Source organism: Acinetobacter sp. AOR34_HL, assembly GCF_027854795.1.
Taxonomy (GTDB): domain Bacteria; phylum Pseudomonadota; class Gammaproteobacteria; order Pseudomonadales; family Moraxellaceae; genus Acinetobacter; species Acinetobacter junii.
In genome coordinates this window covers 1-41,853 of record NZ_JAKTID010000029.1, presented here as the reverse complement: position 1 = coordinate 41,853, position 41,853 = coordinate 1, and the positions used below count along the sequence as shown (strand labels likewise).

Sequence of the window (41,853 nt, the reverse complement as noted above, 5' to 3'; positions counted from 1 at the left end):
GGTGGTGTTTCAAAAAGTATGCTGGCGTTAAACAAATCCGTTATTAAGGTAAAAGAAAGTCAAATCAAAGGCTTTAAAATGATTTTCGAGCTTTTTAGAAAAGTTGCAACTTCTCCTAAATCCACGCCTGATTCGATGACGAATTCTACAGTTGTTACCTTCAATACCGACGGTAAAAAACTTACCGATCACTTGCTTGCAACATTGAAATGCTGTGATAAAACTATCCCAGGGATCACTCGCAATTCGAGCATATTGAACCCCAAGCTTTTTAAGTCTAGCTTTAAGACGTTGAACCGTTGCTAAATCCCGCTTACCCCAAACATAAGCAACAATTTCTCCAGATTCTCGATGGTAGGCATAAATAAGCCATTGTTTATTTTTCTTATTCCCTACAAAAGTCCAGAGTTCATCGACTTCAAGACATTCGTAGTTGCTTTGTTTAGGCTGAATCTGATAGATCGATTCACTTAAGGTTCGTAATACCTTGCCAATGCTGATACGCTCGACTTCAGCAATATCTCTTACACCGTTTCCTCTGACCATTAAATGTAATATCTTGCCGGTAATACCTGAGTTACACCCTTGATAGCTTAATGCATGATCACCAATAAACTGACGTTTGCAATCTTTGCATTGATGGTTTTGTTTCCCATCTACTTTGATGCCATTTCTCTTTATATTGTTACTTAGACAGGTAGGACATTTGATTTGTAGCGTTATTTTCATACCTCTATTTTATCAAAAGCCATATTGTTTTTTTCAGCATACTTTTTGAAACACCACCCATAATTGAACTTGGATAATCTCTTTCAATAAATCAGGACGACGCCTTAAGTGATTGACCAGCACTTCATCGCAATATGCTGTATTAAATGGGAGTTGCTTTTGCTGTGGAAAATACCGCTCTGGATGCTGTAGAAACTGTTCCCATTTTTTATTTTCATTCTGTAATTCCCTGATCTGGTTTAGATAGGTTCTATCCTGAATTTTAAATGACACACCAAAATCATCATCTTCACAGGTGTCTTTATTTTCGTTATTTTTTCTGGCTTCTGTTAAATCTAAAATTTTCCGTTTATTTGTCTCTAATCTGCTTTGAACCCATTGCAAATCAAACTCTCTAAACTTGATTTGCAGCGTGGGTAAAATCAGTTGTACTGCCTGCGAAGCATTTTTAAATCTGCCATTTTTTTGAGCATAACCAGTTAATTCTGAATAGAATATTTCAAGCTTTTTATGCAACAGCGGCGCATATCGTTTTCTTATATTCAAAATTCCATTGATTCTACGCTTCAAACTCGGGTTGTAGGTGTAGACTCTACCGCCTTCATCAACAACCAACTCAATATATTTATTTAATATTTCAGAATATTTCTCATTAATCTGCTGCTGTCTATAATCACGAATCCCCTCTATTACCGTATTAATTTGACCAAGCAAATTCAGCAAGTCCTGTACCGAATACGTTTCACCAAAGAACTGCATTAGGCTATGCTCTACCATCAGTTCAACCAAAAATTCGCGTTCTGACGCTTCAAACTCAGTCTTTGGGTCAGGATCGCTTATTATTTTATGTTCTCTTAAAAAACGTCCAGCATGATCCAAAAAGCAATTCAGAATTTCATCCTGCAATTGCTCAAAATCAAGAAGTGTGCAATTTCTCATTTATGAATCTAAATAATAGTTTTCAATATGTTATACCACAACTCTAGTAAAATATTATTTCTAATTATTAGTATTACATAAAGACCTACATCAAAAAAATAAGATTAAGACATAGGGATGGTCAGCCTTACTTCAAAGGTGACCCATTCAAATTAAAAAAGTTTTATGTATGGAATACCCACTTCATGAATTGCTTTCAAATTAATACTACCGAACTACTTTTTATAAAGTATCGTTCTATGACCGTTGAACTAATGACAGTAGTTTCTGACTATTATCCCCACCTCAGCAAAGCCGAAGCACTGAGAAAAGCGAATAATCAACAATTCCCCTTCTCAGTATTCAAAATAGATAAAAGTAAACGTGCTCCATTTTTGGTACACATTAAGGATCTTGCTGCTGTCTTGGATAAGCAATATTCAGAGGCATCCAAAGATTTTGCTACGTTTCATCGATGAGACGTAGCACCTCCTCCAACTGTAATATATTTCTTCTCGCTTTCACTGATACATAACGCTGTAAACTCCCCCAAGAATCGTGCAAACTTACTTTCTGAATTTCAGGAATAGTAAAACTCTGTTCAGCTAATCGAGTACAGCCTTCATGTCTCAAGTCATGAAATCGTAAATCTTCAATCCCCAAAATTTTACAAGCTTCTCTAAACTCTTTACCCAAACTTTTGGGATTCAAAGGCAATAACAAATTTTCATTATGTCCAAGCTTTAGCATCCGTTCTCGAACTTCTGAATGTTTCAGTCTTTTGATCAGCTCCTTACAAGGATTAAGTACATCAAATGACTTATAATTACCTTTAGAACCATTAGGATTCTTTAAATCATGCACTTTCCACGTTGAATGATGTGGGTCATAATCTCGAAGATACAATCGTGTTAATTCAGCTTCACGTCTGCATGAGAAAATTGCAAACCACATAATCAAATGCATTGGGTATTTAGAGCCATAACGATTTAGCTTCCATCGTTCTGCAAAATACTTCGTCAATGCAATCAATTCATCTCTCGAAGGCAGTCGGTCTCTTTTTTGACTGGAGGATATTTGACGTGTTTTTCTTAACTGAGCAGTAGCCTTATCAAAGCTATTTAAATCAATATCCATTTCCCACATAACAGCAGCATGAGAAAGAACACCTCTGATATGTAAAAGCTCATGTTGCAGTGTACTAGTCGCAATAGGTTCAAGATCGAGGTACGGAATTCCACCCTTCCTTAAAGCCACATGCTCGGCCAAATGTACTGATTTTATTTTTGTGATAATATTGCGCGCAATTGGTAGCTTCTTAATTAAGAGCAGAGAATAGCGTTTCGTCCTTCCGTACTCGCTCCCGACTTCATCCAAATATTTATCTATGGCATCTGATAAGGTCAGATCAATCAACTTTTCTTTGCCAAGCAAAATATCAGGATTTTCTTGAATTTCGACTTCTCGTTTCTTAATCCAGTTTTCAGCTAATTTCTTTGAGTGAAATGTTTTACTTTCAGAAAAAGCAGGAAAGCCCTTTCGAGTGATTCGAATCGCAGCACGATAGTTAACTTTACCATCTGCACCTTTCCTTGCTGTAATTGAACCCATAATTTACACCAAAAGCTATTTTTTCTATTATGGTGTAAAATTTGGTGTAAATGCAAACGGATTCACCCACCTAAACACAGGTTCAAACAAATTCTCGCAGGTTGCAGAATATAGATTAAAGGTATGATTTTTAATGACTATTAACAAAAACATTGAAAACACTCAATCTCCGAGAATCAGCGTAGCCCCGATGATGGATTGGACAACAAAAGATTATCGTTTCTTTGCTCGTTTATTTAATCCAAATGTAGTGCTTTACACTGAGATGGTGACTACAGGTGCAATTATTTATGGCGGTGCAAATCGTCATTTGGATTTTAATCATCAAGAACACCCAATCGTATTACAGCTGGGTGGTTCAAATCCACAGGAGCTAGCAACTTGCACTAAAATGGCTGAAGATTGGGGATATAACGAAGTCAATCTAAATGTCGGCTGTCCGAGTGATCGTGTTCAAAATAATAAAATTGGTGCCTGTCTAATGGCAGAACCAAATCTAGTTGCAGAATGCATTCACAGTATGCAAAAAGCCGTCTCAATTCCTGTCACGGTAAAACATCGTATTGGAATTGATGATATGCAGTCTTATGAAGAAATGCTGCACTTCGTCGATACTGTAGCAGCTACAGGATGTACGCATTTTATCGTGCATGCACGCATTGCGATCTTGCAAGGTTTGTCACCCAAAGAAAATCGTGAAGTTCCGCCTCTGCGTTACGAGGACGTGTATCGTCTCAAGCTAGAACGCCCGCACCTCACTATTGAAATCAATGGTGGCATCAAAACTTTTGAAGAAACCAAACAACACTTACAACATGTCGATGGTGTAATGATTGGTCGCGAGGCATATCACAACCCTTATTTACTAGCTGAGTTGGGACAACTTTGGAATTTGGATGCACCCGATCGTTTTGACATCATGCAACAAATGATGCCTTATATTCATCAACGTGTTGCTGAAGGTGCTCCCCTTTCTATTATCACTCGCCATATTCTAGGATTATTTCAAAATCTTCCTGGTGCACGTAAGTGGCGCCAATCTCTCAGTGGTGGTAATGCAAAGACCATAACTGATATCGAAAATGCGATTCAAAATATCCAAGCAGCAATGCAAAGAACTGAAGATTATCTTCGAGAGCATCAAGTTTGATTGATGCTCAAAAACGCCAACTTCATCACATTAAGAAACATCATTTTACAAATATTAAAATTTAAATTTTCGCGTTTATAAACTACTTAAAATTAAGAAAATCTTCATTAAGTTTTTTTCGTAAGTTCATTATCAACAGCTTAAATTGTTATATTATTACATTACATTTTAGTCTTTTTGAGATTTATCGCTTACTATGTGCCGCGTACAGATTCTGGCACACGTTCAGTTGTTTTGAAAATGCGGTAGAGATTTACAATGATTTATGATGTTCCCTCAGTTGACCACAGCATGATGCACCCACCTGCACAACAGTTGGTCATCCCTTATCGAGAAATGCCAAAACCAGCATCAATACACACAATTGATGTCGACAAATTTTCTCAAAAGCTCACCAAACGAGCATCTTATCGAAGTTCATCTCAATGTGCTAAATTCGTTAGAATTGCATTGCAATCCGCAGGAGCTAAAATTGTTCAGCATCCTGTAGCAGCATCGGATTGGGGACGTACTCTTCAACAAATTGGCTATCAAAAAATCAAACCAGAGTTTAACAACCCGCAACCTGGCGATATCTATATTATCCATCGCACTAAAAAACATCGTTATGGACATATTGCAGGCTTTACAGGTTCACAATGGGTCTCAGACTTCAAGCAAACCAGTTATGATGTTTATAAAGACCCTAACGTGACTTATAGCTATTACCGTTTAGCACCGCAATACCCGCAAGTTTAAATTTTAGGGCTTTCCTAAGCCCTCATCTTATCGAGTTTTTTCAGTACTTCAGCCACAGCAACCATTGCAAAACTCGATGTTACTACAACCGCCGAACCATAACCGCCACAGCGCAATCCTGAGCCTGGATTAAACAAAGCACCGCTTTGTCCAGGCGCAAGATGAGGGCTCTGCCCGAGTGACGTAGGACAGACATCAGCACTTGAAAACGGATTGTCGATAGAATAGACGCAAGTTATTCCAAATTTTTCTTTCGGCTTTTTGCAAATACCTTTTGAACGAAGTTGAGCACGTAACTTAGCAAGCATTGGATCTTGTTCTGTTTTTGATAAGTCTGCAACGCGTATTTTAAGTGGATCAAGCTTACCACCAGCTCCACCAGACACGATTAACGGAATCTTGTTAAAACGACAATGTAGCATTAACGCCAGCTTGGCTTTGACATCATCAATACAATCTAAAATGATATCAGGAACGGGATCTAGAACTTCTTTGACATTCTCAGGTGTCAAATAGTCATCAATTACATTCACTTTAATACGTGGATTGATCTGTCTGCAACGCTCTGCCATGACTTCAATTTTTTCTTGTCCTAAAGTAGAAGTCATCGCAGGCAATTGACGATTGATATTTGATGCAGCAACGACATCCATATCCACTAAAGTTAGCTCACCAATTCCTGAACGAGCGAGAGCTTCCACTGCCCAACTGCCTACACCACCTATACCAATCACCATGATATGACTAGTTTCATAATAACTAAATGAACTTTCTCCATAAATTTTAGCCACACCAGCGAAACGGCGGTCATATTCATCATTTTGGAGATCAGTCATCGTAAAAAATTCTACAGCTAAGAGTTAAGCAGCTATTTTAGCGTGTTTATCCAAATTTAGGCTACATTGATGATACTTGTGCATGCTGTCGACGACTCAAACCAATCAAGACTAAAAGCACAACAAAGGTGAGTGAAAGCGCCAATAAATTTGCATTATTCCATCCCAGACTAGTGAGGATTGGTGCAGGTAAAAAAGCACCTAAAGTGGCGAATAATGCAATCACCGTTTCATTGATTCCTTGAACACGATGCTTTTGTTGTTCTTCCAATCCAGCCAATAATGTCGAAGCACCAGAATAAGCAAAGTTCCATCCCACACCTAAAACAATCAAAGCGATATTAATAAAGATACCTGCTTGTCCCATCATCGGTATAAATGCAGACAACATTAATAAAATAAAACCCGTATAAATAATCGTATGGGTTCCCCAACGTTGAATTAGCTTTGACACAAAGAATGATGGGACAAACATTGCCAAAACATGCAACTGGATTGAAATTGATGCGTAATGAAAAGAGTGATGCTCTTTTAAATGCAAAGACGACATAATCATCATCACATTCATAATATAGTATGCAAATGCTCCACTAATAATCGCAGCAACAACCAGATGCTTTGACATTTTTACTCGATTCAGCGATTCAACCTTTGGCTGTGGAGTTTGTTGTAATTTGTGTTTTGAATGCCATATATACAAAATCGGCGATAACAACAAAGCCAATCCGCAGAAGATCAAATAAATTGCTGTGAAATCTGGCAATCCCTTCACTTTCTGAAATTGAATGGCTAATACAGGTGCTATTACAGCTGCCACTACACCACCTGAAATCACCAATGCAGTCGCTTTGGGGATTAATTCAGATGACAAACGATCAGATGCTGCGAAACGATAAAAACTCGCTGTAGATAGAAAAAGCCCAAGCGAAAAATGTGTAAGACACAGCAGCCAAAAATCTTATTTTAATAAAGCTTGATATCCCCAAAAACCAGCCGCAAATAAGCAGAGTACACCAAATTGAAATACCACATGGCGCCCCCATCGTTTCATCAGAAATGAAAAAACAAAGGTTGTTAATAGCATCGCCAAAAATTGCAAACCATATGGAACTGTCGCTAAAGCCTGCGTAGGTGCAAGCTTTAAACCGACGATAGCAGAAACCGTAACCGACAATACTGCGGCAATTAGATTGAATGCTTGTGCAATGAGTAGGTAATACACATATTTAGGTAACTGATTCAACGCTATCGTTCCATGAGATTTAACTCAGATACCATACTGCTAAAACATTTAAACTTAAATAAAAAGATGAAAACCTAATTTTCATCTTTTTATTGATTCATAATCCATTTGAAATTAAGCAGCAATTAAATTTCGAAGCACGTAATGCAAAATACCACCTGCTTTGAAATACTCCACTTCATTTAAGGTATCAATACGACATAACACTTTAAATTGGTCTTGGCTACCATCTTCGCGCATCACACTCACATCTAAAGTTTGATGGGGTTGAATATCATCAGATAAACCATGAATAGAAATTACTTCACGTCCCGTCAGATATAGAGTTTGACGAGTCTGCCCATCAACAAACTGTAACGGCAACACCCCCATACCAACTAAATTCGAACGATGGATACGCTCAAAACTTTCGGCTATCACCGCTTTAATCCCAAGAAGATTAGTTCCTTTTGCAGCCCAATCACGAGATGAACCTGTACCGTACTCTTTACCTGCAATAATCACTAATGGCGTTTTATCCTGCTGATAACGCATCGATGCATCATAAATTGCCAATTTCTCATTGCTTGGGATATAAATCGTATTTCCCCCTTCCTCACCACCGAGCATTTCATTTTTGATACGGATATTGGCAAATGTACCTCGCATCATCACTTCATGATTACCGCGTCGTGAACCATAAGAGTTAAAGTCTTTTGCATCTACGCCCTGCTCTTGCAAATAGCGTCCAGCTGGACTGTCTTTTTTAATATTCCCCGCTGGTGATATGTGATCAGTCGTCACCGAATCGCCAAGTACAGCCAAAATCCGTGCTTGCTCAATATTGGTAATTTTTGGTGGAGCTTGGCTAATCGTTTCAAAGAATGGTGGATGGCGAATATAAGTCGAGTCACTTTGCCATGCATAGGTTTGACTTTGTGGAATTTGAATCGCCTGCCATGTTTCATCTCCATCAAATACCGCCGCATATTCTTTATGGAACATCTCAGTGTTTACTTTTTGCAGCACCTGATCAATTTCTGCCTGACTCGGCCAGATGTCTTTTAAGTAAATATCTTCGCCATTGTTACCTTGCCCAATCGGTTGAGTGGTGAGATCGGTGCGGATATTTCCTGCTAAACCATAAGCAACAACCAAAGGTGGTGATGCAAGCCAATTGGTTTTCACTAAAGGATGTACCCGCCCTTCAAAATTTCGATTGCCAGAAAGTACAGAAGCGACATTTAAATCCTGACATTGAATGGCCTCCTCAACAGCTTCAGGCAATGGTCCAGAGTTTCCAATACATGTGGTGCAGCCATAACCCACTAAGTTATAGCCAAGCTGATCCAAATACGGCGTCAAACCAGCCGCAGCTAAATAATCTGTGACAACTTTAGAGCCGGGTGCAAGTGAGCTTTTTACCCATGGTTTACGCTGTAAGCCTTTTTCTACAGCTTTCTTTGCTAATAAACCTGCGGCAAGCATCACGCTTGGATTGGATGTATTGGTACAAGAAGTAATTGCAGAAATCACCACATCACCATGATTTAACTGAAAGCTTTGACCATCCAATGTGCAAGTTGGACTGTCATGAGGTAGATTGGCTTGTTTAGCGGCAACCGCTGTTCCACCACCGCCTTCATTTTCTAAGTTTTCTTTTGCTTCTTTGGCAGGCTTTAACGTGAGTTCCATCAGCGCATTAAAAGTTTTTGGAACATCTGAAAGTAAAACTCGATCTTGAGGTCGTTTCGGACCCGCCAAACTCGCTTGCACAGTACTCATATCGAGACTTAAGGTATCTGTAAAAATCGGTTCATCACCAGCATTTCTCCATAAGCCTTGTTCTTTACTATAAACCTCAACCAAGTCAATACGATCTTGTTGGCGACCTGTCAGTGCCAAATATCCGAGTGTGACCTCGTCAATTGGAAAGAAACCACAAGTTGCACCATATTCAGGTGCCATATTGGCAATCGTCGCTCGGTCAGCTAAAGGTAAATCAGCGAGACCATCTCCATAAAATTCGACAAACTTTCCAACGACGCCCTTTTGACGCAACATTTGAGTAATGGTCAGTACTAAATCTGTGGCAGTGATTCCTTCATTTAGCTTGCCAGTCAATTTAAATCCAATCACTTCTGGAATTAACATCGACACAGGCTGCCCTAACATTGCAGCTTCAGCTTCAATACCACCTACACCCCATCCCAAAACACCTAAGCCATTAATCATCGTGGTATGAGAGTCTGTTCCAACCAAGGTATCAGGAAAGGCAAATGTCTCACCATCATCGTCACCTAACCAAATCGCTTGAGCCAAATACTCCAAATTGACTTGGTGACAGATACCTGTACCCGGTGGGACGACGCTGAAATTGTTAAATGCAGATTGCCCCCAACGGAGGAATTGATAACGCTCACCGTTACGCTGCATCTCGATTTCAACATTTTCCGCAAAGGCATTTTCATCTGCAAAATGATCGACCATCACGGAGTGGTCAATTACCAAATCCACAGGAGATAAAGGATTAATTCGATTTGGATCACCGCCTGCTTGTGCCATTGCAGCTCGCATCGCGGCTAAGTCAACTACAGCAGGTACGCCTGTAAAATCTTGCATCAGTACACGCGCTGGACGATATTGAATTTCTTGCTCTGAAGTTTTCGTTTTTTGCCAATCTACTAGAGCTTGTATATGCTCCACTTTTACACTTTTTTGATCTTCAAATCGCAATAAATTTTCCAATAAAACCTTGAGGGATTTCGGTAATCTATCGATATTACCAAGCGTTTGAGCGGCATTAGACAAACTAAAAATTTGATAAGATTTGGAAGCGACAGTTAAGGTTTTTAATGCATTAAAACTATTGATTTTGCTATATCTGGCCATTAGGTTACCCTCCCAGCATTGGCGAGTTTGATTATTATCAAGTTGTCTATTTAATGTACCCTTGTTTTAAAATGCTTATGTTCCCTTTTAGTTATCTTATTATTGGGAATGCTTTCTTATTCTTCTAAAAATCCAGATGTAGAGCGACCAAAGAGTTTTTCCACAATTGTTGTGCCAGTGTTTCTGTCGATAGTCCAAGCGTTTGTGCCAAACTCTCTAACACATAAGGCAAATTCACAGGTGTGTTTCGAGTACGCTGTTCTGTAGAGGTTTGACAGCATAGTGGTGTCATATCTGGACAATCGGTTTCAATCACCAAATGTTCAGCGCCTATCGCCTGCACAACTTGATGTAATTTTTTTGCATTCGGATTAGTAATTTGCCCAGTTATACCAATTTTAAAACCGAGTTTGATCAGCACTTTAGCTTCCTCAACGCCACCACTAAAAGCATGGGCTATACCACCAAATTTGAATTTTTGTGCTTTTAAAATAGCTAGGCTTTCCGCGTGGGCTTTGCGGATATGCAATAACACTGGTTTTTGATACCGAGTTGCCAACTCAAGTTGAGCATTAAAATAGTCTTGTTGCTTGGCAAACAATTCAGGTTGTTTATGTTCTTTTAAAAAAGTATCTAAACCAATTTCCCCGACCGCAACACAGTCATATTGTTGTAAGACCTGTTCGAGTCGATGTAGATGGGATGACTGATGCTGTTCAATATAAAATGGATGTAAGCCTGGAGCTAAATAGGATTGCGGGACATTTTCCCACGCTTTTAATTGTTGGTGAGTTTGAATAAGTTCATCAAACCGAGATTCAATAAAACCAATTAGTACTAAAGCTTCGACCCCAACCTGCTTTGCCTGAATAGCCAGTTGTTGCCGATCATGATCAAAATCGGCAACATCAAAATGGGTATGAGTATCGAAAAGTTGCATTAAGACGTACTTTTGTCCGTTGCTGCTACAGTAGAAGTCGCTGGTGTCTCAACTTTTGGTAAATACTGAGGTTTCAATACATCCTGTAATTGATCAAAAGGAATCACCAAACGTGGCAGCCCGACCACATAAGGACCAATTTCATATTCTCCATATTGCAAGATCAAACCTTGCTCACCCAAAAAGTAATTATCTGTTACTTGGAATGGCCATGCCTGTTCATATTCATCAGCTGTATTGGCAAGTTTTGAATCAATCACCCATGTTTTAAACGCATCATGTGCAAGCTTATCAAGTTTTGCTTTTTGCTTAGGTAGAAGCAAATCATTGAGCTGAACTTGTTTTTGGTTTTTCAAATCAAAATTATAGTAACGTTGAGCAGTAGAACCATGTGCACCACCCAAGTAACTACTACTGTTCAAAACTACAGTTGCCAATGTGCCTTTGGACTGCAAAATCTTAGGTTTAATCATCAAACTAATTTGATGGCTACTACTTAATGCTTTCAATTCTTCATCGATTTTAATAAAAGCATTTGCATATTGCTGAGCTTGAACATCTAAATGATTGGTTTGCTCACTGCCTTGCGCTGTAGATGAAGCCTGATCTGCATCAACGATTTCTAACATTTTGCTGAGTTGATCTAAAATTTCTTGATCAAGTAATTGGTCTATAAATGGAAAATTACTTTGCAGGCGTTCAACCGTAAAATCTGGACATGTGTTGCCGTTACATTCAGGCAAAGTCACCGCTAGTTTTACCGTTTCACCACGTAGAACAGGCTCTGAGGTCTGATTCACAACTGTATCTTGTGGCTTATCTTCTGGCTCTTTAGGTTCTGATTTTGGTTGACATGCTGCAAGTAAAACAGCACATGCAAGAATGCTATATTGAAAAACTTTTTTCATCTAAAACCTACAAGCATTGTTATGACACAAGAGAATTTAAATGCTATCGAACTTATGCCAAATTCGCCATAAGTACATGCAATTTCTATACGAAAATCAGTGCTGAGTATTTAACAACTGCTAAAACATTTGCTGATATATTTCAGGCTGTAACATCTGTTTACTTTGTTCTGTCGTTAAATAAATATCAAGCTGTGGCGCATCTTTACTGATTTGATTCGCTCGGTAATGCAAACCAATCCCCTCGCTATCAAAGAACCAATCTGATTGACCCCAGTATAATTTTTTAGGGATTTGTTTTTTAACTTCATCAGACTGCTTTTCAATCCATTTTTGATAATGAGTTTGAACGATCTCATTCATCGCATTCTGCTGATTTTTTTGAATCACATCGAGGACGGTTAAATTCTTCTGCAACTTACGATCAGCGACAAAAAAGTAATAACGATCTTTGACCGCAATATCTTCTTGTTTAGTATCTACACCAATCTGTAACAGTACATACTGATTACGTTGTGAAGCAATACGCGTATTCATGCGCAATTCATAGGCTTTATTTTTAGAATATTTTTCCTGCCACTCATCTGACTTTTTAACATAGGCATTAATCGCCTGCTGCAATGTCAAATTCTGATTTTGTTCAATTTGTTGCTGGATGACGTTGGCTTGATTTTTTGCAATCCATGTATTTAGCCATTCATCTTGCGTTTTTATCGTTTGAATATCGAGATCAATACAATTCTTCTTTTCACAAAAAGGCAATGCATACTCAGCCTTTGCTTCCTTCATATTCAAATAAGGTAAAACTTCTGCTTTTTCTAAATTTGTAGTTTGTTGTTCAGTCTTGTCTGCTGATCCAGCTTCATTCTTTTTGGGTTGATCACATGCCGTTAAAGCCATCACACTAACAATCAAACTAGCGCCAAGAAATGGTTTTAAAATATTCATATCGTTCATCCCTTTATTTTTTTAATTCCTCCCTTTTTAAAGAGAGAAGTATCACAAACTCAAATCTATAAGACTTGTGACAAAGTCCCTCTTATCTAAAGAGGGACTTAAAAAGGCTTTTAGTGTTCACGTGTGTTACGGAACTGGATATCAGGCCAACGCTCTTGCATTAACTGTAAATTAACACGGCTTGGTGCAAGATAAGTTAAATGACCACCACCATCTACTGACAATTGATCATGCGCTTTTTTCTTAAATTCATTGAGAATCTTTTCATCATCACAATGAATCCAACGCACGGTATGAACACTTACAGGCTCATAAATACAGTCAACTTTATATTCTTCTTTCAATCGGTATGCGACCACATCAAACTGTAGCACCCCAACTGCACCAACAATCAGATCATTACTGATTTGTGGCATGAACACCTGAGTCGCCCCTTCTTCAGACAACTCTTTCAAACCTTTCTGCAATTGCTTAGATTTTAAAGGATCACGTAAACGAACACGGCGGAACATTTCTGGTGCAAAGTGCGGAATACCCGTGAAATGAAGTTTTTCACCGCTGGTAAAGGTATCACCGATCTGGATGGTACCGTGGTTATGCAAACCGATAATATCACCAGGCCAAGCTTCTTCAAGATGTTCGCGCTCACCTGCAAGGAAGGTTAATGCATCACTAATACGTACATCTTTACCTATACGCACATGATTCATTTTTAAACCTTTTTCATATTTACCTGAACAAATACGCATAAAGGCAATACGGTCACGGTGTTTCGGATCCATATTGGCTTGGATTTTAAATACAAAGCCTGTAAATCCTTCTTCGTTGGCATCTACAGTTCGCTCTTGAGTTGGATGCGCTTTAGGTTCTGGCGCCCAATTGATAAATGCATCAAGCACATGATCAACAGCAAAGTTACCTAATGCTGTACCAAAAAGTACTGGCGTTTGTTTACCTTGTAAGAATAATTCACGATCCAGCGGCTCATTTGCCATTTGAACCAATTCGAGCGATTCCTCGAAAGAAGCCCATGCCAACTCACCAACTTTCTCACGAATATCTGCATGATCATAACCATCACGTACTTCAATGTCCGTAATAGTTGAACCGAAACCAGCTTTATAGACATATAATTTGTTTTCTAGCAAATTGTAAACTCCAGCAAAGTCACGTCCCATACCTAAAGGCCATGTAATCGGTACACAACGAATATTGAGGACATTTTCAATTTCATCCAGTAACTCTAACGGCTCACGGATTTCGCGGTCCATTTTGTTCACAAATGAAATAATCGGTGTATCGCGCATACGACACACTTCCATCAATTTAATGGTTCGTTCTTCGACACCTTTCGCACCATCAATCACCATGAGTGCTGAGTCAACTGCAGTCAAAGTCCGATATGTATCTTCCGAGAAGTCTTCGTGTCCTGGTGTGTCCAGTAAGTTAATCGTATGGTTTTTATAAGGGAACTGCATCACAGACGTGGTAATCGAGATTCCACGTTCTTTTTCCATTTCCATCCAGTCAGATGTCGCTGAACGGTCTGACTTACGGCTTTTGACCATACCCGCAACCTGAATGGCTTTACCCCATAACAACAGTTTCTCAGTCATGGTGGTCTTACCCGCATCGGGGTGGGAAATGATCGCAAATGTGCGTCGTTGGGCAACTTGTGCCGCTAATTCATCTTTAAAACTCATGAGAAAAATCTTCAATATGTACACAGTTATGTACACATTGCTTAATATGTACCTTAACTGAAAAAGTGAGAATTCAAAATTGGCGCAATTGTAGCAGATTTAGAAGACTTGTTTATTGATTGTTGATAGGTCTTGTTTTATCCACAACTTCGATTGTTTTTGAGACATAAAAACTTCTCAACAGTATTTCCATTAACGAATCAAGTTCAATATTAATTCCCTTAAACATTGAGTGAGAACAACTCAATTCAAAATGGGCTATTTTAAGATTGATATAAAACTGGTTACTATACGTGCATATTTATGGATAACTGCAATAATTTCTTATCTCTATACGAGTCAAAACATGTCACAACAAGATTATGAAAATGGACTAAAAGTTCGCACTGAAGTTATGGGTGAAAGCTTTGTCAAACGTGCTCAAGACAACACTGTTCCTTTTACTCAACCACTCCAAGATTGGATTAATGAACATGCTTGGGGATCAACTTGGCAACGTGAAGGTGTATTGCCACGTAAATATCGCTCATTGGTCACCATTGCATTTTTAACTGCACTCAAAAGCCCAACTGAGCTAAAAGGTCATATACGTGGTGCTTTAAACAATGGGGCGAGTGTTGAAGAGATACAAGAAGTCTTATTGCATAGCCTTCCATACTGTGGCGCTCCAGCGACGCAAGAGGCATTTCGTGCTGCGCTCGAAGTGATCAATGAATATCAATCTAACCCTTAAGATTCATATCATTTAATCTTGCTCTAAAAAGAATGCCGAATAACCCAAATTCGGCATTTTTATATCCTAAATCCCACTAAATTACGTCCAATATCAATCAAATACGCCTCCAATTTCATTAATAAACTTTTTGCCATCATCTTTAGGGTCTGAACTTATTAACATGTTCGAAATGATGCCGAATATTTTAGATGAAATGGAGTACAACATTGAGCAAGAAAATAGAACCCCTTCATGATGGTATACAATTTCCAATTCAATCAGGAAAAAAAACTCCGAGCACCACTCACACAGCAAAACAAATACTAAAAGCCGCACTACAAAGTGTAAATTCCCCTTATGTTTTACAACTAAATAATGAGAAGAACTGGAGAAAAAATTATCCAATTTATTTCCATGAATTAGTTAAAACGGGTATTGAATCTGTCAAGAATCCCCTTCCCATCGCTCAGAAAGGATTAGACAAAGCCAAAGCGTTATTTACCTTCAATCGAGCAGAACAAAGTCATACTTTGTCTGATGCAATGATCAAGATTAAGGATCAACCCTTTGAGCAGTTCATCTTGAAAGGTAAAGGCGATGCGACGATAGAACCGTGGTTTATCCCTTATCAAGGTCAGAAATTACAAGGTGACGCTTTACTACAACAAATCGATCTTTGGGAGCAGCAAAAGGTCATTGAGCCAACTCATGCCAAAGCTCTACGCTTACTCAATCAACATCCTGAATGGTTTGATTTATCTAATCGCACCATGGTGTTGTTTGGCGCAGGTTCTGAAGCTGGACCATTAAGTTGGTTAGCAAAATGGCGCGCCAATATTGTTGCTATTGATTTACCCCAAACCAAAATTTGGGAAAAAATTACTAAAATCATAGAACAAGGTAATGCAACGCTTATCGCCCCCCAACACACGAGCGCAAATGGAACACAACAACTTGGGGCGAATTTACTCACTCAAACTCCAGAAATTGCCAATTGGTTAAAGAGCTTTGAACAAAGCTTAGATTTAGCTGGGATCGCCTATTTAGATGGCGAAAAACATGTGCGTGTTTCTATGGCAATGATTAGTATCATGGAGCAAGTGAGCCAACATAAGCCTGATAGCAGTATTATGTTTATGCTGACACCAACCGATATTTATGCGATTCCCAAAACAGTGGTGAATTCCATTCAATCTCGTATAAAACAGCGTCCTGTAGCCGAAAAAATTCTGACTAAGTCTATTCACAAAATTTCATTGTCTAACTTTTTTAAGCCGAATTTTAATCAGTTGATTGAATGTGATAATGGTCAGCAATATGGTATTTCAGATTGTATGGTGATTGAACAAGGGCCTAACTATGCCTTGGCAAAACGATTACAGCAATGGTTTGCAATTACTACACGAGCTCGTGGTCAGAAAACAGTGATTAATATTGCTCCATCCACTACAACTCACTCTGTCGTAAAGAATCCTATCCTCAAAGCTGCTTTTTCTGGTGCTGATTTATTTAAAGTTGAGACTTTTAGTCCTGAAACCACCAATGCAATTATGGCAGCCTTATGGGTTCATGATTTAAACAATCCAGAAAGTGCAACCAATCCTAAAAAAGTATTGGATCATCCACTTGATCTCATTATGGAAAATGCTAATCACGGCGGTTTGTGGCATGTTCCATATCTTGCTAGAACAGCATTACCATTTGCAGCAGCTTACGGTTGGGTGAGAGAAAAGTTTTAACTCATAAACGAATGCATTAAATTAAAAAAACGAACCGCTCAATTGAAATGAGCGGTTCGTTTTAAATATTCATCACATCACAAACATCGAGTAAAGTTTTTTTTACAAACTTCTTTGGTTCACACGTTTAGACAATTCTTCAGCTGATTCTTTGCGTTCAGAATAACGATCTGTCAAATACTTGCTTTGTCCTCGTGTAAGAAGTGTAAATTTATAAAGCTCTTCCATCACATCAACAATTCGATCGTAATATGCAGAAGGTTTCATACGCCCATCTTCTTCAAACTCTAAAAATGCTTTTGGAATAGAAGATTGGTTCGGTATGGTAATCATCCGCATCCAACGACCAAGTATGCGCATTTGATTTACACTGTTAAATGACTGTGATCCACCACTGACCTGCATCAGAGCAAGTGTTTTACCTTGCGTTGCACGAATCGCACCGCCCGCGAGAGGAATCCAATCAATTTGTGACTTAAAGATTGAACTCATCGAACCGTGACGTTCAGGTGAACACCAAACCATACCTTCAGCCCAAGCCAATAATTCATGTAGCTCTTTCACTTTCGGATGTTCAGTATCTGCATCTTCTGGCAGTGGCAATCCTTTAGGATGAAAAATTTTAACCTCAGCACCAAATTGCTCTAAGATTCTCCCTGCTTCCATCACAGCTAAGCGACTGTAAGAGCGCTCACGATTAGAACCATACAACAATAAAATTCTTGGAGCATGGTCTAACGCTTTTGCCTGTACTTTCTCTAAAGTAGGCTGATCAAGCAGACTCATATCAATATTTGGAAGACTCATCACCATTACACCGATTTAAAATACTTTTTTCTTAACCACAAGGACACACTAACTAAAGCAATCAATACAGGAACTTCAACCAAAGGACCGATCACTGTAGTGAACGCCACAGGCGAAGCTAAACCAAATGTTGCAATAGCAACAGCTAACGCCAATTCAAAATTGTTGCCTGCTGCAGTAAACGAAATTGCAGTCGTTTTAGGATAGTCATTGCCCATCCATTTGCTCATAAAGAAACTAATGAAGAACATCACCACAAAGTAAATCGTCAGAGGAATTGCAATACGGATTACGTCCAAAGGTAAGCTCACAACATCACTACCTTTCAAACTAAACATCGCGACAATTGTGAAAAGTAAAGCAAGCAGACTCAAAGGACTAATTTTTGGTAAAAAAACAGTTTGATACCAATCTAAGCCTTTAGCTCGGACGAGGATCAATCGTGTCATAAAACCAAGAAAAAATGGAATCCCAAGATATACCAACACCGCATGCGTAATGGTCCAGAAGTCAACATTAATGACTTGTCCTGCAATGCCAAAATACGGTGGTAAGAAAGTTAGGAATAACCACGCATAAGTACTGAAGAATAAAATTTGGAAGATACTATTAAATGCAACAAGTGCTGCTACATATTGGTTATCACCACAGGCTAAACCATTCCAAACTAAAACCATTGCAATACAACGTGCCAAACCGATCAAAATCAGTCCAGTCATGTATTCAGGATAATTATGTAAAAACACAATTGCGAGTACAAACATTAATACTGGAGCAATCAACCAGTTTTGCACCAAAGATAAAGTTAAAGTTTTTTTATCTTTGAACACTTCTGGTAAAGCAGCATAATCCACTTTTGCCAAAGGTGGATACATCATCAAAATCAAACCAATCGCGATAGGAATATTGACGGAGTCGACACTCATTTTATCGAGCGTTACCGAAGCCTGAGGGAAAAATACACCGATGGCTATTCCTAGTGCCATGGCAATAAAAATCCAAAGCGTAAGATTACGATCTAGAAAAGATAACCTTTGTTGAGCCATGATGTTCTCATTCAATCTCAGAAATTTTATTGATCGCAGCAATTAACTCTGGACGAGTCATACTTTCAGTATCCATTGCAAATAAAGCATCTAAACGGCGATTGATATGATCAACAGTCACTTGGAAGGCCTTTAATTTTTCTTCTTTCGGCAAGTCTAAATGCGAAGGATCTGCTAAACCCCAATGTGCTTTGATCGCTCCACCTAAATAAAGAGGACAAGCTTCTTGTGCTGCAGAATCACATACGGTAATTACCACATCAGGTTGATATTGTTCACAGTCATCAATCGTTTTGCTCCACAAACCCTCAGTTGATAGATTTAAGTTTTCTAAAGTCTCGATCGTCAAAGGATGAACTTGGCCAGATGGCTTACTTCCTGCACTATATGCTTTCCAACCTGCTGGTGCACGATGATTAAATAACACCTCTGACAAAATGCTACGGCAACTATTTCCAGTACATAAAAATAGAAATTTCATATTCTAATTACTCACAATAACTTTTTAGAGATAAAGTAGATAAATCCTGACTAGTTGAGGATGAACCGTTGACTAAAAGAGCCAAAATATCATGGCACCATATCGGCAGTTCTGGATTGATGCTGTAATACACCCACTGACTTTGTCTTCGATCTTGTAGTAAGCCAGATGACCTTAATAAGGCTAAATGTCTCGAAATTTTTGGTTGGCTCAAGTTTAATTTTTCAGTCAAATCACAAACACATAGTTCTTTATTTTCCGCCACCAAAGTGACAATACTGAGACGTGTTTCATCAGACAAACACTTAAAGAAATTCACTCGATCCATTTCCAACCTCAAATACTGAATTATTATTTAATTAACACGCTGACCATTTTCATCAATCACCTGTTCACCATCCTCTTTGGAAAAAGCACCTTGTTGTGCAACTGGTAAAATATCCAGTACCAACTCCGATGGTCTGCATAAACGAGTACCCTGACTCGTCACAACAAAAGGACGATTAATTAAAACAGGATGTTCAAGCATGAATTCGATTAATTCATGATCTGTCCAAGTTTCACGATCCAAATCAAGTTCACGATAAGGATCAACATTCGTACGGATCGCAGCCCTTACAGACAAACCAGCATCACTAATCAATTGAATAAGTTCAGATTTTGAAGGAGGATTCAGTAAATATTCAATCACGATAGGTTCAATACCTGTATTGCGAATTAATCCGAGTGTATTTCGAGATGTACCACATGCAGGATTGTGATAAATCGTAATTTGTTGTTGAGTAGACATAATGAGTACAAACATTTTGAATTAATGATAGTAATCTTATATATGAATATTCATATATGCGCAATACCATATATTAAGATTAATAAGCTCACTTCCCTATACACCCCATGCCTAAATAAGTATTTTTGAGCAATTTACGACCATGCAATATTCGAAATTGATCATTTTCAAAAATAAGTTAAGCAGATGAGTCAGTGAGCAAATGCTTTTTTTCTTCTAATATGCCGCTACACAGTTGCAACCGTAGAGTTCTTGCACGATGACTCAATTGCCTAAAGTTAAAGATACCTTTGTTAACTCTAAAACAGCCCAATCCATCTTAAAAACGCGTGCGGGTAAACAAGCTGCACAAGTTTTTTCAAATGCGGCGGATCGTTTCTTGAGGGGACATCAACTGGCATTGTCAGGAAAGACACCTTTTGAAGTCGTTTATGAACGTGAAATTATTAGTTTACGGTTTTACAAGGCAGATGTAGAAACAGGTGAAAATAAACACCGTGTCCCTCTCGTCATTATCCCCCCATTAGCAGCCAATACCCTAGTGTTCGATTTGTTTCCTCATCGTAGTTTAATTCGTTATTTTCAAAGCCAAGGTTTTGATGTGTATATGATTGACTGGGGCACACCAAGCCGTAGACAAGCCAAATACAATTTCGGCACCTATATCAAAATCTTTATGCCTGACTTTATCAGCAAAATTCGTGAACATAGCGGACAGCAACAACTATCACTGTATGGTTGGAGTCTCGGTGGAGCTATCTCCCTTTGCTATACCTCATTATTTAAAGATAAAAATATTAAGAATTTAATGATTTTGGCATCACCGATTAATACCCATCAATCAGGTTATATTGGTAAGCTCTATCAAAAGTTAAACACGCCAGCGCAATGGGTGCGAACCAATACCAATTTCCGAATCCGTCAAATTCCTAGCCGCTATTTTCATATTCACGGTTGGCAAAATACGCTCGGATTTAAGCTCACAGATCCCGTGGGTAATTTTAAAAATTATTGGCAATTACTGAAAAATTTGAACGATCGACAGTTTGTCATTAATCACGCAACTTCAAGTTCGTTTGTTGACAATATGCTCGCCTATCCTGGGGGTGTAATGCGCGATATCATTTTGCGCTTTTGGATCGATAACGAACTTTCGACTGGTGTGGTTCAATTTGGTGAGCAAACCGCTTATTTTAAAGATATCGATTGTTCAGTTTTAGCGATTGGCGGTGATACTGATATTATCGTCACAGCTGAAGCGGTCAAACCATTAATGGATTTAATCAGCAGTCAAGATAAGCAATTCGAGATTGTTTCAGGAGGACATATGGGGTTGGTTTCAGGAAGCCAAGCACCTCTACATGTTTGGCCTGTCATTACCAACTGGCTCATTCCACGCTCTGAATAAAGCAAATAAGATTGTCAAATATTGAGTCTATGCTCAATGTTTGACAACTCATCAAATCTGCTTAACGCAGTCGTTTAAGCAAAGTTATGAGTTCGGTTTAATACTAGATTCTCAACATTCACAGGACGACCTAACAGATATCCTTGCAATTGATTGCATCCAAGATGTGTCAAAATATCCGCTTGCTCCTGCGTTTCAACCCCTTCTGCAGTCACTACCAATTCCAGTTTCGCAGCCAAGTGAATAATACTTTCTAAGATTGCTTCTTCTTTCGAATTAGGCTGTAAATCAATTAAAAAACCGCGGTCAATTTTAAGCTCATCGATTGGTAAATCTTTTAAATAAAGAAAACTCGAATAACCTGTACCAAAATCATCAATTGCAATTCGAATCCCTAACTTTCTCAATCGCTCTAAGGTACGAATACTCGATTCGATATGATGTATCGCAGTTGATTCTGTGATTTCTAAAATGAGATGTTCAGGTTGAATTTGATATTTATCTAAGAGCTTTTCTAATACACAAAACAGTTTTTTATTTTCAAATTGCAAAGCCGAAAGATTGACTGCGATCGGATAAAAAGGACTATTACTCTGTTCCCATTTTTGGATCTGTTGGCAAGCTTGCTCAAGTGCCCAATATCCCATTGGAATGATCAAACCTGTCTTCTCAGCTCCCTCTATAAACATTTGCGGAGTTAACAATCCCAAAGTTGGATGCTTCCAACGAATCAGAGCCTCTACTCCACAAATTTCATAATTGACCGTAAATTTCGGTTGATAAAATAAGATAAACTGTTGTTCATCAACAGCTTTATAAAGATCATTAATTAATTTGGATTGACTACGCACATCTTGTTGATCACTTGCAGAATGGAAAATAGTAAAGGTATTACGTCCTTGATCTTTAGATGCCAACATCGCAACATCTGCATTGATCAAAAGATCTTGAACATTCGTACCGTGTTCAGGATAAATCGCAATGCCCAAACTGGCTGAAATATTTATCTCTTTATTTGCAATTGAATAACTTTCTTGAATGGCATGTAGAACTTTTTCTGCTAACTCTATCGCCTCATTTGCATCAGTATGCTCTGAGATTAAAACAAACTCATCACCACCAATTCTAAACAGTTTTTGATTTTGGCCGAGTTTCTGATGTAATCGATTAGCCATTTGTATTAATAACTGATCACCAATGTGATGTCCAAAAGCATCATTAACAGACTTAAAACGATCTAAATCAATATATAAAAATGCAGCTTTTTGTTCTTTTAAACGATGATGACTAAAAATTACTTCAGCATAATCTGTTAAGGATAAGCGATTTGGCAGTTTAGTTAAGGAATCATGTGAAGATTGGTTGGCTAACTCGCGATTAATTTTTGTTAATTGTTGGTTGCGCTCCTCTAGTCTCGCTTCTAAAACTGCAACGGCGAAACCAGCAACAAAGACTAAACTCGTAATAAAAATAATCATAAATAACAGCACACTTTGATCAGTTTGAGCAGCACTTAAGATCATCGCTACTCGTTCATCAAATAATGTCGCAGCCATTCCAGTATAATGCATTCCCACAATACTAAATGCCATCAATAAAGCAATAGTCAGTTTCAAAACTGTACGATGGGTAGTCGCTGTCTTATATTTAAAAATAAACCAAAAACTTAATGCAGAGCCAAAAATTGCAATCAAGATCGAACTAATGACCAAAAGTGGATCATAGTGTAGTTGATGATCGGTAAATGAGAGTGCAAGCATTCCTGTGTAGTGCATTCCTGAAATGCCTAAGCCCATAAACACAGCACCTAAAACCAATCGCGGAAGAGGTAATGTAGGTCGAGTTGTTAACCACACAGCAAATATAGAAGCCACTGCACCAACTAAATAAGACAATGCAGTCAAACTAAGATCAAAGTGATAACCTTCTGGCAAATGGCTAGCCAGCATTCCCACAAAATGCATTGCCCATATCGCTAATCCTAAGATTAGACCACTTGCAATCAAAATACTTTTTTCAAATTTTTTATAAGCAGGTTTGAAAACAAGTTCTTCCATCGAAACTGCTGCGTAGCAAGTTGCTATAGCAACCAAAATGGAAACGATGACCAATGTACTATCGTAATCAACGTGTACCATAAAGGACTTCCATGCTTATTCAGTACTTTTTTTTATTTTCTGAGCAAATTGCTCAAAATCCGAACGATCCTTCACACTCAAAAAAGATATAAATTTCGCATTCATAATCTTTCCTTAACAATAACATCATCTGGCATAAGGTCAAGTCTTTTTCGCTTTTAAAATCAATAGAATAAAAACACATATTCATTTCAAACCAATGAAAATTCTTGCTTTTTTTTACTGCAATTTTCAAACCATATTTCAGATTAAATTTGAACTAAACATTTTGATGTTAATTTTTTGATTATAAGATACTAAAAGCTGAACCGTCGTACATTCAATTTAAAAAACAATCAACAATTATAAAAGACACACTCACCTTTAATAAATGCTTTAAACATATATATAGTATGCCTTTTTATCATGCTGTTTGTTATAACTCTGTTATTAAAAAAGACTAAGAATATGAAGTTTTTTATACTGAAAGCAAATAAGTGACTACACTCCTTATCAGGTAATTTATTTTTTATACTCTCAGTAACATCTTAAAAATTCTGCTTACTTCCATACGAGCCGCGAGAATTAACTCAACGACCTAAACTGCAAGATTAGGCTATCATCACAAGATACAGCACTTTAAGTGATGCAATAAAAAAGCCCTTGTATAAACAAGGGCTCTTCAAAGATTAAACTAAAAAATTAGTTTTTCTCTTTATCAACGATTTTGTTCGCTTGAATCCAAGGCATCATCGCACGTAATTTAGCACCCGTTACTTCAATACCATGTGCTGCATTTTGACGACGACGAGCAGTCATAGATGGGTAGTTCAACGCACCTTCTTGGATGAACATTTTCGCATATTCACCAGATTGGATACGTTTCAATGCATTACGCATTGCTTCACGTGACTGTTCGTTGATTACTTCAACACCAGTTACGTATTCACCGTATTCAGCATTGTTAGATACTGAATAGTTCATGTCAGCGATACCGCCTTCGAACATCAAATCAACGATCAATTTAAGCTCATGCAAGCATTCGAAGTAAGCCATTTCTGGTGCATAACCAGCTTCAACTAAAGTTTCGAAGCCCATTTTAACCAATTCAACAGCACCACCACAAAGAACTGCTTGTTCACCGAATAAATCAGTTTCAGTTTCTTCACGGAATGAAGTTTCGATGATACCTGTACGACCACCACCTACGCCTGAAGCATAAGAAAGTGCAACATTACGAGCATTACCAGAAGCATCTTGGTGAATCGCGATAAGATCAGGAACACCTGAACCACGTTGGAATTCTGAACGTACAGTGTGACCAGGTGCTTTTGGAGCAACCATGATTACGTCTAAATCTTTACGTGGAACAACTTGGTTATAAAGAACAGAGAAACCATGAGCAAATGCTAAAGTTGCACCTTCTTTGATGTTTGGTTCAATTACATCACGATAAAGTTGAGCTTGGAACTCATCTGGAGTCAAGATCATAACTAAGTCAGCTTGAGCAACAGCTGCTGGCACTTCAGAAACTTTAAGACCTGAATTTTCAGCTTTTTTCCAAGATGCTGAACCAGCACGTAAACCAACAGTTACGTCTACGCCAGAGTCTTTCAAGTTAAGTGCGTGAGCATGACCTTGTGAACCATAACCAATAATTGCAACTTTCTTGCCTTGGATGATTGATAAGTCACAGTCTTTATCGTAAAAAATTTGCATCTGTTTTCTCCGCTAAAATTTTTGTCATTTCCCTTGTTATACAAGGATAGATCCTTTGAAACTTCCCAATTCTTCCATTTCTATATGCAGAACTGGGGAAGCGTTAAATACTTAAAACTTTTTCACCACGTGCGATGCCTGACACACCAGAACGTACAACTTCTAAAATTGTATTCTCAGCAAGTGCATCAATAAAACCATCGATCTTATCAGTCGTACCAGCAATTTGAATCGTATAAGTCGTCGGTGTTACATCAACGATTTGAGCACGGAAAATATCAGCTGTACGCTTAATTTCCGCACGAGCTGCACCTAAAGCTTTCACTTTAATCAACATAAGCTCGCGCTCAATATGTGCACCTTCTGACAAATCAACCACCTTAACCACTTCAACTAATTTATTCAGTTGTTTTGTGATCTGCTCGATTTTGTGATCATCACCATAAGTTGTCAGCGTCAAACGAGATAAAGTTTCATCTTCAGTTGGAGCAACGTTTAAAGTCTCGATGTTGTAACCACGTTGAGAGAATAAACCGACCAAACGAGAAAGCGCACCTGCTTCATTTTCTACAAGTACAGAGATAATGTGTCTCATGCCGTGCGCTCCCCTTTACCTAACCACATATCTTTCATCGACTGGCCTGCAATAAGCATTGGATAAACATGCTCGGTACGGTCAACCATGACATTAATGAACACACATTTATCATTAATCGCCATCGCTTCTGCAAGCTTAGATTCAAGCTCATCTGCGTGGTCAATTTGAATACCAACGTGACCGTAAGCTTCCATTAACTTGGCAAAGTCAGGTAATGAGTCAACGTATGAACTTGAATGACGTCCTTCATAGTTCATATCTTGCCATTGTTTAACCATGCCTAGAGCTTGGTTATTTAAGCAAAGAATTTTCACATTTAAGCCATACTGCTTACATGTTGATAACTCTTGGATACACATCTGAATCGATGCTTCACCAGTAATACAAACCACTTGCTGATCTGGGAAAGCAAGTTTAGCTGCCATCGCATATGGTAAACCAACACCCATGGTACCTAGACCACCAGAGTTGATCCATTGACGTGGACGCTTATATGTATAATACAAAGCACCAAACATTTGATGTTGACCCACGTCAGACGTGATAATCGCTTCACCATTTGTAACTTTGCACAAAGCTTTAACCACTTGCTGTGGTTTCATTGAACCATCAGTTGGTGTTTCATATTTCAAACCGTGGACTTTGCGCCACTCATTGATTTGTGACCACCATTCAGCAATAGCTTCTGGGTTTGGCTTTGACACATTCATTTGTTTCAACTGAGCCAACATTTCTTGAAGGACAGGCTCAACAGCACCCACAATCGGGATATGCGCCATAATCGTCTTCGAAATTGTTGCTGGGTCAATATCAATATGAATGACTTTAGCATTTTGACAGAACTTAGCTGGGTTGTTGGTTACACGGTCATCAAAACGCGCACCAATTGCCAAAATGACATCTGCATTGTGCATCGTCATATTTGCTTCATAAGTTCCATGCATACCCAACATACCCACAAATTGTGGATCATCGCCAGGGAAAGCACCTAAACCCATTAAAGTATTTGTTACTGGGTAGCCAAGTAAATGCGCAAGTTCTGTTAATAATTCAGAAGCATTACCTTGAACAACACCACCACCAGTATAAATAACTGGGCGTTTAGCAGTAATTAATTCATCAATTGCTTTACGAATCTGACCTGAATGTCCACGTGAAGGCGGTTGATAAGAGCGCATTTTCACTTTTTCTGGATATTCGTAAGCAAATTTCTCTGCTGGGTTAGTCGCATCTTTAGGAATATCAACCACAACTGGACCTGGACGACCAGATGAAGCGATATAGAATGCTTTTTTGATAATTGCTGGAATTTCACTAGCATGACGCACTTGGAAACTATGTTTTACGATTGGACGAGAAATACCAACCATATCTGTTTCTTGGAATGCATCTTCTCCAATTAAATGAGTCGCAACTTGACCAGACAAAATCACCATTGGGATTGAGTCCATATATGCCGTTGCAATTGGAGTAACTGTGTTTGTTGCACCAGGTCCTGAAGTGACGAGCACTACACCTGTTTTACCCGTTACGCGTGAGTATGCATCTGCCATATGACCAGCAGCTTGCTCATGACGTACAAGGTAATGATTAATTTTGTCTTGTTGAAATAGCGCGTCATAGATATGTAAAACTGCGCCGCCTGGATAACCAAAAACATGCTCTACGCCTTCGTCCGCAAGCGCACGAACGAGCATTTCACCACCAGATAAAAGTTCCAACGTGATTCACCCTAGTGTTTGCACAATTTATGGGAGACATAAACTGTGTTCATTCATTAACTTTATGCACTTTTTATAAGTGTGCGTATTCTACTCGTTTTTGCTGCAATAGGAAAAATTTTCTGACTCATCAGCCGTATAAGCTGTTATTACATCTCGAATCAAAATATGTTGGGATAAACATATTTCAAAAAATCATTCTCTCGGCTAGAAAGAATGTCCATTGCAAGCCATGACATTTATCCGAAGGGTGATCAAATAAACGCATATAAAACTAAAGCATGCATTTTTGTTGCTTTCATATACAAAGTCAATAACAAAGAAAAGGTTTTTTAAGAATATTTTTTAGCTGTTGCTTTTTTAAGCACTATTCACGCATTTTTTGAATGTAGTACCACTCCATTTATCAAATAACTATTTTCTTTTTCAGTAAAAATAGGCATTGTTATTCACGCATAAAAGCACTTTGATCGAATGTAGACAAAATTCTCTTGGGGAGATCAAATATGACATCAAATCATTTAAAAACAAGCTTATACGCTTTAGCAGCGACAGTTATGCTTCTAAGTTCTAGTCAAAACCATGCACAGCAATATTACAAATGGGTCGACGCTAGTGGCTCCACTCATTACACAGCCACTCCACCTCCAAAAGGTGCAAAACGTTTAGATAAAGTCACAACCTATGGTAGCCACAACTACAGTTCCAGCAATCCAACTAGTACAACAACACAAGCAACTCAAACGCCACAAAGCGATATAAATCAACAAAACAATTCATCGACTACGAATATGCCTACCGATAATTCTAAGCCTGTTCCAACAGTAGAAGCACCAAATGTATCTTCGAATTCAGGTGTAAAAGTTCAGCCAAAACTTTAAATAATAAAATTCGATTAAGGTGATGAAATAAGACATCACCTTAATTCGTCTATAAAACGACTAATCTTATTTCCCCATGAAAAACATCTTTCATCTAATCATAGTAATATTTAGTAAACCAAACGAAAAAGTGAAGTAGCTGATCAACAGAACACGGAGAAATTAACCAACTCAAGAACATCAAATCGATAAAAGCACTGAAATAGAACCACTGATACTCAATATCCAGAAGATAAAATCTTGCTCTAAAAACTGACATTCGCCCCTATTTTGCGCTATGCTGTGCGGCAATCTTAACTTTAATTTTTGTTGTATCGCATATCCCTATGACGACTTCTCACATTGACTCCGAATATCAAGCAAGTGCCATTGAGCCTCAAGTTCAACAAGACTGGGACAATCGCAAAGTTTTTAAAGTTGCAGACACTGTAGAGGGCAAACATCGCTATATCCTGTCGATGTTCCCTTACCCAAGTGGCAAACTGCATATGGGGCATGTGCGTAACTACACCATTGGTGACGTGATCAGCCGTTTTTACCGTCTAAAAGGCGAAACGGTATTACAACCAATGGGTTGGGATGCGTTTGGTTTACCTGCTGAAAATGCAGCGATCGCTCATCAAGTTGCACCAGCAAAATGGACATTTGAAAATATCGCATATATGCGTGACCAATTAAAAAAATTGGGTTTGTCTGTGGACTGGGATCGTGAATTTGCAACCTGTACACCAGAATACTATCACTGGGAACAATGGTTATTTGTTCAGCTTTATAAAAAGGGTTTGATTTATCGTAAGCTCTCAACAGTAAACTGGGACCCAGTTGACCAAACTGTTTTAGCAAACGAACAAGTTGAAAATGGTCGTGGATGGCGTTCTGGTGCATTGGTAGAAAAACGTGATATTCCAATGTATTACTTCCGCATCACAGACTATGCACAAGAATTATTAGATGATTTAGACACCTTGCAAGATGGTTGGCCACAACAAGTGTTGACCATGCAACGCAATTGGATCGGCCGCTCTACGGGAATGGAAATTACTTTCCCATCTGCAAATACAGAAATTTATGCTGATGGCTTAACCGTTTACACAACGCGTGCTGATACCTTAATGGGTGTGACTTATGTTGCTGTTGCAGCAGAGCACCCTCTTGCGCTTAAAGCAGCAGAAAACAATCCTGAATTGGCTGCATTTATCGAAGAATGTCGCATGGGATCAGTGGCTGAAGCTGATTTAGCGACTGCCGAAAAGAAAGGCATGGCAACAGGTTTATTCGTAAAACATCCTGTAACTGGTGATGAGCTTCCTGTCTGGATCGCAAACTACGTATTAATGTCATACGGTTCAGGTGCTGTGATGGCTGTGCCAGCACACGACGAACGTGATTTTGAATTTGCCAACAAGTTTAATTTGCCAATCAAACAAGTGATTGATGCCAAAGGTACTGATGATGCAGACTACTCTGCAACTGAATGGCAAGAATGGTATGGCTCTAAAGAAGGTAAACTCGTAAATTCAGGCGAGTTCGACGGTTTAGATTTCCAAGCTGCATTTGATGCTTTCCTTGCGAAATTAGAACCACAGAATTTAGCAAATGCTAAGGTTCAATTCCGTTTACGTGACTGGGGTGTATCTCGTCAACGTTACTGGGGTTGTCCAATTCCAATGATTAACTGTAACACTTGTGGTCAAGTCCCAGTGCCAGAAGATCAATTGCCAGTGGTATTACCAACTGATGTGGTTCCAGATGGTTCTGGTAACCCATTAAATAAAATGCCTGAATTCTATGAGACCAAATGTCCTTGCTGTGGTGGCGATGCACGCCGTGAAACAGATACCTTGGATACTTTCGTAGAATCATCTTGGTACTATGCGCGCTATGCATCTCCTGACTTTACAGGTGGTATGGTAAAACCAGAAGCTGCTCAAAACTGGCTTCCTGTAAACCAATACATCGGTGGTGTTGAGCATGCAATTCTCCATTTACTTTATGCACGCTTCTTCCACAAATTAATGCGTGATGAAGGTGTAGTACAAGGTAACGAACCATTTACCAACTTGCTTACTCAAGGCATGGTGTTAGCTGATACCTTCTATCGTGAAGCTGAAAATGGTAAGAAGACTTGGTTTAATCCTGCTGACATCGAATTAGAACGTGATGAGAAAGGTCGTATTCTTTCTGCAAAATACTCAGGTGATGGTCAAGAAGTTATCATCGGCGGACAAGAGAAAATGTCTAAGTCGAAAAACAACGGGATCGACCCACAAGCAATTATTGATCAGTACGGTGCAGATACAGCACGTGTATTCATGATGTTTGCTGCACCACCAGATCAATCTTTAGAATGGTCAGATGCAGGTGTCGAAGGTGCGAACCGCTTCTTAAAACGCGTATGGCGCTTAGCTGCTGGTTTCTTGGAAACGGGGAATCAAACAACGACGATTGATACTGCGAACTTGTCTAAAGATGCGCAAGATCTACGTCGTAAAACGCATGAAACCATCCAAAAAGTGGGTGATGACATCGAACGTCGCCATGCATTCAATACTGCGATTGCAGCATTGATGGAGTTGCTGAATGCAACTAACAAGTTTGAAGCAAAAGATGATAATGATGCTGCTGTAGCACGCGAAGCAATTACTACATTATTAACCTTGCTTGCTCCATTTGCACCGCATCTCAGTCAAACTTTATTGACTCAGTTTGGTATCGACTTAACAGCTGCTGCCTTCCCGCAAGTGGATGAATCAGCATTAACACGTAATACACAAACGATTGTTGTACAAGTGAATGGTAAGCTCCGTGGTAAGTTAGATGTCGCTGTCGATATTTCAAAAGATGATTTATTGGCTTTAGCAAAAGCTTTACCAGAAGTTCAACAATTCTTAACTGGACCGACCAAGAAAGAAATTGTTGTACCAAATAAACTTGTGAATTTAGTGGTTTAATTTTCTGTTTAAACTCCCTCTCCTAGTGAGAGAGTGAACTTTATCGAAACAAAACCTCATCAAAGCCCGCTGTCATTCAACGGGCTTTGATTCTAAAATGTGGTCAAATTATCAAGATTAAATCTTCCATATTTGCTGGAAGATTATAAGGACAAAGCATGCATATAGCTCAACGTTTCGCTGCGATTGTTTTAACATTAGGCCTAAGTGCAGGCTTAGCCAGTTGCGGTTTCCATTTGAAAGGAAGTAATCCAACGGCAACGCCTTTGGTATATAACAAATTAAATCTTGTTTTACCTGACAATACCGATGAGCTTGAAAATCGTCTGAGCATTTACTTGAGTGCAACAGGTGTACAACTGAGTAATGCGAATGATGCTTATGTACTGCGCATTTTAGACTACACGCCTCGCCGTCAATTATTGAATGGAAAATTAACTGAGGTCTTGCTTCGTCTAACAGTGACTTTCCAAATTGAAGATCGTCAAGGCAATAAAATTACTGAACCTCGCACATTAACTGCATCACGTAGTTATCAATATGATGTCGCAACGGTCAATACAGACAATCAACAAGAAGCTTATTTAAATAAGATTGTAATTGATGATGTGGCTCAACAGATTACACGTCAAATTGCAGCAAATCGTTTACCGAAAGCACAGTCGTAATCGCAGTTTATGAAATTAGATTATGTTCAAGCTTTAAAACGTGTAAATGAAGCCCGTGGTGCATGGATCATCCATGGGCAAGAGCCTTTGCTAGAACAAAATCTACTCGATACATTTCGTAAAGCGTGGCAACAACAAGAAGTTGAACGTCAACGCTATGATATTAGCAGTGTGAATGACTGGAAAAATGTCTTTAATGCATTGAATAGCCTGTCATTATTTTCTCAACAACTCGCAATTGAAGTCCATGGCAACATCAAACCCGATGCCAATGGGCTAAAACAGCTCAAAAGTTATATTCACCACAATGAACATAACTTATTGCTTATCGTATTACCGAAACAAGATAGCAGTAGTTTAAAGTCCGCTTTCTTTCAGGTGGTTGAAGCAAATGGTGTTGTAGTTCCCTTAACGGCAACCTATCCGCAAGACCGACAAAGAATATTAAGTATTGAAGCCGACAAGCTCGGAATCCAATTGAATAATGATGCATGGCAATGGCTGATGCAGCATCATGAACATAACCTACTGGCAGCCAAAAACAGTTTGATGCGTGTTGCAGATACCTTTCCCGATATCAAACAAATCCAGATTGAACAACTCTATGCGTGTTTACAAGATCAATCACGCTATACCACCTATGATTTAAGTGATGCATTATTAACAGGAAATTTAGCTCAATCCGTTAAAATCTATCAGTATCTTCTTGCTGCTGGCGAACCAGATAGTTTGATCTTATGGACACTCAGCAAAGAAATGCGTCTACTCATGCAACTTTTTGAGCAGCCACAGAATGCATTGCAACTAGGGATTTGGAAAACTAAAGTTTCGCTTTATCAGCAAGCATTACGCCGCTTAAACCCTCGACAGTTTTTAAAATGGCCTGAACTTTTATTAGCAATAGATGCTGCAATTAAAGGAATGTCTAAAGAAAACTCAGAACATCTGATGCTTCAAGCAATCAGTGAACTGTGTGGTACAACTTTATTTCCAAGCTTTTCTTAAAGATAAATAAAAAAGGATGACTTTATGTCATTGGATTTAACCACAATCCAGAAAGAACAAATCAAAGATATACTTTCGCGTGCTGATGCTCTTATTATCAGCGCAGGTGCTGGCATGGGTGTTGACTCTGGGCTACCTGATTTTCGTGGTAATCACGGTATGTGGCAAGCCTATCCTGAACTAGGCAAACAACGAATTGATTTTACAGAAATCGCCAATCCATCCGCTTTTCATCGCCATCCACGTTTAGCTTGGGGCTTTTACGGACATCGTTTAGCACTCTATCGTAAGACTCAACCCCATATAGGTTTTGAATTACTCAATCAATTGGCAGAGAAATTAGCACTACCTTATTTTATATTCACTTCTAACGTCGACGGGCAATTTCAAAAGGCAGGCTTTAGTCCAAAGCAGATTTATGAATGTCATGGTTCAATTCATCATTTACAATGCTTAGCTAGTTGTACTTCAGAAATTTGGTCAGCAGATGACATCTCGCCTGAAATCGACCATCTAAATTGCCAATGGTTAGATGACCTCCCTCACTGTAAACATTGTGGCGGTTTGGCACGTCCTAATATCTTAATGTTTGATGACTACGAGTGGATTGCTCAGCGACAAACACAGCAACGAAATCTTTTAGAATCCTTTATAAATCAATATAAACAACCACTTGTTATAGAGATTGGTGCAGGTACAGCTATTCCAACAGTACGCTATTTCAGTGAACGATTTGCGCCCTCTCTGATTCGTATTAATCCTCGTGATTATGCTTTACCCAAAACAGGTGGAATCGCTCTTGCCATGAGTGCTACACATGGTATTCAAATAATATATGACATTTCCACGACATAGCATCACAGCCAAATAGTAAATAATTCTCATTCTAAATTAAAAATATCCACGCTTTATCCTTATTTCACTTTTATACTAAGTTTATTTTCTTCATTTTGACCTCGTGACCATGCCAAAAACAAGCTCTAAAAAAATTCAACCTCGCAAAATAATATTGATCGCTCTCGGTGTATTGATCATAGCAGCACTAGGTTGGATGTTCTTTAAACCTAAAGCTGAAGTTCCACAATATATTAGTGCTGAAGTTTCGCGTGGTGATATTGAAGATTCTGTTTTAGCCACAGGTGTATTGGAAGCCACCAAAATGGTGAGTGTCGGTGCACAGGTTTCAGGTCAAGTGAAAAAAATGTACGTGCAATTGGGTGATCAAGTTAAACATGGTCAGTTGATTGCTCAGATTGATTCGATTCGTCAAGAAAATGATTTAAAAACGGCTGAAGCAAGTATTAAAAATCAACAAGCCCAGCTTGCCGTTCAACAAGCAAATTTGGCAAAAGTTGAAGCTGAATACAAACGCCAACAAGCGATGTATAGCCAAGATGCAACATCACGTGCAGAGCTTGAAACAGCACTAGCAAATTACAAAACAGCTCAGGCACAAATAGCTGCGATTAATGCTCAAATTGAACAATCTCGCTTAACTCTGGCAACAGCGAAAGAAGACCTCGGATATACCCGTATTGTTGCACCTATGAATGGAACTATCGTGGCAATCGTGACTGAAGAAGGTCAAACGGTAAATGCGAATCAAACGGCTCCAACCATTGTAAAACTTGCAACTCTCGACACGATGACCATTAAAGCTCAGATTTCAGAAGCAGATGTGATGAAAGTTGAGAAAGGTCAAACCGTTTATTTCACCACCTTAGGAAATAGCGAGAAAAAACATTATGCGACTTTGCGTCAAGTAGAGCCCGCTCCAGATTCAATCAATACTGAAACTACGAGCACGAACTCTTCTTCATCAAGCTCTGCGGTCTATTACAACGCACTTTTTGACGTACCTAATGAAGATGGCAAACTGCGCATTGATATGACTGCTCAAGTCTATATTGTGTTAGCAGAAGCAAAAAATACATTAACAATCCCAGCAGCTGCGATTCAAGCAAAACGATCTAATACAAAAAATACTGCTAAAACCTCAACCGATAAAACCGAGGGTAATACCAATAAAGAAGTTCAGCGTCCAAAACGTTTGGAGTTAACAGCTGAAGAACAGAATCTAATTGCTCAAGGAAAAGCATCAACAGGAATGGTTCGTGTTTTACAGGCTGATGGTAGCGCTCAACCACAGCAAGTGTTGATCGGACTCAATAACCGTGTAACGGCGCAAGTATTGAAAGGACTCAAACAAGGTGACCAAGTTGTGATTGCAGATGCTTCCGACAACTCAAATGAAGCAGCAAAACGCAGTAACCAACGTGCAATGAGAATGTAATATGACTCAAAATCAAACGCATTCGTCACAGCCGCTACTTGAAGTCAGCAACCTGACTCGGGAATTCCCTGCAGGTGAAGGTACAGTCCAAATCCTCAAAGGCATTGATTTAAAAATTTATGCGGGTGAATTGGTTGCCATTGTTGGGCAATCTGGATCAGGTAAATCCACACTCATGAATATTTTAGGGTGCTTAGACAAACCTAGTTCAGGCAGTTATTTGGTCAACGGACGTGAAACACGTCAACTTGAACCTGATGAACTTGCCCAATTACGCCGAGAATATTTTGGTTTTATTTTCCAGCGTTATCACTTACTCGGTGATTTGAGTGCATCTGGTAACGTTGAAGTCCCTGCAATTTATGCAGGTGTCGATAGTCATCTTCGTCAGGAACGTTCGGCTGAATTGCTCTCTGAACTTGGCTTAGAGGAGCGTCTACATCATCGTCCAAGTCAACTTTCAGGTGGTCAACAGCAACGCGTTTCGATCGCACGTGCATTAATGAACGGCGGTGACGTGATTCTTGCCGATGAGCCAACAGGAGCATTGGATAAGAATAGCGGTATTGAAGTCATGCGTATTTTGCGTGAACTCAATGCTAAAGGTCATACCATCATCTTAGTTACACATGATCTCAATGTAGCAAAAAACGCGACCCGTATTATTGAAATCAGTGATGGCAATATTATTTCAGATCGCGCTAATACACCTGAAAATGATGATCCTGATGTAGAACGTCAGACACTACAACGCTCACCGCAAAAGAAAACCTCAGCTTGGCGATCTTTCTTTGATCGCTTAGGTGAAGCGTTCCGTATGGCATTGCTAGCGATGAATGCCCATCGAATGCGTACCTTTTTGACCATGCTCGGGATTATTATCGGAATTGCATCTGTAGTTTCAGTGGTTGCATTGGGTAATGGGTCTCAGAAGCAAATTCTTGAAAATATTAGTAGTCTCGGTACGAATACCATTACTGTGTACCAAGGACGAGGATTTGGTGACAACTCACGAGCCTCACAAACCAAAACACTTGTACCTGCGGACGCAGATGCACTTTCAGAACAACCTTATGTTGATGGAGTCAGTCCTTCTGTTAATACAAGTGTGACCTTACGTTTTAAAGAAACTGAAGCATCTGCAACCGTCAATGGTGTAAGTTCGGATTTCTTCTATGTGCGCGGTATGACTTTTAAATCGGGGCAACCTTTTGATAAAGGCAGTGTGACCCAACGCGCACAGGATGTGGTCATTGATACGAATACCGAGAAAACCTTTTTCTCTGATGGTACTAATCCAGTCGGTCAAGTGATCTTATTGGGCAGTGTACCGAGTCGAGTAATTGGTGTCATTGATGCGCAACAAGGTTTCATGGGTAGTTCCGACAGCTTGAATGTATATCTTCCCTATTCAACGGTAATGAGTCGAATGCTTGGTCAGTCTAATGTGCGTAGCATCATCGTACGCATCAAGGATGAATACCCAAGTAGTGCTGCTGAAAATGCAATCCTAACCTTACTTGAACAACGTCATGGTGCTCAAGATGTGTTTACCCAAAACTCCGATAGTATTCGTGAAACGATCGAGCAAACCACAGCGACAATGACATTGTTAATTTCAGCAATTGCTGTCATTTCACTGGTCGTGGGTGGTATTGGGGTCATGAATATTATGTTGGTTTCAGTCACCGAACGTACCCAAGAAATTGGTGTCCGAATGGCGGTGGGTGCTCGACAAAGTGATATTTTGCAGCAGTTCTTGATCGAAGCGATTTTGGTCTGCTTACTGGGGGGCGTGCTAGGTGTATTGCTTTCACTTGGGATTGGACAAATTATCGGACACTTTGCCAAAGGCATTATTGAGATGAGCTATTCAACGACATCTATTGTTGCAGCATTTGTATGTTCTAGTCTGATTGGTATCGTTTTTGGTTTCTTACCAGCACGAAATGCGGCGCAACTCGATCCAGTTGCAGCACTAGCAAGAGAATAAGGAATTTGAGTATGTCTTTTCATTTTAAAAAATTAGGATTAGCACTGGCACTCACAGGTTCTTTAGCTGGCTGTTCTGCTGTTGTTAAAACACCATACAACTCGCCATCGGTACAGGTTCCTCAACAGTTCCAATATGATGTGCAAAAGAACAAAAATGTAAATCTGAGCGATCAATGGTGGACACTCTTTAATGATGCTCAGCTCAATCAGTTGGTTGAACAAGTTCTCGCTAAAAACAGTGATCTTATAGTTGCTGGTATCACACTGAAACAAGCTCGCTTACAAGCTGGCTTAGCTGAAAACCAACAAGGCATCCGTACCAGTTCAAGTGTGTCAACAGGTCATAACTATGATCTAAGCTCAGGAAATGGTACTGATCGTGGTTTATCGACCAGTGTGGGTGTCAGTTATGAGTTAGATTTATTTGGTAAACTTGCCAATCAAACTGAAGCGAGTCGTTGGGAAGCTCTTGCAAGCGCACAGGACTTACAAGCAACCGCGCAAAGTTTAGTTGCCACCACAGCCAAACTATATTGGCAATTGGGTTATTTAAATGAGCGATATAACACCATCCAACAGAATTTAGCTTCTACACAGAAAATTTATGAATTAGTGCAATCACAATACAAAGCAGGTGCGGTTTCAGGTTTAGATTTAACTCAAGCAGAACAATCGGTTCAAAGCCAAAAAGCCAGTTTGAGTCAGATTGAACAACAACGTGTAGAAACACGTACAGCCATTGCAGTATTGCTACATATGCCTGTACAGCAACTGAATATTCAAGAACCGAAACAGCTTCCAAGAAATGCTCTGCCGAATATCGCTGTGGGGCTACCTGCGGATATTTTGTCGCGTCGCCCAGATTTACAAGCTTCAGAATTACGTCTACGTAAAACGCTATCGAATAAAGATGCAACCAAAGCCAGCTACTACCCTTCGATTAATCTCACAGGTAATTTAGGTGCTTCGAGTACATCGCTGACACAACTTTTGAAGAATCCTGCACTCACTTTAGGTGCGAGTTTAAGCCTACCCTTTCTTCAATATAATGATATGAAGAAAGATATTGCGATTAGTGATCTGGAATATGAAAAAGCGATTATTCAATATCGCCAAACGCTATACCAAGCTTTCGCTGATGTAGAAAATGCATTGTCGAATCGAACACAACTGAATCAGCAAGTACAGTTACAGCAACGTAATGTCGAGTTAGCTAATAAAACTGAGCGACTTACCGAAGTGCGTTATCGAAATGGTGCAATTGCCTTAAAGAATTTACTTGATGCTCAAGAGACCACACGCAATGCGCGACTCAGCTTAGTTGAAACCAAGCAGAGTCAATACAATGCCTATGTGACTTTGATGCAAGCACTAGGTGGAAGTCCTGTGAAAGAACTACCTGAGCAATAACACACGAGTTGATATTGTTTACTTTCTTAAAGTTCTCAACTCATTTTGAATGGGCTGAGAACTTTTGATTTTATCCATCAAATCTATGCATTGACGCAAATCTTGCTGTTTTATATGTTGATCGAAATAAAAAAGAAAATACAACTATCTATATTATTTTTGAGTGTATAGCATATATGGTCATATAATTTTATCTAAACATAACAAATTGATAATTGGGAAGGATTGATAACAAATGAAATTTATAGACCTAATCCGTACAATATTAGAAAATCACCCTAATGGTATGACTCCACAGCAAATACGTGATTATCTAAAAACTAAGTATCCCAACTATTACGGAACTGAAGCACATAAACGAAACGTTGAAAAAGGTCATTACAATAATTTAGATCATGCCTTACTAGCAGAAATTTATATAGCAACTCGTCAAGCTTCTGATATTTTCTCAGATAGATCTACAAAACCAATGACTCTTTTTTTAGAATCTTCATCATATACTCATTATGATTATGACTCCAAAATAATAGAAGAGACTATAGAGAATGAAGACCTTTCTCGTTTAGAAAAAGGGGTTGGCACTGTTTATGTGTTAGGGACAAATCTATTCACTGAAAATGGTCATGAAATAGTTAAAATAGGTATAACCACTGGCGATGTAGCTCAGAGAATACAACAACTATATACAACTGGCGTACCTACTAAATTTCGTGCATTGAAGACTTATGATGTACAAAATTATGCTGAACTCGAACAAGCACTCCATAAATTACTTGATCCATATAGAATTAATAGAGCTAGAGAATTTTTTATTGATAAATGTCTTCCATTTATTGAAAAGGTTGTGTCCTTACATACCGAAATTCTAAAAACACAAGTCATTCAAGGATAATGTCTACAGAAGCAGCCCCAACATATCTCCAAGCATTATATTTGAAACCTAAGTCTACTACTAAAAATAAAGCCGCAATAAAGCGGCTTTATCTAATAATTTAGATCTATCTAATTATTCATCATCCATCATTGACTGGCTCATACCTACAGTATTGAAACCACCATCAACATAAAGGATTTCACCCGTAATACCTGAAGCCCACGGTGAACAAAGGAATAATGCTGCATTCCCCACTTCTTCAATGGTTACATTACGTTGTAATGGAGCAATTTTTTCATTGGCATCTAACATTTTACGGAATGATTTGATACCAGATGCAGCCAATGTACGGATTGGACCCGCAGAGATCGCATTCACACGAATCCCCTCTTTACCCAAGCTTAGCGCTAAATAACGAACACCCGCTTCTAAAGATGCTTTAGCCATCCCCATCACGTTATAGTTTGGCATCACACGCTCAGAACCTTGATAAGTCAAAGTCAATAAACAACCCTGACGTGCTTGTAATAAAGGTTTTGCAGCACGCGCCATCGCAACAAAGCTATACGCGCTAATGTCATGTGCGATTTTGAAACCATCACGATCTGTCACATCTGTGAAGTCACCATCTAATGTATGTGCTGGTGCAAAACCAATTGAATGCACAACACCATCTAAACCGTCCCAATGTTTTGCTAACTCAGCAAATGCACCATCAATTTCTGCATCAACAGCTACATCACAAGGGAAAACTAAGCTTGAACCAAACTGTGCTGCAAAATCATCAACACGTTTTTTCAACTTTTCATTTGGATAAGTAAACGCAAGCTCCGCACCTTCACGATGTAATGCAGCAGCGATACCGTATGCAATTGATAATTTGCTTGCAATACCAGCGATTAAAAAACGTTTACCAGCTAAAAGTCCTTGTGACATCTTATTCTCACTCGAAAAATTTTCACCACATCATGCCAACATTCCTTATTTTTCGGAATTGCATAATCCATCTTTTTTACAAACTTGCATAAAAAAATCGCCCTCAGATGAAGGCGATTTTCTTTTTAAGATAATAATTCGTTAGTCATCACCTTGGATCAGACTCAACAAACGCATAAATGAGTAATACATCCATACCAAAGTTGCTAACAGTGCAATTGCACACAACCATTCAAATGCTTTCGGAGCACGTTGTGCTGCTGCACTTTCAATTAAATCAAAATCTAAAATTAAGTTCAGTGAAGCAATTACCGCAACAAAAGCTGCAAAACCGATACCTAACCAGTTACTTTCAAAGATATAAGGAATACTTGAACTAAATGCCAAACTCATGATGATCTGAACGACAAATACCAAAGCTATTGCAATAGATGCTGAGATCACCACTGCTTTGAATTTCTCAGTTGCACGAATGATTTGGAATTTATATAAACCAAATAGAACTAATGTGGTCACAAATGTTGCAAGTAAAGCTTGTAACGGAACACCTGGAAATTTCAGTTGGAAAATAAAAGAAATACCACCTAAAAATGCACCTTCAAATAAAGCATAAGGAATTGCTAAAGCAGGTGCTGTATTGGATTTAAATGTTGTAATCAAAGCTAGAACAAAACTGCCAATTGCCCCGACGATTGCCGCTGCATATGCAATCGAAAGATTTGCTGTGAATGCACAATAGAAAAATAGAGCCATTCCGAGAACCGCTGCGATCACAGTCAAAAGAACCGATTTTTGAATCGCTCCTTGAATGGTCATGGATTCAGCCAAGTCACTATAGGTTTCAACACGAGTTAAAATTGGATTATTACTTTGCATGTATACGCTCTTTTTATAGTTAGCAATAAAAGCACAAGTTTAAGCGATTTCTTTATTCTGCCCAATATTTTTTTACATTCATTAAAAAAAGGAGCCGAAGCCACTGCTGTCCCATAGTTTGCTCTAAATAAAAAAACCTGAGTCTAAATAGTTAAAATATGAGTGCAAACAAACACTTTAACTATAAAGGACTCAGGTTTTGTCACATCAGAATACCGT

General features: G+C 38.9%; 35 protein-coding genes and 1 pseudogene. 15 read left to right on the top strand and 21 right to left on the bottom strand.

The genetic code is table 11. From position 1 onward, the window contains the following. Window positions 1-27: 27 nt before the first annotated feature. Window positions 28-729 carry an IS1 family transposase gene (locus MKL32_RS04330; protein WP_262579462.1) on the bottom strand — a complete coding sequence of 234 codons (702 nt, stop codon included), beginning with the start codon at window positions 727-729 and terminating at the stop codon, window positions 28-30. A 33-nt stretch (window positions 730-762) separates the two neighbouring features. Further along, a complete protein-coding gene (locus MKL32_RS04325) occupies window positions 763-1,668 on the bottom strand; it encodes a hypothetical protein (protein WP_204379356.1) in 906 nt (301 codons plus the stop codon). 185 nt (window positions 1,669-1,853) lie between these two features. Between MKL32_RS04325 and MKL32_RS04320 the strand changes: the two genes are divergently transcribed. Then, a complete protein-coding gene (locus MKL32_RS04320; protein WP_004644614.1) occupies window positions 1,854-2,126 on the top strand; it encodes a pyocin activator PrtN family protein in 273 nt (90 codons plus the stop codon). Here the strand turns inward: MKL32_RS04320 and MKL32_RS04315 are convergent. Further along, entirely contained in the window at window positions 2,110-3,258 is a 1,149-nt protein-coding gene (locus MKL32_RS04315) for a site-specific integrase (RefSeq protein WP_270900258.1), read from the bottom strand. The genes MKL32_RS04320 and MKL32_RS04315 overlap by 17 nt on opposite strands. Before the next feature lie 133 nt (window positions 3,259-3,391). Here MKL32_RS04315 and dusA point away from each other — a divergent pair, with 133 nt between their 5' ends. Together dusA and MKL32_RS04305 are read left to right on the top strand one after the other, a co-directional pair. Beyond that, window positions 3,392-4,408 carry a tRNA dihydrouridine(20/20a) synthase DusA gene (gene dusA / locus MKL32_RS04310; protein WP_087540560.1) on the top strand — a complete coding sequence of 339 codons (1,017 nt, stop codon included), beginning with the start codon at window positions 3,392-3,394 and terminating at the stop codon, window positions 4,406-4,408. 258 nt (window positions 4,409-4,666) lie between these two features. Then, window positions 4,667-5,146, top strand: coding sequence for a CHAP domain-containing protein (locus tag MKL32_RS04305; RefSeq protein WP_004777868.1), 480 nt, complete (start codon window positions 4,667-4,669; stop codon window positions 5,144-5,146). Between the two features lie 14 nt (window positions 5,147-5,160). Here the strand turns inward: MKL32_RS04305 and MKL32_RS04300 are convergent, their stop codons facing one another. From MKL32_RS04300 to MKL32_RS04270, 7 genes and pseudogenes are all read right to left on the bottom strand, one after another. Continuing rightward, window positions 5,161-5,982 (bottom strand): tRNA threonylcarbamoyladenosine dehydratase, encoded by an 822-nt coding sequence (locus MKL32_RS04300; protein WP_270900257.1) that lies wholly within the window; start codon window positions 5,980-5,982, stop codon window positions 5,161-5,163. A gap of 61 nt (window positions 5,983-6,043) precedes the next feature. Then, window positions 6,044-7,225: pseudogene (locus tag MKL32_RS04295) on the bottom strand (MFS transporter). A gap of 114 nt (window positions 7,226-7,339) precedes the next feature. Further along, window positions 7,340-10,096 (bottom strand): aconitate hydratase AcnA, encoded by a 2,757-nt coding sequence (acnA, locus tag MKL32_RS04290; protein ID WP_270900256.1) that lies wholly within the window; start codon window positions 10,094-10,096, stop codon window positions 7,340-7,342. A 124-nt stretch (window positions 10,097-10,220) separates the two neighbouring features. Then, window positions 10,221-11,036, bottom strand: a complete 816-nt coding sequence (locus MKL32_RS04285) for a TatD family hydrolase (protein ID WP_125272180.1) — start codon at window positions 11,034-11,036, stop codon at window positions 10,221-10,223. Continuing rightward, a complete protein-coding gene (locus MKL32_RS04280) occupies window positions 11,036-11,944 on the bottom strand; it encodes an RsiV family protein (RefSeq protein ID WP_270900255.1) in 909 nt (302 codons plus the stop codon). The genes MKL32_RS04285 and MKL32_RS04280 overlap by 1 nt, the downstream gene beginning before the upstream one ends. Window positions 11,945-12,064: 120 nt before the next feature. Beyond that, on the bottom strand, window positions 12,065-12,892 hold the full coding sequence (locus MKL32_RS04275; RefSeq protein WP_270900254.1) for a hypothetical protein: 828 nt from the start codon (window positions 12,890-12,892) through the stop codon (window positions 12,065-12,067). A 119-nt stretch (window positions 12,893-13,011) separates the two neighbouring features. Continuing rightward, entirely contained in the window at window positions 13,012-14,604 is a 1,593-nt protein-coding gene (locus MKL32_RS04270) for a peptide chain release factor 3 (RefSeq protein WP_004906585.1), read from the bottom strand. Window positions 14,605-14,950: 346 nt separating this feature from the next. Here MKL32_RS04270 and MKL32_RS04265 point away from each other — a divergent pair, with 346 nt between their 5' ends. Both MKL32_RS04265 and MKL32_RS04260 read left to right on the top strand, forming a co-directional pair. Further along, window positions 14,951-15,337: a carboxymuconolactone decarboxylase family protein gene (locus MKL32_RS04265; protein ID WP_004955605.1), complete on the top strand. Its 387-nt coding sequence runs from the start codon at window positions 14,951-14,953 to the stop codon at window positions 15,335-15,337. 191 nt (window positions 15,338-15,528) lie between these two features. After that, window positions 15,529-17,058, top strand: coding sequence for a hypothetical protein (locus MKL32_RS04260; RefSeq protein WP_204379107.1), 1,530 nt, complete (start codon window positions 15,529-15,531; stop codon window positions 17,056-17,058). A 102-nt stretch (window positions 17,059-17,160) separates the two neighbouring features. Here MKL32_RS04260 and arsH read toward each other — a convergent pair whose 3' ends face one another. From arsH to arsC, 5 genes are read right to left on the bottom strand one after another with little or no spacing between them, the layout of a single operon-like run. Then, complete coding sequence (arsH, locus tag MKL32_RS04255) at window positions 17,161-17,865, bottom strand: arsenical resistance protein ArsH (protein WP_035336037.1); 705 nt, start codon at window positions 17,863-17,865, stop codon at window positions 17,161-17,163. Between the two features lie 5 nt (window positions 17,866-17,870). Then, the gene (arsB, locus tag MKL32_RS04250) at window positions 17,871-18,911 is read right to left on the bottom strand and encodes an ACR3 family arsenite efflux transporter (protein WP_004960899.1); all 1,041 of its coding nucleotides are present in this window, start codon (window positions 18,909-18,911) and stop codon (window positions 17,871-17,873) included. Window positions 18,912-18,918: 7 nt separating this feature from the next. Beyond that, the gene (locus MKL32_RS04245) at window positions 18,919-19,392 is read right to left on the bottom strand and encodes an arsenate reductase ArsC (RefSeq protein ID WP_004955597.1); all 474 of its coding nucleotides are present in this window, start codon (window positions 19,390-19,392) and stop codon (window positions 18,919-18,921) included. A 7-nt stretch (window positions 19,393-19,399) separates the two neighbouring features. Beyond that, complete coding sequence (locus tag MKL32_RS04240) at window positions 19,400-19,720, bottom strand: metalloregulator ArsR/SmtB family transcription factor (protein WP_004906573.1); 321 nt, start codon at window positions 19,718-19,720, stop codon at window positions 19,400-19,402. A 27-nt stretch (window positions 19,721-19,747) separates the two neighbouring features. Beyond that, window positions 19,748-20,182, bottom strand: a complete 435-nt coding sequence (gene arsC / locus MKL32_RS04235; protein ID WP_039047761.1) for an arsenate reductase (glutaredoxin) — start codon at window positions 20,180-20,182, stop codon at window positions 19,748-19,750. 259 nt (window positions 20,183-20,441) lie between these two features. On the opposite strand from arsC, the gene MKL32_RS04230 reads away from it, so the two are divergent. Further along, complete coding sequence (locus MKL32_RS04230) at window positions 20,442-21,590, top strand: alpha/beta fold hydrolase (RefSeq protein ID WP_039047721.1); 1,149 nt, start codon at window positions 20,442-20,444, stop codon at window positions 21,588-21,590. A 74-nt stretch (window positions 21,591-21,664) separates the two neighbouring features. On the opposite strand, the gene MKL32_RS04225 is transcribed toward MKL32_RS04230, so the two are convergent. The 4 genes from MKL32_RS04225 to MKL32_RS04210 form a co-directional block, all read right to left on the bottom strand. Beyond that, window positions 21,665-23,728 (bottom strand): putative bifunctional diguanylate cyclase/phosphodiesterase, encoded by a 2,064-nt coding sequence (locus MKL32_RS04225; protein ID WP_039047720.1) that lies wholly within the window; start codon window positions 23,726-23,728, stop codon window positions 21,665-21,667. A gap of 681 nt (window positions 23,729-24,409) precedes the next feature. Further along, entirely contained in the window at window positions 24,410-25,426 is a 1,017-nt protein-coding gene (gene ilvC, locus MKL32_RS04220; RefSeq protein ID WP_004906565.1) for a ketol-acid reductoisomerase, read from the bottom strand. A 103-nt stretch (window positions 25,427-25,529) separates the two neighbouring features. Then, window positions 25,530-26,021 carry an acetolactate synthase small subunit gene (gene ilvN / locus MKL32_RS04215; protein WP_004760770.1) on the bottom strand — a complete coding sequence of 164 codons (492 nt, stop codon included), beginning with the start codon at window positions 26,019-26,021 and terminating at the stop codon, window positions 25,530-25,532. After that, the gene (locus tag MKL32_RS04210; RefSeq protein WP_004906563.1) at window positions 26,018-27,745 is read right to left on the bottom strand and encodes an acetolactate synthase 3 large subunit; all 1,728 of its coding nucleotides are present in this window, start codon (window positions 27,743-27,745) and stop codon (window positions 26,018-26,020) included. The genes ilvN and MKL32_RS04210 overlap by 4 nt, the downstream gene beginning before the upstream one ends. Window positions 27,746-28,251: 506 nt before the next feature. Here MKL32_RS04210 and MKL32_RS04205 point away from each other — a divergent pair. From MKL32_RS04205 to MKL32_RS04165, 9 genes are all read left to right on the top strand, one after another. Continuing rightward, on the top strand, window positions 28,252-28,626 hold the full coding sequence (locus tag MKL32_RS04205) for a DUF4124 domain-containing protein (RefSeq protein ID WP_212387427.1): 375 nt from the start codon (window positions 28,252-28,254) through the stop codon (window positions 28,624-28,626). Between the two features lie 326 nt (window positions 28,627-28,952). Further along, a complete protein-coding gene (gene leuS, locus MKL32_RS04200; protein WP_168154686.1) occupies window positions 28,953-31,577 on the top strand; it encodes a leucine--tRNA ligase in 2,625 nt (874 codons plus the stop codon). A gap of 158 nt (window positions 31,578-31,735) precedes the next feature. Next, the gene (locus tag MKL32_RS04195) at window positions 31,736-32,245 is read left to right on the top strand and encodes an LPS-assembly lipoprotein LptE (protein ID WP_004906557.1); all 510 of its coding nucleotides are present in this window, start codon (window positions 31,736-31,738) and stop codon (window positions 32,243-32,245) included. Window positions 32,246-32,254: 9 nt separating this feature from the next. Next, entirely contained in the window at window positions 32,255-33,250 is a 996-nt protein-coding gene (gene holA / locus MKL32_RS04190) for a DNA polymerase III subunit delta (RefSeq protein WP_004906556.1), read from the top strand. Window positions 33,251-33,274: 24 nt separating this feature from the next. Then, complete coding sequence (locus tag MKL32_RS04185; protein WP_042893141.1) at window positions 33,275-34,105, top strand: SIR2 family NAD-dependent protein deacylase; 831 nt, start codon at window positions 33,275-33,277, stop codon at window positions 34,103-34,105. A gap of 109 nt (window positions 34,106-34,214) precedes the next feature. Then, window positions 34,215-35,543: an efflux RND transporter periplasmic adaptor subunit gene (locus tag MKL32_RS04180; protein ID WP_270900253.1), complete on the top strand. Its 1,329-nt coding sequence runs from the start codon at window positions 34,215-34,217 to the stop codon at window positions 35,541-35,543. 1 nt (window position 35,544) lies between these two features. Next, on the top strand, window positions 35,545-37,536 hold the full coding sequence (locus MKL32_RS04175) for a MacB family efflux pump subunit (RefSeq protein ID WP_004960923.1): 1,992 nt from the start codon (window positions 35,545-35,547) through the stop codon (window positions 37,534-37,536). An 11-nt stretch (window positions 37,537-37,547) separates the two neighbouring features. Further along, on the top strand, window positions 37,548-38,948 hold the full coding sequence (locus MKL32_RS04170; protein WP_270900252.1) for an efflux transporter outer membrane subunit: 1,401 nt from the start codon (window positions 37,548-37,550) through the stop codon (window positions 38,946-38,948). A 235-nt stretch (window positions 38,949-39,183) separates the two neighbouring features. Beyond that, on the top strand, window positions 39,184-39,840 hold the full coding sequence (locus MKL32_RS04165; protein ID WP_270900251.1) for a GIY-YIG nuclease family protein: 657 nt from the start codon (window positions 39,184-39,186) through the stop codon (window positions 39,838-39,840). A gap of 114 nt (window positions 39,841-39,954) precedes the next feature. Here MKL32_RS04165 and MKL32_RS04160 read toward each other — a convergent pair whose 3' ends face one another. Both MKL32_RS04160 and MKL32_RS04155 read right to left on the bottom strand, forming a co-directional pair. After that, on the bottom strand, window positions 39,955-40,758 hold the full coding sequence (locus tag MKL32_RS04160; RefSeq protein ID WP_004955561.1) for an enoyl-ACP reductase FabI: 804 nt from the start codon (window positions 40,756-40,758) through the stop codon (window positions 39,955-39,957). A gap of 141 nt (window positions 40,759-40,899) precedes the next feature. Beyond that, a complete protein-coding gene (locus MKL32_RS04155) occupies window positions 40,900-41,634 on the bottom strand; it encodes a Bax inhibitor-1/YccA family protein (protein WP_130575902.1) in 735 nt (244 codons plus the stop codon). Between the last annotated feature and the right edge of the window lie 219 nt (window positions 41,635-41,853).

Coding starts and splice junctions, on each gene's coding strand:
- MKL32_RS04330 (WP_262579462.1), bottom strand. CDS start 729: ATGAAAATAACGCTACAAATCAAATGTCCTACCTGTCTAAGTAACAAT.
- MKL32_RS04325 (WP_204379356.1), bottom strand. CDS start 1,668: ATGAGAAATTGCACACTTCTTGATTTTGAGCAATTGCAGGATGAAATT.
- MKL32_RS04320 (WP_004644614.1), top strand. CDS start 1,854: ATGAATTGCTTTCAAATTAATACTACCGAACTACTTTTTATAAAGTAT.
- MKL32_RS04315 (WP_270900258.1), bottom strand. CDS start 3,258: ATGGGTTCAATTACAGCAAGGAAAGGTGCAGATGGTAAAGTTAACTAT.
- dusA (WP_087540560.1), top strand. CDS start 3,392: ATGACTATTAACAAAAACATTGAAAACACTCAATCTCCGAGAATCAGC.
- MKL32_RS04305 (WP_004777868.1), top strand. CDS start 4,667: ATGATTTATGATGTTCCCTCAGTTGACCACAGCATGATGCACCCACCT.
- MKL32_RS04300 (WP_270900257.1), bottom strand. CDS start 5,982: ATGACTGATCTCCAAAATGATGAATATGACCGCCGTTTCGCTGGTGTG.
- acnA (WP_270900256.1), bottom strand. CDS start 10,096: ATGGCCAGATATAGCAAAATCAATAGTTTTAATGCATTAAAAACCTTA.
- MKL32_RS04285 (WP_125272180.1), bottom strand. CDS start 11,036: ATGCAACTTTTCGATACTCATACCCATTTTGATGTTGCCGATTTTGAT.
- MKL32_RS04280 (WP_270900255.1), bottom strand. CDS start 11,944: ATGAAAAAAGTTTTTCAATATAGCATTCTTGCATGTGCTGTTTTACTT.
- MKL32_RS04275 (WP_270900254.1), bottom strand. CDS start 12,892: ATGAATATTTTAAAACCATTTCTTGGCGCTAGTTTGATTGTTAGTGTG.
- MKL32_RS04270 (WP_004906585.1), bottom strand. CDS start 14,604: ATGAGTTTTAAAGATGAATTAGCGGCACAAGTTGCCCAACGACGCACA.
- MKL32_RS04265 (WP_004955605.1), top strand. CDS start 14,951: ATGTCACAACAAGATTATGAAAATGGACTAAAAGTTCGCACTGAAGTT.
- MKL32_RS04260 (WP_204379107.1), top strand. CDS start 15,529: ATGAAATGGAGTACAACATTGAGCAAGAAAATAGAACCCCTTCATGAT.
- arsH (WP_035336037.1), bottom strand. CDS start 17,865: ATGAGTCTTCCAAATATTGATATGAGTCTGCTTGATCAGCCTACTTTA.
- arsB (WP_004960899.1), bottom strand. CDS start 18,911: ATGGCTCAACAAAGGTTATCTTTTCTAGATCGTAATCTTACGCTTTGG.
- MKL32_RS04245 (WP_004955597.1), bottom strand. CDS start 19,392: ATGAAATTTCTATTTTTATGTACTGGAAATAGTTGCCGTAGCATTTTG.
- MKL32_RS04240 (WP_004906573.1), bottom strand. CDS start 19,720: ATGGATCGAGTGAATTTCTTTAAGTGTTTGTCTGATGAAACACGTCTC.
- arsC (WP_039047761.1), bottom strand. CDS start 20,182: ATGTCTACTCAACAACAAATTACGATTTATCACAATCCTGCATGTGGT.
- MKL32_RS04230 (WP_039047721.1), top strand. CDS start 20,442: ATGACTCAATTGCCTAAAGTTAAAGATACCTTTGTTAACTCTAAAACA.
- MKL32_RS04225 (WP_039047720.1), bottom strand. CDS start 23,728: ATGGTACACGTTGATTACGATAGTACATTGGTCATCGTTTCCATTTTG.
- ilvC (WP_004906565.1), bottom strand. CDS start 25,426: ATGCAAATTTTTTACGATAAAGACTGTGACTTATCAATCATCCAAGGC.
- ilvN (WP_004760770.1), bottom strand. CDS start 26,021: ATGAGACACATTATCTCTGTACTTGTAGAAAATGAAGCAGGTGCGCTT.
- MKL32_RS04205 (WP_212387427.1), top strand. CDS start 28,252: ATGACATCAAATCATTTAAAAACAAGCTTATACGCTTTAGCAGCGACA.
- leuS (WP_168154686.1), top strand. CDS start 28,953: ATGACGACTTCTCACATTGACTCCGAATATCAAGCAAGTGCCATTGAG.
- MKL32_RS04195 (WP_004906557.1), top strand. CDS start 31,736: ATGCATATAGCTCAACGTTTCGCTGCGATTGTTTTAACATTAGGCCTA.
- holA (WP_004906556.1), top strand. CDS start 32,255: ATGAAATTAGATTATGTTCAAGCTTTAAAACGTGTAAATGAAGCCCGT.
- MKL32_RS04185 (WP_042893141.1), top strand. CDS start 33,275: ATGTCATTGGATTTAACCACAATCCAGAAAGAACAAATCAAAGATATA.
- MKL32_RS04180 (WP_270900253.1), top strand. CDS start 34,215: ATGCCAAAAACAAGCTCTAAAAAAATTCAACCTCGCAAAATAATATTG.
- MKL32_RS04175 (WP_004960923.1), top strand. CDS start 35,545: ATGACTCAAAATCAAACGCATTCGTCACAGCCGCTACTTGAAGTCAGC.
- MKL32_RS04170 (WP_270900252.1), top strand. CDS start 37,548: ATGTCTTTTCATTTTAAAAAATTAGGATTAGCACTGGCACTCACAGGT.
- MKL32_RS04165 (WP_270900251.1), top strand. CDS start 39,184: ATGAAATTTATAGACCTAATCCGTACAATATTAGAAAATCACCCTAAT.
- MKL32_RS04160 (WP_004955561.1), bottom strand. CDS start 40,758: ATGTCACAAGGACTTTTAGCTGGTAAACGTTTTTTAATCGCTGGTATT.
- MKL32_RS04155 (WP_130575902.1), bottom strand. CDS start 41,634: ATGCAAAGTAATAATCCAATTTTAACTCGTGTTGAAACCTATAGTGAC.